Genomic DNA, 56,485 nt, shown 5'->3' on the forward strand with positions numbered 1-56,485 from the left:
GTGTCGTCGGAGGGGGCGTCGTCGGAGGGGGCGTCGTCGGAGGGGGCGTCGTCGGCGGCGGGGTGGTGGGTCCGCCGGTGCGCTCGCCGACAACGATCCCCCGACCGTTGGTGCCGAGGTAGACCCGGCCGTAGACGCGGGGATCACCGGTCAGCGCCTCGGTCGGGTTGCCGTACTGGTGGCGGTCGTCGTTGACGCGTACCCAGGTCGTGCCGCCGTCGTCGGAGCGGTGCACTCCAGGCTGACCCTCCACAGTGCCGTACAGGAAGACGGCCGGGTTGGTCCGCCCCGGTGCCGCCTTGCCGAAGCCGACGTTGCCGGAGGCGCTGACGCCGCCCAGCTTGGCGAAGCTGGCGCCCGCGTCGGTGGACCGCCACAGCCCGCCGGGTCCGGCCAGCCACAGCTCGCCCGACCGGCCGGGCAGGGCCTTGAACCGCACGTCGGAGGTGGGCAGCCCGGTCGCCGCCGTGGCGGTGAAACTCGCACCGCCGTCGGTGCTGAGGTAGACCCGGCCGCCGCTGAAGCCGTAGAACCGGTTGGGGTCGACCCGGTCGGACTCGATTGTCGCGTTGGCCGGGATGCCCGTGGACGGTGTCCAGGTGTTGCCGAAGCCGACCGAGTAGACAACCCGCTGACCAGCGTCGCCGGGCGCCCAGACGAACCGGCTGCCGTCGGCGGCGGCCGCGACCGTACCGCCGGTGTTGACCCCGGACGGCTCGGTGCCCTGGAACCAGGTGGCGCCGCCGTCGGTGGAGAAGGCGACGTGGCTGTCGCCGGGCCGGTCGGCGTCGGTGAAGTTGCCGGAGCGGACGAGCACGGCCGGCTTGCTCTCGGCGTAGTCCAGGCTTGTGGTGCTCGTGAAGACCGGTTGGGTGAACAGCATTGCCGGGATGGCGTCCAGGTCGGTGTGCCGGAAGCCGCCGACGTCGCCGAGCGCGCTGATCAGCGGCGCGCCGCTGGGCGGGCTGATCAGGTCGAGGACAGCGGTCTCCTCCAGGCCGCGCACCATCGGCTTGATGGTGAACTGGCCGCCGGTGTCCCACTTGGTCAGGTCGGTGGTGCCGTAGATGGTGGCGCCGGTGCCGTACATCATCCGGTTGGAGTCGTGCGGGTCGATCTCCACCGACTCGTTCATCCAGCCGAGCTTGGGCGAGGACTCCGGTGGTGCCGGGTTGACGCCGAACGTCAGCCAGGGCACGGAGCTGACGTCCATCGTGTAGCGGCGGGACTGCTCGGGATAGCTTGTGAACTCCCAGATGCGGGTCCAGCTCGCCCCGCCGTCGGTGCTGCGGAAGAAGATCGCGTCCGGCCACCAGGAGACCTGGGTGGCAACCAGCAGCGTGTTCGGGTGCTGCCGGTCGATGGTCAGGCCGCTGTAGCCGAAGTACGCGTCCGCGCTGGTGGACGGCACCGGGCTGATCCGCGTCCACGCTCCGGTGGACCTGGTGAACTTCCAGACGTCACCCTTGCCACCGTCGTACGGGCCGCCGGTGTCGCTTGTGGCGATGTAGAGGTGACCGCCGACCGGATCGACGACGCCCTTGTGTGCCAGGTAGCCGGTGGGCTGGCCGGGGATGCGCGCCCAACTGACGCCCCCGTCGGTGCTGCGGTAGACCGGATTCTCCTTGTCCGCCACGCCGACGTAGATGGTCTGCGTGGTGGAGCCGGCCGAACCGGTGCTCTTGTCGAAGCTCACCCAGGTCAGGCCCTGGTTCTGCCCGCTGTAGCCGTTGGGGTCGCTCGGGTCGGCCCGGTAGTTGCCGACGTTGGGGAAGGCGGTGACCTTCGCCCACGTGGCCCCGTGGTCGGTGCTGCGCCACAGCCCGTTGCCGCCCTCGGCGCCGTAGTAGACGATGCTGTTCCGGTTGGGGTCGACGGCGAGCCGCTCACCCATCCCCCGGCCCGGCATGTTGCCGCCGTTCTTGAACGGCAACTCGGTGATCTGCCAGGTGGCGCCCTTGTCGGCCGAGCGGAGGATCGCGCCGTTGTTCGGGTCCCATCCGTTCGTGTACATGCCTACCGCCGCGTACACCCGGTTGGTCTGCACCGGGTCGGTGGCGATGCTTACCACCCCGTTGTAGCCCCACCGGTCGGCGCCGACCCAGTCGAGCAGGGGCGTCCACGACTGGCTGGACTGCTCCCAGCGGTACGCGCCGCCGATGTCGGTCCGGGCGTAGATCAGGTTCTTCTCGGTGGGGTTGAAGACGATGCCGGGCACGAAGCCACCGCCACCGACCTGGACGTTGCGCCAGCTGTACGCCTCGGCGGCGGCCGAAGCCGACGACGAGTCAGCCGCTGGCGCCGAGGCGGCGGCGAAGGGGGCCACCACGACGCCCGCGGCGACGGCCAGCGCGGACACCACCGCACCAGCGAGACTTCTGGACACGCTTGTTCCTCTCGGCAGGGACGCCCGGGGGACGGGATCGACGAGTGGTCACGCCGTGGCCCGGGGGACGGGCACGACGCTGGGACGGGCCGGAGCTGCCCTGGCTCCAACCACCCGACGCGACGGCTCTGCGCGATCGAGGAACGCGCTTACCTTAACCGATTCCGCGCCGCCATGGAAGCGCTCCCACCATCGATGTTCGTAGCTTGTGAAAGAGGCGGTCACCTGAATCGGATGAGGACGGCTCACCCGTGCCGCCGGCAGGATCGGACCCCGGCGGACCTGCGGCTCCGGCCGCGACCCCGGTCCGCCAGTCAACCCAGCGGAGGAGGGCCGATGGCCGTCGCGACGATCAGCCGCACCGACCAGGACATCCAGTCCGCCGTACTCGACGAATTGACCTGGGAACCCCGGGTGCAGCCGCACGAGATCGGCGTGACAGTCGACGAGGGCGTCGTCACGCTGACCGGGCGGGTGGACAGCTACGCCAAGAAGTGGGCCGCCGAGCGGGCCGCGCACCGCGTGGTCCAGGTCCGGGCCGTCGCCAACGACCTGGCCGTGCGGCTTCCCGGCAGCGCCGAGCGCGCCGACCCCGACCTGGCGGCCGCCGCCGGCAACGCGCTGGAGTGGGACGCGTTCGTGCCCATCGAGAAGCTCCAGGTCACCGTGTCGGCCGGCTGGGTGACGCTGCACGGCGAGGTCGAGTGGGAGTACCAGCGCCGGGCCGCCGAACGGGCCGTCTGCCGGCTGACAGGCGTACGCGGGGTCAGCAACGGCATCAGCGTCCGACCGGTCGCCCCGCTGGACAGCGCGAACCTGGCCGAACGGATCGTCGACGCGCTCGCCCGCGCCGAGGCCACCGCGGCCGAACGGATAAGCGTCCGGGTACACGGCGACACAGTCGTACTCACCGGGCTTGTGCACTCCATGCCCGAACGCGCCGAGGTGGAGCAGGTGGCCTGGTCCGCGCCGGGCATCCGGGAGGTCCAGAACCACATCGCTGTCGCCCCGGTCCTGCGCTGACGAACGCGGAACCACCCCGGGCGGGTGAGCCCACCTCACCCGCCCGGGAAGCAGGCTGGGGACATGAGTGATCCCAACGGGCTGATCCAGCCGGGACGCCCCGCGCCCGGTTTCACCCTGGCGAGCACTCCGGACGGGCACCAGATCGGGCCCGAGCAGTTCCGGGGTCGACCCGTCGTCCTCGCCTTCTATCCCGCCGACTGGAGCCCGGTCTGCGGCGACCAGATGTCGCTCTACCAGGCGGCGGGACCGATGTTCGACCAGTTTCAGGCTGTCGTGCTCGGCATCTCGGTGGACAGCATCTGGTCGCACCGGGCCTTCGCCGAGAGCCAGGGCATCACGTTTGCGCTGCTCGCCGACTTCGAACCGAAGGGCGAGGTGGCCCGCCGGTACGGCGCGTACACCTCGCGGGGCGTTGCGGCACGGGCGCTCGTGGTGCTGGACCCGACCGGCACCGTCGCCTGGAGCTACCTGTCCTCACCCGATGTCAACCCAGGCGCCGACGGGATCCTCGACGCCCTGGAGCGGATCGCCGTCGACCGGAAGGTGGTGGCCGGATGACCACGCCATTTCAGGTGACCGCCCGACTGCGGGAGCCGGTCACCGTCGAGGACCATGTCCGCGGGCCGTCGAACGCCGCGGTGACCATCATCGAGTACGGCGACTTCCAGTGCCCGTTCTGCGGTGCCGCGTACCCGAACCTGCACGAGTTGCTGCGCCAGCGCTCCGACACGGTACGGCTCATCTACCGCTACTTCCCGATCGCCAACGTGCACCCGTACGCCGAACGTGCCGCCGAGACGGCCGAGGCCGCCGCCAGCCGGGGCAAGTTCTGGGAGATGCACGACTGGCTGTACGAGCACCAGGACCAACTGGACCCGGTGCACCTGTCGCTCGGCGTTGAGCAGCTCGGGCTGCCGCCGGACGAGGTGAACGACGAGGTCGAGCGCGGGGTGTACGCCGACCGGGTGCGCCGGGACTTCGTGGGCGGAATCCGCAGCGGGGTGAACGGCACGCCCACCCTGTACATCAACGACGTCCGGCACGAGGGCGGGTTCGACCTGCCCGACCTGCTGGCCGCCGTGGACGCCGCCGCCAACGCCTGACCCGTCGCCTGATTCGAGGGGCTCACCGCCGCTCAGATCAGGCGCAGCTCGCGCGCCCGCCGGACCGCCTCACGCCGGCGGGTCGCGCCGAGCTTGCGGTAGATGTTGCGGACGTGGGTCTTCACAGTGTTTACCGATAGCGACAGCTCGGCGGCGATCTCCACATTGGACAGGATGCTCTGCAGGTAGCGCAGGATGGTCAGCTCCCGCTCGGTGAGCGGCTCGTCGAGCGATCGGGCCGGCTCTGCCGACGGCGGGGTCGCGCTCTGCTCGACCTGGCGCACCAGGTCGCTGACCAGCGGGAAATGCGCGGTGCCGGCGTCCAGGTGCGCGGCCAGCAGGTCCCGCACCGACGGGTCGGCGCGCGTGAAGACCCGACGGCAGCCCTGCGCACCGGCCAGGTCCAGCACCTGCTCCAGGGTGCGGCCGACCCGGCGTACGTCCCCGCTCCGGTCGGCCAGCACCGCGTCCAGTAGGCCGGCGTCCAGGCGTACCGGCAGGGGCCAGGCGTCGGCGGGCGGCGCCTGCCAGTCCGGCAGGGTCCGCCCGGCGGCGGCGGGGTCACCGGCGCGCAGCTGGACCCGGGCCAGGGCCACGGCGAGCGCCGGGGTGGCGGCGTCGGCGGTGGCGTCGGCCAGCAGGGTCCGGGCGCCGTCCAGGTCGCCCCGCCAGGCGCGGATCTCGGCCTCCGCGGCCCGCAGCAGACCCGACAGCTCGGCGGCGCTGGGCTCGTCGGGCAGCGACTCGCGGGCCCGGACGAGCATCCGCTGGCCGGTCGCCGGATCACCGGCGTCGCGGTGCAGGTGCGCCCCGCACCACGCGGCGAGGGCCGCCGCGACCGGTTCACCGGCCGTGCTGGACGACCCGGAGCCCGCCTCGACGGTGCCGACCGGTCCGGTGGCCTGGGCGGCGAGCGCGAGGTTCGCGCCGGCTTCCTCGGGCTGGTCACGGTGCAGCGCCACCACCGCCAACGCCAGGTACGCGTAGGAGCAGTCGAGCCGGCAGGACCAGCCCCGGCACGGCGGCATGCCGAGGGCGTCGCGGGCCGCCCGCTCCGCCGCGTGCAGATCGCCGCGCACCGCGAGCAGCAGCGCGGAGCGGCTGGCACCGACCAGTTCGGTGCGGGGTCGGCCCGCCTCCCGTGCCGCCTCCCGCGCCCGGACGAACCGCCCGGCGGGCAGCGCGCCGCAGGCCAGTTCGACGAGCCCCAACGCCGTACCGGTGAACGCCCGCAGGTCGGCGTCGTCGGTGCTGGGCGGGTGGGCCGCCGGCCGGCCCGAGGCGAGGCCGGTTGACCCCGACCCGGGTGACACGGGCCCGGCCGGCGCGGACGCGGCCGGCGCGATGCCGGGCGATGTGCTCGTGGCCGGCGCGGAAGTGGCCGGCTCCGACGTGGCTGGCGCGACACCGGTCGGCGTGCTTGCGGCCGGACGCGTGCGCAGCAGCCGGGCGGCGGAGGCGCGGACTTCGGCCCGGTCACCGGCGAGCCGGGCAACTGTCAACTCCAGGGCTGTCGCCATCCGCAGGAACCGGTCCCGGCGCGGCACCGGCAGGGCATCGGCGTACGCGGCGGCGTCGCGCAGGTGGCCGCTGGCTGCGGGCAGGTCGCCGACGTACGCCCGCTCGGCGGCGCAGGCCAGTGCCACCTCCGGATCGGCGCGCAGCACGTCCGGTGGCGGGGACGGGGGCGTCGGGCCGCTGACCGGTTCGTCGTCGTACCGGGTCAGCTCCGGCCAGTGCGCGACGAACAGGTCCCCGGCCAGGTCCCACCGGCCGGCAGCGAGGGCGTGCCGCAGGCCGTCGGCCGGGCGCCCGTCCCCGGCGTACCAGTCGGCCGCCCGCTCGTGCAGTTCCCGCAGCTCGTCGCCGGGCAGCCGGGCCAGCTCGGCGCGGAGCAGGTCGGCGAGCAGCGGATCGCAGCGGTACCACGGCGGGCGGCTGTCCTCCCGGCGCAGGAGACCACCGACCTCGGCCAGGTCGGCCAACGCCTGCCCGGCGTCGGCGCGACCGGTGAGCGCCTCGGCCAGGTCGGCGCAGACCGTCTCGGCGAGGGCGGTACGGCGCAGCAGGTCCCGATCGGCCGGGTCGACGGCGGCCAACACCTCCTCGCGCAGGTAACCGGCGATCTCCGGCTGGTCACCGCCGAACTGCCCCACCCAGCGCTCGGGGTCGGGCCTCCCCCGCAACGCCAGCGCGGCGATCCGCAGCGCCGCAGGCCAGCCGCCGGTACGGGTCCGCAGCCTGCGTACCGCAGTGGCGGGCAGCGGTGCGCCGTGGGCGGTGAGCAGGTCGGCCACCTCGTCGTCGGTGAAGGCCAACTCGTCCGGACCGATCTCGGTCAGCTCACCGGCGAGGCGCAACCGGTGCACGGCAAGCGGCAGCCCTGCCCTCGCACCGACCACCAGGTGCAGCCGCCCCTCGCAGTGGCGCAGCAGGAACTCCAGCCCGGTCAACGCCGCCGGATCGGCGACCCGGTGCAGGTCGTCCAGGACCAGCAGCACCGGGCGTTCCAGGGCGGCCAGCCCGGCGGCGAGCAGTTCCAGCTGGTCGGGGCGCGGTGGGCCGGCGGGCAGCGGCGCCACCGGGTTGTCGTCCGCCGCCCCGGTCGCGGTCCGCAGCGCCGCCGCCAGGTACGCCCACAGCCGGTCGCCGTCGTCACCCGCCTCCACCGAGACCCACGCCGGCGCCGGCCCGGGGGCCACCGCCTGCCCGACGCCGACGTCCGGCGCGGAGCCCGCCTCGGGCGTGGCGGCGGCGAGGCGTACCCAGGTTGCCAGCAGTGTGGTCTTGCCCCAGCCGGCGGGCGCGGTGACCAGGGTGACCGGTCCGGCGCTGCCCTCGTCGAGCCGGCGCAGCAGGCGGGGCCGGGCCACCACCGGCTCGGGCGGCACGGCAGGGGTCAGCCGGGACGCCAGCAGCGGCGGTTCTCCGGGCAACCCCGGTGCCGTGCCCACCCGCACGCGATCACGCTGTTCCGGCACCCGGCCCCACCCCCACCGACGCGTCCCACCCCTGGTCGGCTGCGGTTACCCGACCCGCGACGGTTCACCCCTTCCGGGCGAGCCCGCTTCACCCGGTGCCGACCGACGATCGGGGGACGTGGATCCGGCAGGACGGAAGGGACGGATGGGACGCCTGACACGCACGGGATCCGCCCTGACCCGCGCCGCGCTGGCCAGGGCGCGACGGCTGGTGCGCGTACCCCGGTGGCGTCGCCGACCCGGTGCGGACGGCGACCCCACAGCGGCCGCGCGGTGGGAGGTGGTGACGGTGGACCGCCCGCCGGAGCAGGTGCTTCCCGACGGCCGGTGGCCGGAGCCTCTGCGCCGCCTGGGCGGCGCTGTCGAGGTGCGGATGCGCCCGGCGCCCGGCGACCGCGGCACCGAGCTGGCCGCCCGCCCGCTGGCCGGCGCCGCCCCGACTGTCGGCCTCGCCGCCCACCTCGTCGGCGACGACCCGCGACTGCTTGTCCGCCGGACGTTGCGCCAGGTCAAACAGCGGGTCGAGGCCGGTGAGGTGCTGCGTGCGGACCGCTCCGCGCTGGACCGCCCCGAGGCCCCCGGGTGAGGGCGCTGTGCTGGGTGGCCGCCGACGAGCTGGCGGTACGCGAGGTGCCCGACCCGGAGCTGCGCAACGAGCGGGACGCCATCGTCCGCGTCCGGCGCAGCTCCACAAGTGGTGCCGACCTGCCGCTGCTGGCCGGTCGGGACCCGCTGCTGCGCGCCGGTGACGTGCTCGGCACCGAGTTCCTGGGTGAGGTCGTCGAGGCCGGTCCGGCCGTCCGGCGACACCGGGTCGGCGATCGTGTCGTGGTCGGCGCGAGCGTCGCCTGCGGCGGCTGCTGGTACTGCCGCCGGGGCCGGCATTCCTGCTGCGACAACGGCAGCACCGACCCGGTGACAGCCGACCCCGGCTGGGGACGCTCGGACGCTGGTTGCTTCGGCCGGCCCCCGGCGGCGGGTGGCTTCGCCGGCGGTCACGCCGAGTACGTCCGGGTGCCGTACGCCGACGTGGGCGCGTTCCGGGTGCCGGACGCGGTGGGCGACGACCGGGCGCTGTTCGCCGCCGACGCCGCGCCGACAGGCTGGCTGGCCGCCGAGTTGGGCGATGTGCGACCCGGCGACGTGGTGGCGGTCTGGGGCGCCGGTGCCGTCGGCCAGTTGACCGCCCGCGCCGCGTTGATGCGCGGCGCCGACCGGGTGGTCGTCGTCGACAGGCACGAGGAACGGCTCCGGATGGCCGAACGGCACTCCGGCGCGGAACCGCTCGACTACCGCCGTACCGACATCCCGTCGGAGTTGCGGGACCGCAGCGGTGGACGCGGCGCGGACGTGTGCGTGCTGGCTGTCGGCGCCCCGCCCGCGCGGTCCGTCACCGAGCGTCTCGCCGGGCGGGGCGCCGACCGCCCGGACGCGCTGCACGAGGCCGTGCACGCCTGCCGCAAGGACGGCGTGGTGGTGGTACTCGGCGGTGCGGAGGCGTTCGTCGACGCGTTCCCGCTGGGTGCGGTGACCGACAGGCGGCTCACGCTGCGCGGGGCAGGCCGGCCCGACCTGCGGGACGTGCCGATGCTGCTGCACCGGATGGCCCGCGACGAGCTGCGGACCGAGCACCTGGCCACCCACCAGCTGCCGCTGGAGGACGGCCCGAAGGGGTACGCCCTGTTCCGGGATCGCGCCGACGGCTGCGTCCGGGCCGTGTTCACGCCGTGAACCGCCCTCGTGATCGGCGGGTGGGGTCGACGGGTGGCAGACTCGCAGGATGGCTGGGGAGCGGACGTACGACGTGGTGTTGTTCGGCGCGACCGGCTTCACCGGCGGGCTGACCGCCGATTACCTCGCCCGGCACGCGCCGCCCGGGTTGCGCTGGGCGCTTGCCGGGCGCAACCGGGACCGCCTCGCCGCCGTGCGCGACCGGCTCGCCGCGATCGACCCCGCACTCGCCGACCTGGCGCTGCTCACCGCCGACGTGACCGACGCCGACTCGCTGCGGGCGGTCGCCCAGAGCGCCCGGGTGGTCGCCAGCACCGTCGGCCCGTACGTCCACCACGGGGAGCCGCTGGTCGCCGCCTGCGCCCGGGCCGGCACCGACTACCTGGACATCACCGGCGAGCCGGAGTTCGTCGACCTGATGTACGTCCGGCACCACGCCGAGGCGAACCGCACCGGCGCGCGACTGGTGCACGCCTGCGGGTTCGACTCCATCCCGCACGACCTGGGCGTCTGGTTCACCGTCAAGCAGTTGCCCGCCGACGTTCCGATCACTGTGGACGGCTACGTACGCGCCGGGGCGCGGTTCTCCGCAGGCACGTACCATTCCGCGCTCACCGCGTTCTCCCGTACCGGGGAGGCGAGCCGGGCGGCCCGCGCCCGCCGGGCCGTCGAACCACGCCCGGCCGGCCGCCGGGTCCGGGCGATACCCGGCCGGGTGGCCCGTTCGGCGGAGCTGGGCATCTGGGCCGTGCCGCTGCCCACCATCGACCCGCAGGTGGTCCGCCGCTCGGCGGCGGCTCGCCCCGAGTACGGCCCGGACTTCCGCTACCGGCACTTCGCCGCCGTGAAGCGGCTGCCGACCGTGCTGGTCGGCGCTGTGGGGCTCGGCGCGCTTGTCGGCCTGGTGAAGCTGCCACCCACCCGACGCTGGCTGCTCGGTCGGCTCGCCTCCGGGCAGGGGCCGACAGCGCAGCAGCGGGCGACGTCCTGGTTCCGGGTCCGGTTCGTGGGCGTCGGCGGCGGCCAGCGGGTGGTCACCGAGGTCGCGGGCGGCGACCCGGGCTACGACGAGACGGCGAAGATGCTCGCCGAGTCCGCGCTCTGCCTGGCCCTCGACGACCTGCCGCCGGCCGCCGGCCAGCTCACCCCGGTCAGCGCGATGGGCGACGCGCTGCTCGACCGCCTGATCCGGGCGGGGCTGACCTTCCGCGTGCTGACGGAGTAAGGAAGGGCACCTTACTAACGCCTTTTGCATAGGAAGGGGCCCTTCCTAACTCTCGGCGGCTTGACTCTCGACCAGGTTGAGGGGGCAGGATGCCGGCGTGGTGAGCGACCTGCACAGCATCGGCGAGCTGGCCCGGGCCAGTGGCCTGACGGTGAGCGCCCTGCGCTTCTACGACTCGGCTAACGTGCTGGAGCCGGCCCTTGTCGACCCGGTGACCGGCTACCGCTGGTACACCGACGAGCAGATCGCCCCGGCCCGGCTGGTGGCCGGGCTGCGCCGGGTCGGCATGCCGGTGCCGGAGATCGCCGCCGCGGTCCGCGCGGAGCCCGCCGAGGTGCACCGGCTGCTCGACGCGCATCTGCGCCGGCTGGCCGACGGGCTCGCCGACGCCCGCCGCGAGATCGACAGGCTCCGGGCCCTGGTCGACCCCGCGCCGGCTCAGGCCACGACGCTGCTGCTCTCCCCCACCGAGCTGGCCGCCGCGCTCGACGCGGTGCGTTTCGCCGTCGGCGCCGACCCGGAGCTGCCGGTGCTCTGCGGGGTGCTGCTGGACGTCGAGCCGGACGCCGTACGACTAGTCGCCACCGACCGGCACCGGATGGCGCTGGCCCGAGCCGGGGCGACCGTCGACGGTCCGCCGACGCGGGTGCTCCTGCCCGTGGACCTCGTCGACCGGCTGCGCCGGCTGCTCGACAGCGAAGATCCCGAGCCGGTACGGCTGACAGTGGCCGGAACCGACCTGCGCATCGCGGTGGCGGGCCGGACGCTGACCGGCACCGCCCTGCCGTACGACTTCCCGGACTACCGCCGGCTGCTGCGGGAGGCGGTCGGCGAGCACAGGGCCACGTACCGCGTCCCGGTGGACGTGGCGGCGCTGCGGGCCGCGCTGACGGCCCCGGCCGCCCCCACTGTGGCCCGCGAGTACGCCGGCCGGCCCCTGGCGGTGACAGTCCTCGGCCTCGACGACCGGGGCGGCCTACGGGTGCTGGACCCCACCGACGAGCCCGACCCGGCCGGTACGGACCAAGCCGGCGGATTGCGGATCGGTGTAAACGGTGACTACCTGCTCGACGCGCTGGCCGCCGCCGGGGGGCCGCAGCTGGTGCTGGAGCTGGACGGGCCGATCGCCCCGCTTGCCGTCCGTCGCCCGGGCGACGCCGACACCTTCTCCGTGCTGATGCCGATCCGGCTCTGACAGCTCCTGCGGTCGGGCTGACAGCTCCTGCCGGTCGGGCTGACAGCTCCTGCCGATCCGGCTCTGAAACGGGGTCGTCGCTCCCCGTCCCGGGTCGAAACGGGCGCGACGGTAGCATCTGGTGGTCCACCCGACCCCGGACGGAGGCGTACGGAGCAGCATGCTCGACATGGAGTTGATCCGGAAGGATCGCGAGGCGGTGGCGACCGCGCTGGCGAAGCGTCTGGATCCCGCCGAGGTCGATCAGGCCCTGGACGAGATCCAGCGGCTGGACCAGGAACGGCGCGCCCTCATCACGGAGATCGACGCCGAGCGGCAGCGCCGCAAGGCGGACGCTCGGGCGTACGCGGAGGCGAAGCGCGCCGGCCGAGAGCCGGAGGCCGTCGCCCCCGAGGCCGGTCGCCGGCAGCTCTCCGACCTGGAGTCCGAGCTGGACGAGGTGCAGGGGCGGCTGCGTACCGCGATGAGCGAGCTGCCCAACCTGCCCGCCGATGACATCCTCCCCGGCGGCAAGGAGGCCAACCGGGTCGTCAAGACCTTCGGCGAGCCGCCGGTGATCGAGAAGGTCCGCGACCACGTGGAGCTGTCCCGGGCACTGGGCCTTGTCGACTACGAGCGCGGGGTCAAGCTCGGCGGCTCCGGCTTCTGGATCTACACGGGGGTCGGCGCCCGGCTGGAGTGGGCGCTTCTCAACTACTTCATCGACCAGCACATCAGGGCCGGGTACGAGTTCCTGCTCCCGCCGCACCTGCTGCTGGACTCGGCCGGTTTCGCCGCCGGCCAGTTCCCGAAGTTCTACGACGACGTCTACCACCTGGACGCCGCGTCCGCCCCGCGCGGGCAGTTCCTGCTGCCCACCTCGGAGACGGCGATCCTCGGCGCGTACCAGGACGAGATCCTGGACACCACGAAGCTGCCGTTGAAGGCGTTCGCGTACACGCCGTGCTACCGCCGGGAGTCGGCCGGGTCGCACTCGGACGAGCGCGGCACCGTGCGCGGGCACCAGTTCAACAAGGTGGAGATCTTCCAGTTCACCCTTCCGGAGCAGGCGGACGCCGCGCTTGAGGAGATGCTCGCCCACGCCGAGAGCCTGGTCGAAGGGCTGGGCCTGCACTACCAGCGGACGCTGCTCTCGGCGGGTGACGCGAGCGCCTCGATGAAGAAGACCCTCGACATCGAGGTGTGGATGCCGAGCACCGGCAAGTACAAGGAGGTGTCGTCGGTTTCCTGGGCCGGCGACTACCAGGCCCGCCGGGCGGCCATCCGCTACCGCGAGCCGGGCGGCAAGCAGACCCGTTTCGTGCACACGCTCAACGGGTCGGCCCTGGCCACGAGCCGGCTCTTCCCGGCCATCCTGGAGCAGTACCAACAGGCCGACGGCTCGGTGCTGATCCCCGAGGTGCTGCGCGACCGGATGGGCACCGACCGCCTTACCCCGCGCTAAGCGGTTCGCTCGGCGGGGGCTGGGTCCATCCCGGCCCCCGTCGGCGTATCCGCCGGTGCCGTCGGGCGCTCAGCCACCATGTTAGGAAGGGACCCTTCCTCTACCGCAGGCGTTAGGAAGGGGCCCTTCCTAACAGCCAGGGCCAGCGCGGCGAGCAGGACGAGCACGGCGAGCACTACCACCGGGCCGAGCGCGTCGAGGCCGTCGGCGAGGGCGTGCTGCACCTGGGCCGCCGCCCGTACCACCGGGTCCGTCAGGGCTTCGCGGCGGCCGGCGGCGAGCCGCAGCTCGTACCAGCCGTACCAGGCGACGTAGCCGCCGGTGAGCAGCAGCACCAGGGCACTGAGCCGGGGCACCAGCGCGCCGGCGACCCGCAGCCGGGCCACCAGGCCGTCGCGCACCAGCGCCACGCCGAGCGCGGCGACAGCGACCACAAGCCCCATACCGAGGGCGTACGCGCCGAACAGCGCCAGCCCCTCGCCGGTCGAACCGGCCTGGAGGCTTGTCACCACGATGGCCAGGAACGGTGCGATGGCGCAGCCGAGCGAGGCCAGCGCGTACGCCGCGCCGAACAGCACCATCGACGGCCAGGAACGGGTCAGTCGGGGCGCTCGGGCCGACCAGCCGGGGGTGGGCAGCCGCCGGCCGGTGAGCAGCCAACAGCCGGCCACCACGAGCAGCAGCCCGAGCGTCACTGTCAGCCACGGCAGCCGAGGTCGCAGCCAGCCGGCGAGCGGCGCGAGCGCCAGGCCGAAGGCGCCGAAGACCACGACGTACCCCACTGTCAGCCCGACCGCCGCGGTGAGCGCGCGGCCGACCGCGCCGCGGGTGTCGGTGGTCCCGGCGACCAACAGCGAGAGGTACGCGGGCAGCAGCGCGAAGCCGCACGGGTTGACAGCGCCGAGCATGCCGGCGGTCAGCGCGAGCAGCAGCGGGGTGGTCACGCCCGGGCCAGCGCGGCGACGCGGGCGGTGAGCGCCTCACCGTCGAGGAAGCCCTGGTGGACGACAGTGCCGTTCCGGTCGATGATCACGAAGATGCTCTGTTCGGTCACCTTGAACCGACGCCAGAGCGCGCCGGCGCGGTCGTCGATCTGCGGCGTGCCGGCGAGGTCGAACTCGGTGACGAAGTCCTTCATGGCGTTGCGCTCGCCGAGGCCGGCGACGCCGACGATCGGCACGGTGTCCCGGTACTGCGGTGCGATCTCGGCAACGGTCCACGCCTGGCTGGCGCAGGTGGCGCACCACGGCGCCCAGAACCAGAGCACCACGGGCCGGCCGGCGAACGTCGTCGCGTCGAGCGGGCTGCCGTCGAGGGTGGTCCCGGTGAAGCGCAGGGTGTCCGGGATCGGGGCCGGCGCGGCCGTCGGTGAGCCGGCGGCGGGTACGGTCGGCGCGGCCGGGGAGCTGGCCGGGGCCGGCGTCGCCCCGGCGGCGGCAGCGTCGGGCGGCACCGTGCCGGTGCAGGAGGCCGTGGCGAGCAGAGCGACAACGAGTACGGCTGCGGTACCGCCACGGCGTAACCACCTCCGTCCGTGCCAGCTGCGCATCGGTGTCTCCCTCCACAGTTTGTTAGGAAGGGGCCCTTCCTATACACGAGGCGTTAAGAAGGTGCCCTTCCTTACTCGGCCTTGGCGAGGCGCAGCGCGAGCTCCGGGCAGACCTTCACCGCCTTCAACGCGCCCTCCCGCAGCCAGGTCGGCACCGGCGTGGCCGGAAACGCGGGGTAGCCGTTGCCGTCGAGGCGGATGAAGTCCGGCACCACGTGCGCGCAGAGCCCGTGGCCGTCGCAGCGCGACCAGTCCAGGGTCAGCTTCTGCGGGTTCGCGTCGGGCGCGCCCGGCAACCCCATGACGCCCTTGACCCGCCGGCCGCAGCCGTCGCCGGTGCTGTGCATCCTCAGGTCGTCGGCGAAGACCTCGATCGCGGAGAGGGCGAACCGTGCGGTGCCGTCGGGGTGGCTGCACGCGCCCCGGCCCTTCACCTCGCCGGCTGCGGCGCGTACCACGTCTGCCGGTTGGCTGCCGGCGACGGCCAGGTCGACGGCGCGGGCCAGGTCCGGCAGGCCCATCTTGCACGGTCCGCACTGGCCTGCGGACTCTCCGGCCAGGTAGCGCACCACCTGCGCGGCCTCACCGAGCGGGCAGGTGTCGACGCCGACCGGGACGATGATGCCCGCGCCGAGGGTGCCGCCGACCGCGGCGAGGCCCTTGCGGGAGACCTCTGCCTTCTCCGCCGCCTCCGGGGTGATCCACTTGCCGTGGTAGCCGCCCATCAGGATGCCCTGGACGTCCGGCACCTCGCACAGGTCGAGGATCTCGCGCAGCGGAGTGCCGGCGGCGATCTCCACGACCGCCGGTCGGGCCGCCGCGCCGGTCACTGTGAGCAGCAGGGTGCCCGGCTCGTCGTCGGTGCCGAGTGCCGCGTACTCGTACGGGCCGAGTCGGGCGGCGACGGCCAACTGGGCGTACGTCTCGGCGTTGGACAGCAGTGTGGGCAGTCCACCGACGCCGGAGTCGCTGGAGCGTTTCTTGGTGCCCGGAGGGATGTGCGGCAGCCCGTTGATCCCGTTGACGAGCGCGCCGCCCTCGCCGGAGATGAACCGGTGCGGGACCGTGACGATTGTGGCCGGCACCGGCATCCGCCGCTCCGCAAGCGCGTCCATCAGCGACTCCCGGCCCACCCCGTCGTCGGCGACACCGATGACGATCTCCTCGGCGTCGAGCGCGTACGCGGCCAGCGCGGCCCCGTCGAGAATCAGGTGCGGCGCGCGGGTGAGCAGCACCTTGTCCTTCCAGCTGGCCGGCTCGCCCTCGGTGGCGTTGACCACCACCACGGCGGCGAGGTCCTGCCGCTCGCAGGACTCCAGCACCGCGCGCAGCTTGCGGGCGAACGGGAAGCCGGCTCCACCCTTGCCCTTGAGCTGCATGCCTTCGGCGAGGCGGAGCAGTTGCGCCGGTTCCATCGGGCCGATCGGGCCGTGCACCTCCTCGTGCGCTGCCAGGTCGAGTCGGCCGAACTCGGCGAAGCCGGCGGTCAGTCGGGGTTCACCCACGCAGGCGACCGGGGGCACGGTCGTCCGCATCACTTGGCCTCACCCCGCAGCCCGGCCCAGTACGCCCCGTCCACGGCATCCGCGCTGGCCTTGCGGCGCTTGGCGGAGCGGCTCTCGCCGGCGGCACGGCGGGCTCGCCGGGACGCCAGGTCGACAAGGGTCGGGGTGTCGTCGACGGGCGGCGGTACGTCCTCGGGGACGTACCGGGCCGGCGGGCGCCAGTAGTCCGGCTCCTCCGGCAGGTCGTCCTCGACGCTGTGACGGCCGCTGCCGCTGCGCGGCGCCGCGGAGATCGGACCGGCGGAGATCGGGCTGCTGGAGATCGGCTCGGCGGAGACCGGGCCGGCTGAGATCGGCTCGGCGGCCTGCCAGCGGCGCGGGCTGTCCCACGGCTCCTCGGGCTCTTCGAGCGTCCGCCGTGGCGGTGCTGAGTAACGGGTGCCGTCGTCCTCGGTCCGGGAGCGTCGGCGGGACCGTTCGGCGGCCGGCTCCTCGACGGGCGTGGTGCCACGTCGCCGGCCGGTGGTGGTCGCATCGTCCCGGGTGCGCTCGCCTCGCCGGCGGGCCACGGGCTCCAGTTCCTCCTCGTCGCGCTGGCGGGTGGGCGGCTCCTGCGCGCTGCGGCGGGAGGACCGGCGGGTGGGCTCCGCCTCGTCGCGCCGTCCGCGCGTCGGCCGGTCCACGTCCTGCCGGGCGGCGGGCTCCACGTCCCGCCGACGCCGGGTGGGCCGGGTCGGCTCGGCGAGGGAGCCGGGTTCGGGCACCACCGGGACGGTGAACCGCTCGGGGTCGCGCCGCCGTGGGCCGGCCGGTGGCGCGGTCCAGGTGGCGGTGGTGGCCTCCGCCCAGGCGGGACGCTTGTCCTCGCTGGTGTCGCGGCGTCGGCTCAGCCCGGCCAGTAGGGCGCGGCCGCGGCTCTCCGCGTTGGCCCGGCCGGCCATCGCGGCGTTACGCAGGGCGGCCTGGTGCTGCTCGCGGCTGCGCCGGCCGATCGTCACCGAGAGCCGCACCAGCAGCGCCAGCACGACAAGCAGGATGCAGGCGAGGTAGCTGAGCACCACCCAGGAGCTCGCGGCCCGGCCGGCGTTGAGGCCGTGCAGGATGGCGAAGGGCCAGGAGAGGTACGCGGTGGAGTGCATGGCCCGCCACAGCCACTTGGGACCGACACCTGCGAAGCGGGCTCGGATGATGCCGGTCCAGATCACGCTGACCATCAGCAGGGCGGCCACCGTGCCGAGGCCGACGTAGAGCCCTCGGCCGCCAACGAACGGGATCAACGAGTCGGTCACCGCCGCCCGACCGGTGGCGATCTTCGTGAGCACGTGGAAGCCCAGCCCGGCCACGCCCAGGACGCCGGTGGCCCGGTGCGCCGACTGCATAAGCACCCGGTGCGGGATGCTCAGCACCAGCCGGTCGGTGGCGAGCAGGCCGAGCATCACTGTGAGGCTCAGTGACACCAGGGCGACCACCCCGGCGAAGAACTCGGTGAAGAAGAAGCCGTACGCGTATGCCGTCTGCCCCGCTCCGGTCAGCATCGTCGCCGCCCAGAGCGCCGCGACCACCGAGGCGATCAGCAGCATGGTCGCCGACCGCGAACGGGTTCGGACCCCCCGACTGCTGGCGCTGGTCCGGACCGTGGTGGCCTTCTCGTTCTGCTTTGCCCGGGCCATCTGCTCCTCGATCGTCTCGCGGCGGCGTACCACCGGCCGACCCCTGCTCCCCCATCCAGTACGGACGGACGGCGCGCGCGGATCACCCCGGGCGGAAATTTCTGGGGCGGGATCGAACCGGTCGGCGTCGTGGCGCGTGACAGTCAACCCCCGCAGAACGGGGAAGGCAGCGACAGATGTCCATGCGTTGACAGTCCTTGCAACGAGCTTGTAATCTTTCGGCAATTTTCAGCACGGGTTGCAAGATTCGAGCAACTGGTGCTGCTCCCCCGCACCACCACCTCACCCCCCCGCTCCCGTCAGGAGTCCCGATGCACCGACGTCGACGCGCCTCGGCGATCCTCGCCCTCGGCCTGATCGCCAGCCTGCTCGCCCCCCTCACCGTGACGGCACCCCCGGCCGCCGCGGCGCCCGCCGGCAACAAGAAGGTCATCGTCCAGCTCTTCGAGTGGAACTGGCCGTCGGTGGCCAGCGAGTGCCAGAGCACTCTCGGCCCCAAGGGCTACGGCTACGTCCAGGTCTCGCCCCCGCAGGAGCACGTCCGGGGCAACCAGTGGTGGCTGGCGTACCAGCCGGTCAGCTACCGCATCGAATCCCGCAAGGGCACCCGCGCCCAGTTCCAGTCGATGGTCAACACCTGCCATGCGGCAGGCGTCAAGGTGCTCGTCGACGCTGTCATCAACCACATGTCCGGCCAGGCGAACGGCGGCACGGGCTGGGCCGGCTCGTCCTACTCGCACTACGACTACCCGGGCATCTACCAGACGCAGGACTTCCACCACTGTGGGCGCAACGGCGGCGACGACATCGTCAACTACAACGACCGGTACGAGGTGCAGAACTGCGAGCTGGTCAACCTGTCGGACCTGAAGACCGAGTCGGACTACGTCCGTACGAAGATCGCGTCGTACCTCAACGACCTGCTCTCGCTCGGCGTGGACGGTTTCCGGCTGGACGCCAGCAAGCACATGCCGGCCGCCGACATCGCCGCGATCAAGGGCAAGCTCTCCCGCTCGGCGTACATCGTGCAGGAGGTCATCTACGGCGCCGGCGAGCCGGTGCAGCCGACCGAGTACACCGGCAACGGTGACGTGCACGAGTTCCGCTACGGCAAGGACCTGGCCCGGGTGTTCCGCTCGGAGCGACTGGCGTACCTGCGCAACTTCGGCGAGGGCTGGGGGCACCTGCCCAGCGGGCCGGCCTCGGTGTTCGTCGACAACCACGACACCCAGCGCGACGTGGGCGGCGTGCTCACCTACCGGGATCGCGGCATCTACGCGCTGGCGAACGCCTTCATGCTGGCCTGGCCGTACGGCTCGCCGACCGTCATGTCCAGCTACACCTTCAGCAACCGGGACGCCGGCCCGCCCTCGGACGGCGCGAACAAGACCCTGAACACCGCCTGCTACTCCGGTTGGGAGTGCGAGCACCGCTGGCCGGTGATCGCCAACATGGTCGGCTTCCGCAACGCCACCGAGGGCGCGGGCGTGGCCAACTGGTACGACAACGGCAACAACCACATCGCGTTCAGCCGCAGCGGCAAGGGCTACATCACCGTCAACGACGAGGATTCGGCGGTGAACGGCCGCTCGTACTACACAGGGCTGCCCGCCGGTCGCTACTGCGACGTCATCCACGGCACGTACTCCGGCGGCACGTGCAGCGGACCGGTGATCACCGTGGACGGTAGTGGCTGGTTCGCCGCGAACGTGCCAGCCCACGACGCGATAGCGATCCACATCGGCGCCCGCGTCTGACCCACTGCAAGGAAGGGCCCCTTCTTATCGCTTTTTGTATAAGAAGGGGCCCTTCCTAACGTCGGGCGGTCCGATACAGTCGTTTGGTGCAGTTTGACCGAATGTCTCCGTACCGTCGTCGGGGTGTATGGGTGGGCGCGGCCGTCGCTGTGGCCGCGCTGTTGATCGTCGCGTTGCTGGTCGGCCAGGCCCTCACTCCACGATCGACGAACCGCGACCGGCCGGTCGCTGTCGCGACCGCTCCGACGCCGCCGAGCATCGAGCAGAGCCCCGAGGAGTCGGTACCGGCCGCGGCTCCCGCCCCGGATGGGCTGCCAGTGGTCGACTACGACCCCGCGCCGAAGGGGTTCCCGGCCGACCCGGCCACCATGGACACCACGCCACTGACCGAGGGCGTGCATCCGATCCGGAGGATCGCCGCGTACGACGCGCCCGGCGGACGTCCACTCGCCTTCCTCGAACCGACACTCGCCGGCGTGGAGCTGACAGTGCCGATCGCCGAGCGGCGGGCGGGCTGGACGGCTGTCCTGCTGCCGTCGGCCAACAGGCGTCTCGCCTGGCTGCCGCCCGGCGGGTTCGACACGGTGCCGTTGCGCGACCAGATCGTTGTGGAACGCAAGGTGCACCGGCTCACCTGGTACCGGGCCGGCAAGGCGATGCGTTCCTGGAAGACGAGCCTCGGCCAGTCCGGCCAGGAAACCCCCCTCGGCCGGACGTTCATCCTGGGCCGCACACCGCCACCGGAGGCGGTCTACGGCGGGGTGGACATTTACGCCCTCGGCTCGGTGCCCGACGACCCCGAGGCGGTGCCCGCCAGCCTGCGCGGCGCCCACATCGGCGTGCACACCTGGCACAACGACGACGACCTGGGCAGGAACACCACGAACGGCTGCATCCGGGTCACCCGCAGCGGGCAACGCGAGCTGCTCGCCGAGGTCCGCCCCGGCAGCAGCCTGGTAGTGGTCGACCAACTGCCCACGCCACCGCCGACCGCCTGAGCGGCGCACCGACACCGCCAGGCAGCGGCTACACCCGCCTCACTCGCCCAGCAGCCAGCCGTTCTGCTCGGCGATGCGGACGGCGGCGGCCCGGTTGCGGGCGCCGGTCTTGCCGATCGCCGCCGAGAGGTGGTTGCGCACCGTCCCCTCGGACAGGTGCAGCGTGCGCGCCAGCTCGGCGACCGCCCCGCCCCCCCGGGCGGCGCGCAGCACCTCGGTTTCCCGCTCGGTCAGCGGGCTGGCCCCGGTGGCAAGGGTTTCGGCCGCCAGCGTCGGGTCGACCACCCGCAGACCGGCGTGCACCCGGCGGACCGCGTCGGCGAGCTGCCGCGCCGGAGTGTCCTTGACGACGAAGCCGTTCGCGCCTGCCTCCATGGCGCGACGTAGGTAACCCGGTCGGCCGAAGGTCGTCACCACGAGCACCCGGCAGGTCGGCAGCGCCGCCCGCAACGCGGCAGTGGCGGCGATCCCGTCCAGGCCGGGCATCTCCACGTCCAGCAGGGCCACGTCGGGCGCGCTGCGGCGGGCCTCGGCCACCACCTCGTCGCCCCGGCCGACCTCCGCCACCACTGTCAGGTCCGGCTCCAGCGACAGCAGCGCGGCCAGTGCGCCCCGTACCAACGCCTGGTCGTCGGCGAGCAGCAGCCGGATCGGAGTCACCTGGCCTCCCCGGGCACGTGTACGCGCAGCAGGAACCCCGTGCCGTCCCGTCGGCGGCCCACCGTGACCGCCGCTCCCAGCCGTCCGGCCCGCTCACGCAGGCCTACCAGCCCGTTTCCGTCCGCGTCGGCGTCCGGCGTCGACGGCCCTCGACCGTCGTCGCTCACCTCGGCCCGGTCCGCGTACACGCGGATCGTGCAGCACCGCGCCCCACTGTGCCGGACCACATTGGTCACCCCTTCGCGTACCGTCCAGCCGACCAACTGATCCCACTCCCCCGGCAGCTCGGGCACCTCGGTCGGCAGGTCGGCCGCGATGCCCGCCGCGGTCAGCGCGGACCGGGCGCCGGCCAGCTCCCCGGCGAGCGTGACCTCCCGGTACGCCCCGACTGTCTGCCGTACGTCGGCAAGCGCCGCGCGGGCCAACTCCTCCACCTCGGCGATCTCGGTCGCGGCCCGCTCGCGGTCCACCTCGATGAGTCGGCCCGCCAGCTCGGCTTTGATCGCCACGACTGTCAGCGAGTGCCCCAGGATGTCGTGCAGGTCGCGGGCAGCGCGTGCCCGCTCCTCGGCGACCGCGAGCCGGCGAATCTCCTGCTGGGCGGCCTGCAACTCGCTGTTGCGCTGAGCCAACTGGGAAACCCCGAACATGGCGAACGACGCGAGCAGCACCGCGAAGAAGATCGTGTCGACCGACTCCCAACCCGACACCAGCCGGGACGCCACCACCGGGGCCAGCGCGCAGAGCACAACGGTGGCCAGCGCCTCCCACCGAGGCAGCAGGAACACCGCCGTCGCCGCGACGTAGACCAGGGTGGCCAACCAGTTCCCACCGGTGCCCGGGATGCTTGCCACGCCCACAGCGAACAGGAGCACCAGGCCGGCCCGTGCCCGACCCACCGGGATCGGCAACAACGCCTGGCGCAGCCGGCGAGCCCACTGGAACAGCAGCACGTACCCGACGCCGAAGCCGAGCAGCGCCACCACGCCGACGACACGCCGCCAGGGCTCCGGCTGGTGCAGCGCGGTGGACAGCGGCACGTTGAGGAAGAACAGCCACACCGCGGCCAGCAGCCAGCCGGTGAACCGCCAGTGGCGGCTCGCCGGTCGGGGCTGCCCCGTCGAGAGGTCCATCGGTTTCACGCTAGCGGTCGCCGACCGTCAGACCCGCGCCGTGTCCCGGCGGAACAGCCGCGCCGCGCCGACGCCGAAGACGAGCGTCCAGAAAACCATGTTCGCCACCCCGGCCAGGCTCACAGCGGCGCCGGTCAGCGGTGCGCGGGACAGCTCTCCCATGCCGTACACCGGGGTGAATTTGGCGACCTGCCCCAGCACGTGCGGCAGCACCTCGACCGGGACGAACAGCCCGCCGAACATGGCCAGCAGCGCCAGGATCGGGCCGATGAACTGCATGACGTTCTCGGCCGGCACCAGGTAGCCGATGAACAGGCCGAACGCGGCGAACACCAGCGAACCGACCCAGGCGGCGAGGCCGGCCAGCAGCCAGACGTGCGCCGGGACGCGCACACCGGCTGCGGCGCCCACAAGGAACTCGACGACGACCGCGAGCAGGCCGAGGGTCATCGCGGTGATGAGCTTCATCGCCACGTACGCGGTGGGGCGCAGCGGAGTGAGCCGCAACTGTCGACTCCAGCCCAGTGCCCGCTCCGTGGCGACCGCGCCGCCCGCGCTTGTGGTCGCCACCATTGCCGCGTACACCGCCAGGCTGATCATGACGTACGCCATCACGGGACGGCCGTTGTCAAGCGTCTGCCCGCGCTGGGGCAGGCCGAAGATGAGGAAGAACACGCCCGGCATGATCAGCGTGAAGGCGAGGGTTCGGCGGTTGCGCAGCACCCTGCGCAACTCGATGCCGAGGACGCCCGGGGCGAAACCGCCCTGGGCCGGCAGTCGACGGTCGGGTTGCTTGGACCGGCCGGTGCGGTTGGTCCGTGTGGCGGCGGAGGTGGCCGGCTGGGTCGTCATCTCAGGCTCCGGTGCGCTCGGTGGTCAGGGCGAGGAACGCGTCCTCGAGATTGCGGGAGGTGATCTCCACATCCCGGGCGGCGGTCCGGGTGAGCAGGTGACGGGCTATCGAGTCCGAGTCACCCGTGCGTACCAGGACGCTGTCACCGCGTACCTCCACGGCGTCCACACCGGGCAGCGCCGCGAGCGCGGCCTGGTCCGCGTCGGGCAGGGTGGCGCGCACCGTACGGCCGGCGGCCAGGTTCTTGATCTCCGCGGTGGTGCCGTCGGCGACGGTGCGCCCTTGCCGGACCAGCACGATCCGATCGGCGTACGCGTCCGCCTCGTCCAGGTAGTGGGTGGCGAAGATGATCGTGCGACCATCGCGGGCGTCCCGGCGCAACGCCTGCCAGAAGGTCCGGCGGCCCTCGACGTCCATGCCGGTGGTCGGCTCGTCGAGCACCATCAGGTCCGGGTCGGGCAGTAGTGCCAGCGCGAAGCGCAGCCGCTGCTGCTGCCCGCCCGAGCACCGCCCGACCAGCCGGTCGGCGAGATCGGCGATGCCGGCCCGTTCCAGCACCTCCGCTGCCGGGCGGGTGTGCCGGTAGAAGTAGGAGGTCATCCGGACCGTCTCACCCACTGTGAGGTCCTTGAGCAGCCCGCCGGTCTGGAGCACGGCGGCGACCCGGCCCCGGGCCACCGCGTCGACCGGGGTGCCGCCGAAAACGCGGACCGTGCCCGCGTCCGGGCAGGCCAGGCCAAGCAGCATGTCGATGGCGGTGGTCTTGCCCGCGCCGTTGGGACCGAGGAACGCCACCACCTCGCCGGGTTGCACCCGCAGGCTCAACCCGTCGACTGCGGTGACCGCGCCGAAGGTCTTTGTGAGGCCGCTCAGCTCGACGGCCGGATGCGTACTGGTCATGCGGTTGATGCTCCGGCGGCGCGGACCCTGACGCCCGGAGCGGCCGTCACGTTCCCACCATGACATTTGTCAGGGGCCACACGATTCGGCGGGCTGAGGAATCCCGCGCCCGGCAGCGGGTAACCGCCGGGCCGGACACCGCTACACCGGGGGGACAGGATGGGCGCCACGCCGCAGGGCCGGGTCGACACGGTCGTACTCATCCACGGGCTGTGGATGACCCCGCGCAGCTGGGAGGGGTGGGCCAGGCGGTACACGGCACGCGGCATGAACGTCCTCGCACCGGCCTGGCCCGGCATGGACCGGGATGTCGAGCAGCTGCGCGACGACCCCAGCCCGATCGCCGAGCAGAGCATCGCCACGATCGTCGCGCACTACGACCGGATCATCCGGGCGCTGCCACGACCACCGATCATCATGGGCCACTCGTTCGGCGGGCTGTTCACCCAGATCCTCGTCGACAGGGGCCTCGGCGCGGCCGCTGTGGGCGTGCACTCGTCGGCGCCCAAGGGCGTGCTGAAGGTGCCACTGAGTCAGTTGCGCTCGGCGTTCTCGATCCTGCGCAACCCCGCGAACCGCAACCGGGCCGTCCCGTTCACCCCTGACGATTTCGCCTACGCCTTCGGCAACACGATGAGCCGCGCCGACTCCGACCGGGCCTGGCAGCGCTACGCCGTCCCGGGAGCCGGACGGGTGCTCTTCGAAAGCGCGTTCGCCAACCTCGACCCGACCTCGCCCGCGAAGGTCGACAACGGTCGCAACAACCGCCCGCCGCTGCTGCTGATGGCCGGCGGGCAGGACCACGTGGTGCCGGCGACAGTCGTGCAGTCCAACGCGGCGCTCTACCAGAAGTCCCGGGCGCTCACCGCGTACGAGGAGTTCCCCGACCGGTCCCACTTCACCGTCGGGCAGGACGGCTGGGAGCGGATCGCCGACTACGCGCTGGACTGGGCGTTGCGCGCGGCGGCCCTGCCTCGCGAGGCAACCATCGCCAGCGAGACACCGCGCCGTTGAGCCGCCAACGGCGGGCTGCGGGTATGACGGCGCGGCCTACGGGTATGAGCCGCAGATGAAGGCGAGTTTCCGACTCGGTCGGATCGCGGGGGTGCCGGTCGGCGTCAACTGGAGCGTTCTGGTCATCTTCGCGCTGATCGCCTGGGGGTTGGCCGCCAACCAGTTCCCCCGCTCGTACCCGGACCGCAGCACCTTGGCGTACGCCGTCGCAGGGCTGGCCGCGGCGGTGGTCTTCTTCGTCGGTCTGCTCGCCCACGAGGTGTCGCACGCCGTGGTGGCCAAGCGCAACGGGCTGGACGTCGACGGCATCACGCTGTGGCTGTTCGGCGGGGTCGCCGAGTTGCGGGGCGAGCCGCGCGACCCGGGCGCGGAGCTACGGATCGCAGGCGTCGGCCCGCTTGTCAGTCTGCTGCTCGGCGCGTTCTTCGGTGCCATCGCCGTGCTGCTCGCGCTGGCCGGGCAGGGTGGGCTGCTGCTCGGCGCGGTGGCGTGGCTGGCCGGCATCAACGTGTTGCTTGCGGTGTTCAACGTGCTGCCGGCCGCGCCGCTGGACGGCGGTCGGTTGCTGCGCGCCGCAGTGTGGAAGGCCACCGGTGACCGGACCCGGGCGTCGGTGGTCGCCGCCCGGGCGGGCTGGGTGCTCGGCGTGCTGCTGATCGGCGTCGGCCTGTGGCAGTTCCTGTCCGGCATCGGCTTCGGCGGGTTGTGGCTGGCGCTGATCGGCTGGTTCCTGGTCGGCGCCGCAGGCATGGAGGAGCGGCAGGCCCGCACCGGCAGCGCGTTGCGCGGGATCCGGGTGGCCGACGTGATGACCCCGCAGCCGCAGACCGCCTCGGCGGACCTGACGGTCGGCGAGTTCGTCGATCACTACCTGTTCGCGTACCGGCATTCGGCACTGCCGCTGACCGAGGATGGTCGCCCGAGCGGGCTTGTGACGCTGGACCGGGTGCGGGGCGTACCGGCGGACCGGCGGGCGTCGACGACGCTGGCCGAGGTGGCCTGCCGGGCCGACGAGCTGGTTCTCGCCAAGCCGGGTGAGCAGCTCAACGACCTGCTGCCCCGGCTCACCGAGTGCGCCGACGGCCGGGCCCTGGTGGTGGACGACGAGGGTCGCCTCACCGGCATCGTCTCCCCCAGCGACATCAGCCGAGCAGTCCAGCGAAGCACCCTCCGCGCCCCGACCTCATGATCACCGAGGCGAAGGAGTGGCGGGAAGGGCTCAGCGGGGGATGTAGTGATCCAGGAGGTCGGTGCGGAACTTGCCCTTCGGGTCCAGGTCGGCCAGTAGGGCCTCGAAGTCGGCGTACCTCGGGTAGCGGGCGGCCAGGGCCCTCGGATCGGTGACGAAGACCTTGCCCCAGTGCGGGCGGGGCGCGAACGGGGCCAGGCGTTCCTCGACCTCGGCCAGCACCGGCAGCACCGCGTCGGCGTCGTCCACCCAGGTGAAGTGCACAGCGAGGCTGTCGCGCCGGTAGTTCGGGCTGAGCCACAGCTCGTCCGCCGCCACCGTACGCAGCTCACACACCTGGAGCACCGGCGCGATCAGGTGCGCCACCTCGGCCAACGCGGCGAGCACCTCGGCCACCGACGTGCGGGGCACGTGGTATTCGGACTGGAGTTCGTCGCCGCTGCTCGGGGTGAAGCCGAGCTTGAAGTGCGGCAGCCGCTCGTGCCACGGCCCCGGCACGCCGAGCTGGGGGGTGCAGTTCTCCGCGGGCATCCCGAGCACCGGGTGCCGTGGCTCGTCGGCTGCGGTGGTGCCGAGCCAGTCCGCCTCGGGCGGCGACTGGTCCGTCGACTGTTTGCGCCACACCTCCCGCAGCCGTGGCGTACGCCAATCGGTGAAGACGCTCACGCTGTACGCCGAGCCGAGCGCCTCGTCCAGCGCCTCGGGTGCCAGGTCGAGGCGGACGTACTGGCGCAGGTCGAAGGTCGGCACCACGTCCAGGGTGAGCCGGGTGACAACACCGAGCGCGCCGAGCCCGACCACAATGCCGGCGAACGTGTCGTCGTCACGGTCGACGTGCAGCAGGTCGCCGTCGGCGGTGACGATCTCCAGGGCGGCGACGGCTGTGGCGAGGTTGCCGTGGGTCTGGCCGGAGCCGTGGGTGGCGGTGGCCACCGCGCCGGCCACCGAGATGTGCGGCAGTGAGGCGAGGTTCGCCAGCGCGTGCCCCTGGGTGTGCAGGTGTTGCCCGACGTCGCCGTAGCGCATCGCGCCGGCGACGGTGACCTGCCCGCGCTCCCGGTCGACCTCGATCGTCGGGGGCAGCCCGGCGAGGCTGACCAGGTCCCCGTCGGTGTCACCGAGGCGGTTGAAGGAGTGGCCGCTGCCGACCGCCCGGAGGCGGGTGCTGCCGGCGACGAGGCGGCGCAGGTCGTCGATGGTGTCGGGTCGGTGGAACTCCCGCGCGGCATAGCGCACGTTGCCGGCCCAGTTGCGGCGCGGCACGTCGGCGGCGGCCGGCGGGCCGCCCGGTTCGAGGGCGGTCACGGCGTGGTCCTCCGGTCGGTGGTCGGGTGGTCGGCCAGCGCGGCGGTGAGGGCGTCCAGCGCCGTTTCGGCCGCAAGTCCGCCGTACCCCCGCTGGGCGATCGGCAAGCCGGCGGCGCGGGCGTGTTCGATCTCGTTGCGGGCGGCCTGCCGGATCTGCGGGTCACCGGACACCAGCGCGTCCTGACCGAGCCGGATCAACTGGTCGACCCGGTTCATCTGGTAGCCGCGCAGGCTGGCGGGCAGGTCGGGGTCGGCGAAGGCGGCGCGACGCAGCGCGGGCAGGTCCACGAAACGGTCACCGGCGTAGCTGGTGAGCGCGGCCGCCACCTGCTCGGGTTGCTCCCGGACCTGGTCGAGGACGAGCAGCTCGATCGCGGGCCGCCCGTCGATCGGGTGGCGGGCGGTCACCGGCTCGACCGGCACACCAGGCGGAGGCACCAGCAGCAGGCGCGGCGGCTCGGGGCGCCCGTCGCGTCGGGGTGGCTCGTCGAGGACCAGCGCGTCGACCTCGGCCCAGGCGATCGAGCGGCGCAGGCCCGGACGCCTGATGGTCAGGCCGTCCGCGTCGATCCCGAACCGGAACGGCCGCAGGGCGCTGACCAGCGCCACGAGGCCGAGCGCGACAGCGCCGACCGCGATGACCATCCGTAGCGGGGCGCCGTCGCTGGGCAGGGCCAACAACACCACCCCACCGAGTACGCAGACAACGGCGAGTAGCCGGGACCCCCGACTCCGGCGCAGCTCCACGCTCGGACCCCCGTTCATGACCGTGGCGTAGCTTCCCGCATCCTCCGACAGATCGGACGCCACGGACACCGGACGATCGGGCACGGTTGTTCTCGCCATCGTCGGGGAACCCTACGCCCATGAGCAGCTATCGCGACCCTGCCCCGCGGGGCGACGTCTTCCCGTCCGAGGAGGAGCTGGACCCGACCGGCAGCGCGGTCGAGCCGGCCAGCGCCCCGCCGGGCGCCCGGTGGGCGAGCCACCCGTCACCCACGCCCGGTCCCCGTCCGACACCCGCTCCCGCGCCCGCCCCGACGCCCGTACCGTCGCCCGGCCCTCCGCCGCGCGAGCCCGGCACCAGGTCAGTGTCGATCGTGACCCGGCACGTGGACGGCTCGGTCGAGGTGGTCACCGATCTCGACGGTGACGGCATCGCCGACATCGTCGAGATCGACGTGGACGGTGACGGCGTACCGGACATCACCTATGTGGACAGCGACCGCGACGGTCAGCTGGACACCGTGCTGCGCGACCCGGCCAGGAACGCCTAGAGGTTCGCCATCACCTCGGTGGCGACCAGTTCCAGGTGGTCCAGGTCGGCCAGGTCCAGCACCTGGAGGTAGAGGCGCTGGCTGCCGATCTCGACGTACCGGCCGATGGTGTCCAGGACCTCGTCGGGCGTCCCTGCCAGGCCGTTGGCCCGCAGTTCGTCGGGTTCGCGGCCGATGGCGGCGGCCCGCCGTGCCACCTCGGCGTCGTTGCGCCCGCAGCAGAGCACCAGGGCGTTGGACCACACCATCCCGGCCGGGTCGCGGTCGATCTCGGCGCACGCCGCGCGCACCCGCTCGAACTGCGCCGCCGTGTCCTCCACGGAGGCGAACGGCAGGTTGAACTCGTCGGCGTAACGGGCTGCCAGCCGAGGTGTGCGCTTCGGGCCCATGCCGCCCAGCAGGATCGGCGGACGGGGCTGCTGCACCGGCTTGGGCAGGGCCGGCGAGTCACTGACCGGGTAGTACCGCCCGGCGTAATCGAACCTCTCCCCCGGCGGCGTGGACCAGAGGCCGGTGATGACCGCGAGCTGCTCCTCCAACCTGTCGAACCGCTCGCCAAGGGGCGGGAACGGGATGCCGTACGCGGTGTGCTCGTCGCCGTACCAGCCGGTGCCGATGCCCAACTCGACCCGGCCGCCGCTCATCTGGTCGACCTGCGCCACGGTGATCGCCAGCGGGCCGGGCAGTCGGAAGGTGGCGGCGGTCATCAGGGTGCCGAGCCGGATCCGGCTGGTGTCCCGGGCCAGGCCCGCGAGGGTGGTCCACGCATCGGTGGGGCCGGGGTCGCCGCTGACCGCGCCCATCTTGAGGTAGTGGTCGGACCGGAAGAACGCACCGTAGCCGGCGTCCTCGGCGCAGCGGGCCACCGCGAGCAACTCGTCGTAGCTGGCGCCCTGCTGGGGTTCGGTGAAGATCCGCAATTCCATGATCCGAGCATAGGTAGCCGTTCGGCGCGGCGCGCACGGATGCCGAGGCCGAACGGCTCGACAACGGCCGAGCCGGCGCCGAAGGGCAGGCTCGACTGTCGCTCAGACGTACGGCCGTTTGGCGTACGCCTCGCGCAACGCGGCCAACCCGGCGGCCTTCGGCGACAGGGTTCCCCACCCGGAGTTGAAGTAGTTGGTCCGGACGATCCGTGGCCCCCGTTCGGCGTTGAGCTGGGCGATGGCCGCCGGGACGGTGGCGATCCAGGCCGCCTGGTCGGGGATCTCCGCCACCCGCACCCCGTACTCCGCGATGATCACGGGCCGGGACAGCGCCACCGGCCCGAGGTCCGCCACCGCCCAGTCCCTGGTACGGCGGAACCGTGCCAGCGCGGTCTGCCCGGGGGCCGTGGCGTAGGCGTTCCACTGGAGGAAGTCCAGCCGGGCCATCAGCGACTCCGGGTGGGTGCGCTGGTAGCAGGCCCTGTCGAAGCCGCCCACCCCGATCGAGAACGTGGTGCCGGCGGGCAGCGCCCGTCCCTTGAACCAGCTGATGATGTAGTTCACCGCCTGCACGGCCCGCGCGTCCGACTCCGCCCAGGTGTACACCTTGCCGTTCTCGGTGGTGCCGAACTCGTGGTCGGTGTCCAGTTCGGAGGCGAGTTGGATGTTCACTCCGAAGCCGAGTGTCCGATACTGCGCCAGGGCGCGGTGCAGCAGTCCGTCGCACTGGCCGGTGATGACCTGCGTGTACCCGTACGCCCTCGGCCAGGTGGTGCCGGGGCGCTGCTGGATGGTCATCGACGGCGCCGGCACCGTGTAGGAGCTGCCGTCCACTGTGAAGGTCTGCGGTCCGGCGTTCGGTGCGCCGTAGTGCTTCAACTCCAGCACCATGTTCATCTGCACTCGGGCCTTGCCGAGGCTGGTCAGCCATGGCCGGTTGTAGCCGGGGAAGGTGTAGCCGTCGGCGAAGCTGCGGTACTGGGTCAGCGACCGGAAGTTGCCGCCGGCCATGTCGGCTGTCGGGTCCGCGCCGCCGGAAAGGTAGTAGCCGCCGAGCACCGGCTGGCTCAGCTCGTAGTCGGCGGTGGTCGTCGCGGCGTGGCCGGCGGCGTCGCGGACCTGGACGGTGACCCGGGGCATCACGCCACCGCCCGGTAGACGGCCACCGAGCCGTTGTCGGAGACCCGGTTCCAGGTACGCCCGGAGCTGTCGGAGACCGTCACGGTGAGCGGGTCGATGACCGCGCTGACCTTTACCGGTGCGCTGCTGTTGCCCTGCGCGTCGGTGACCACGATGGTGACGGTGAGCGGTTTGGTGTCGGCGTCGGAGTACGTGACGGTCAGCAGCATCTGGTCACCCGGCGCGAAGACGGATGCGTTCAGTGCTGCGGTCGCCGTGGGAGCGGCCATTGTGGGGTCCTTCCTGATGACGGTCGCCGGGACCGGGCGCGCGGGTGAGCGACGCCGGCTCCGGGCGGAGTCCACTGTGGCGGGTGCCAGTAGGCGCGGACGCGGTGGTGACCGCGAAGCGGCGAACTGCCGGCGGTGATGACGTCCTTGTCCCGGATGGGCGGCGAACACCGCTGCGGGCGCCCGCGGCGGTGGGAAGGAGATATGGCTCGACATCTGTCCGCCTGCTTCCCTGCCCCAACAGTGCCCCACCAGGGGCTTTACCGTCTTGTCCTGTATGCGACACGGGTACCGACTTATCCATGAAAGGGCTGATTGGTTGATCAGGTCCGGGCTCCGGCGGCGGCGCGAGCCCAGCTGCGCCAGGTCCGCCGTCGGCGGCAGCGGGTAGACGCGCGTGGATGCTCGACGTGGTGTGATTCGATGCGTTCATGCTCCGACACCGAGTGCTCGCCGTGCTTCTGCTGCTGATCGCGTTCGTGGCGCTGGTGCTCTCGCACACATTTCCGTTCCTGGACGACCTCTCCGAGCTGGAGGAGACGGCGATCGTCGTCGGAGGCGCGGCCTGCTGCCTGGCCGGTGTGTCACTGTGGCTGCGTAAAACGCCCCGGCGAGACGACTCTCCGCCGCCCGCGTGACGCCCGGACGGAGCTGACGCCGGTCCGTTCCCCGGCCGCCACCGAGTGCTGCGCTGACGATCGGCGAACCGGGGCCGCCCCGGCATAACGACTGAGGACATGCGCAGCAGCAGTGACGGCGATCACACCATCGCGGGACCCGATCATCCGGGAGCCGTCGTCTTACCCCATGTGAGACGAAGCCTGGATGCGGCCGACGAGCAGGAGCTCGTGCGCCGTGTGGCCCGCGGTGACCGGCGGGCCTTCGACGAGCTCTACAGGCGTACGGCGCCGTGGCTGGAGGTGCGGCTGCGTCGCCGGTGCGCCGACCCGGACGTGGTCGCCGACGTGCTCCAGGAGACCTACCTGGCTGTCTGGCGGGCTGCTGGCAGCTTCGCTGGCGACCACGTCAAGGGCAGCGCCGTCGGCTGGTTGTGGACCATCGCCGCGCACCGCCTGGTCGACGCATTCCGGCGCCGCGCCCGGCAGGCACAGATGCCGCAGGTGCACCCGGGCGTCACAGTGGCGCCCGCCGCGGAGGACGAGGTGCTGGCCGGCCGGGTCGGGCAGGAACTCGAACAGGCCCTGGCCGTCCTGCCGCCCGAGGTCCGCGCGGTGCTGCGGGCGACAGTCCTCGACGGCTTCTCCGTCCGCGAAACGTCGGTGCTGCTGGGCGTACCCGAGAACACCGTCAAGTCCCGGGTCCGCCGAGCCCGGATCGCCCTGCGGGAGGCCCTGTCATGACCACGCATCCCACCCTGAGCGAGATCGACAGCTACGCCGAGGGCAGCCCCGGGCTGGACGAGGCGACCGTCTGGTCGATCGAGGTGCACCTGGAGAGCTGCGGCGACTGCCGTGCCCGGCTCGCCGGCAGCACCACTGCCGCGTCGCGCGCGCTGATCGCCGAGGTCGCGGCGGCCGTCGACCGCGAGATCGCCGCCGGCCCCACCCCACGATCAAGAGCCTTCTTCCGTACGCCGGTCCGGCAGCGCTGGTTCGTGGCGGCGCTGCTGCCGTGGGTGGCCATGACCGCCGCCGTGCTCGGCACCGCCACCCTGCTCACCAGCATCCTGCCGCAGTTGCCGTCGATCGTGTTGCTGCTCGCGCCCCTGGCGCCGCTGCCCGGTGTCGCGGCCGCCTGGAGCAGACGCGCCGACCCGGCCTGGGAGTTGATCGCCGGTACCCCCTCGGCCGGGTTGACGATGCTGCTGCGGCGTACCGCAGTGGTGCTGGTCCTTGTCATCCCGGTGCTCGCCGCGGTCGCCTCGGTCGGTGCGAGCCGGCCGAACCCTGCGTTGCTGCTGTTGCCGTGCCTGGCCTTCACGGCTGCCACGCTGCTACTCGGCTCCCTCGTCGGCGTCCAGCGCGCGGCGATCGGCCTGATGGCGGCCTGGGCCGCCGCCGTGGTCGCACCCAGCCTGGCGAGCGCGGAGCTACCCGTACTCCTCGAACCCGCCGCCACCGGCGCGTGGGCCCTCCTCACGGTCGTCCTGGCCGCCCTGACCCTGCTACGCGCCGGCAGTTTCCGGCGCATCACCTCGTTCTGAGAGGAACCACAATGCGAGCGGTGAGTACTGCGGAAACGACGGCCACCACCCATCCCTGGGCCATTCAGGCCGAAGCGTTGAAGGTGCGCGCCGGGCGTCACCTGGCCGTCGACGGGCTCGACCTGAGCCTTGGCACCGGCGTCCACGGCCTGCTGGGGCCCAACGGCGCGGGCAAGACGACGCTGATGCGCGCCCTCGCGACGGTGCTCACGCCGTCCGGTGGACGGCTGACAGTGCTCGGCTGCCCGGTCGACGGCCGCGCCGACCTGCGCCCGGCCCGACGCGCGCTGGGCTACCTGCCGCAGCACTTCGGCTACTACCCACGGTTCACCGTGCGCGAGTTCGTGGCGTACATGGCCTGGTTGAAGGAGATGCCGAAGGCCGACATCCCGGCGGCCACGCAACGCGCTATCGACCGGGTGGGGCTCAGCGCCAAGGCCGACGCCCGGCTCAAGACACTCTCCGGCGGGATGCTGCGCCGGGCCGGCGTCGCCCAGGCAATCGTGAACGACCCGCAGGTGCTGCTGATGGACGAGCCGACAGTCGGCCTCGACCCGGAGCAGCGCCTCGACCTGCGCGAGCTGCTGCGTGACCTGGGCACGGACGCCTGCGTGCTGGTCTCCACCCACCTGGTCGAGGACGTGGTGGCCGCCTGCACCGAGGTGGTGCTCGTCAACGAGGGCCGGCTGGTGTGGCAGGGCACACCAGCCGGGCTGATCACGCAGGGCGACGACGGTCAGGCGGGCGACAGCCCTGCCGAACGCGGCTACTCGGCCCTGCTGCGCCGCCACCGGGCGGAGGCCGTCCGATGAGCATCCTCCGGATCGAGTTGCGCCGCTCCGCAGCTGTCGGCGCTGCCCTGCTCGCGTTGACGGTCGGTGTGGCCACTCTCTACCTCGCCCGAGGGCGCTGGTCGGACGGGTGGTTGTCCCTCGCACTGACCACGAAGGAATACATGATCCTGCTGTGGCCGATCGCCCTGGCCGCCGGCGCGTGGCAGGGCCGCCGCGAGCACCGCGCCAAGGTCGGTGAGCTGTTCGACACCACACCCCGCTCACCGTTGCGGCGGATGCTGCCGGTGCTCGTCGCGATGGGGGCCACGCTCGGGCTCGCCTACGTGCTCGTCGTCGTCGCGGGTGGCGTGCAGCTCGCCTCGACCGCCGGCTACTTTCCGCCGGACGTCGTCGCCATCGTGCTTGTCGGCGCGTTCTCTCTGGTCGCGGCGACCTGGCTCGGCCTGGGCATCGGGCGGCTGCTGCCCGCACTGGTGACCGCCCCCGTGCTCGCCGTGGCCGGTGTGCTGCTTGTCTTCTTCACAGCGATCATGCAGCCGGACTGGATGGCCGCGGTGCTGTCCCCCGCCTACGGCAGCGGCTCGTTCTATCCGTTCCAGACCATCGACGCGGGGGTCACCGCCGCGCTCGCCATCTGGATGGTCGGGCTCGCGCTGACGGGCGTACTGCTGCTGGTCGCCCGGAACCCACGGGTCTGGCTGGCCGCCGCGCTGCCGGTGCTGCTCGGCTTCGGCGCCGCAGCGGCGATCGTCCCCCGCGACGAGGCCACCCTCGTCGCGCCGGTCGATCCGGTCGCCCGCGAACTCGTCTGCACCGACGACGCGCCGAAAGTCTGCGTCACCCGGATCCACGCCAACGTGCTCGACACCCTGACCCCGCTCGCCCGCGAAGGGCTTGCAGTCCTCGCGAAGCTGCCGAACGCCCCCACCCAGGCGCACGAGGAGCGGCGGGCCTACCTCATCGAAGGTGCGCCGGCGCGTGACCTCGACGTCGTCACGGTTTTCGTCCGGATCGACGAACGCGGCGGCCTGGCCCATCCCGACGTCGTGGTGCCCGAGATGGTCTTCGGTCTGGGCATCGGGTACGCCGACACGCGCTGCGAGCGCAACGGCGCGGTCGAACGGGCAGCCGCCTACTACCTGCTCGGCAGGCAGCCGGTCTCCGCCGTCGAGGAGATCCCCGAGGTGTTCGAGGAGGATCCGGAGACCACTGCCGAGGCTGTCGCGCTGTGGCAGGGGCTGCGGAAGCTGCCGGAACCGGAGGCGCTCTCCCGCGTGACGGCGGTACGCGACGCGATTCTGGCCTGCCGCGACAGCACCGGGCTGCTGTCGCGGTGACCCTCCACCTGCGCGCGCGACGCGTACCCCTGGCAGTGGCCGCTTCCGTCGGTGGAGCCGCCCTGATCTGGGCGCTGTGGCTGACCCTCGCCAAGGAACGCGACGCCATCCTCCTGATCGTCGTGCTGACGATCGTGCTGATGGTGTCGGTCCTGTCGACAACGCTTGCCGCCCCGGACGAGGACCTGGAGCGCACCGCGTCGCTGCGCTGGCCCTGGCGGCGAGCCCTGCACCTGCTGGCCGCGCTGGCGCTCGTGCTCGTCGTACTCCTCGCCACAGTGCCCACCGACGCCCGTTTCGGCCCCGCCGCGCTGGTGCTCCGCGACACCGCTGGCCTGCTGGGCCTGACCGCCCTGTGCGCGAGCGTCGTCGGCGCGGCCCGCGCCTGGTTCCTCCCCCTGGGGTGGACAGTCGTCGCCGCCCTGTTCCCCCAGTCGAGCACCTGGGGCGCCCTCGCCACCTGGCAGGGCCAACCCCACACCAGCCGACCCGCTGCGGTGGTCGCCGCCGTCCTGGCGGTCGCGGGCTTGCTGACGTACGCGTTCCTCGGCTCCGCCCGACGCGACTGAAACGAGGCCAGCGCAACGGTGACAGCGGGGTATCCGCACGAGTCGGATACCCCGCTCTCACCGAAACCGGGTCGATAGTGGAGGGCGTCAGCTACCGGCGCCGCACAGCGCCGTCTCGACGGTCTTGTTCACCGCGACGAGCATCTGCTCGCTCGTCGGCAGGCCGGTCACGGCCACCACCGCGCTCCGGCCGTCCGGGGTGGCGAGGTTGCGGGTCTGGAAGCCCTGGATGTCGCCGCCGTGCCCCCAGGCGTAGCCGCCGCAGGGCAGCTCGTACCGGGCCACACCCAGCCCGTACGCGTACTGTCCGGTCGGCTCGAACCCGGGCGCGGGCACTGTCGTCATCAGTGCCGCCTGCTGGGCTGGCTTGAGCAATTTGCCGCCCACCAGCGCGTCGAAGAAGGTCCGCAGCTCGTCCGGCGTGGAGACCAGTTGACCTGCCGCCCAGCCCAGGGACGGGTCCATCTCGGTGACGTCCACCCACGGGGCGCCAGGGGCCACCGCGACGTAGCCGCGCGGGTGGGTGCCGCGAAGACGCTGCTCACCGACGCCCGGCCAGTAGGTGTCCCGCAGCTTCAGCGGCCGGATGATGCGGTTGGTGATCTCCTCGCCGATCGGACGTTCGGTGACCTGTTCGACGATGAGCCCGGCGAGGACGAAGTTGGTGTTGCTGTACTCCCACCTCTCCCCCGGCGGAAAGTGCGGCGTGTTCGTGAGCGCCGCGTCCACAAGCCGACGCGGCCCGTAGTACGAGCGACTCTTGTCGATCAGGTCCTGCGGCTTGGTGAACAGCACGTCGTCGTAGTCGGGCAGGCCGCTCGTCTGTTGCAGCAGCTGACGTACGGTGATCTTGCTGCCGTCGTGGCCGTTGCCGCGCACGACGCCCGGCAGGTGGTGCTCGACGGTGGCGTCCAGGTCGATGCGGCCCTCGCCCACCAACTGGAGAACGACCACAGCGGTGAACGTCTTGGTGTTGCTGCCGATGCGGACCTGGGCGTCGCGGGGCACCGGGCGACGCTTCTGGAGGTCGCTGACCCCTGCCGTGTAGTCGCGCTCGCGCCCGCCGGCCCCCCGCACGGAGGCGAGCGCACCGGGGAAGCCGCTCTCGCTGACCAGACCGTCCAGGTGCCGCTGAACGGCGTCCCTGGGGCCGCCGTGCCGGCCGGAGTCGGAGTCGGCGAAGGCGGACGGGCCGGTCAGGGCGGCGCCGACAACGGCGGCGGCCACCGCGACGGCGGCCATCCGCGTGATTCGACGGCGGCGGGCGGGATCGCCTTTTTTGGCGGGCATGATGGCTCCTCGGTGTCGGCAACACGTGACACCATCAACGGTGCAAGAAGCCCGAATCTGGGGCGATCCCCCCTGCTGCCCTCCTTTGGTACAGCCTGCACCACCCCGGCCGGTACCGGTTACCGACGACCGGTCATCGCTCCGTGCGGCCGGGCTCCCAGCCGAGGCGCGCGGACAGCCGCGCGGTCGACTCAAGCAACGCGTCGCGGCAGTCGTCGAACTCGGCCTCGAACCGCTCCTTGGGCCCACACACGCTGATGACGGCCGTAACCGCGCCCTTGTGGTCGAAGACCGGCGCGGCGACCGATGCGGCACCGCTGCGACGCTCCCCTGTCGACCGCGCCCAGCCCCGCTCCCGGACGACCCTGAGCTCCTTGAGCAGAGCCGCCGTGTCGGTGATCGTGCCGTCGGTGACCGGTTCCAGTGCGTTTTCGAGGTAACGGTCGATCCCGTCCTCAGTGAAGAAGGCGAGGAACGCCTTCGACGACGCGCCCGCGTGCAGCGGGTACGGCGTGCCGAGGCTCACCGACATGATGACCTCGCGCCGGGGCACGACCTCGTCGACGTAGATGCGCCTGCGCTGGTCCACGCGCACGGACAGGGTCGCCGTCTCGTTCGTCCGGTTCGACAGCCGGACGAGCTCCGGATGCGCCATCCGACGAATGTCGATGTGCTCCATGTAGGCGAGACCGAGTTGCATTATGCCGATGCCGAGGGAGTATCGGCGCGTCGTCTCGTCGAGCTCGATCAGACCGCGCACGCGTAGCGATGCGAGCATGCGGTGTGTGGCCGCCTTCGACATGCCGAGCCCGTCGGCGATCTCACTGACGCCCAGGTCACGGGTCGGTGCGTCCTTGAAATACATCAACAGATCCGCGGCCCGCACGACCGTCGCGATTGTGGCGCTCGAGACCTGAGCCCCCATCTGGAGCTCAGCGTCAGCCCGCTGCCTGCCCTGCGACAACTGTCTGTCCCTTCCCAAATCGTGCCCCTCGGCCGCCGTCAGTGGCATCGAGCACGGTGCCGGTAAGCCGGTCGTGGTGGGTCGCCATGTTACTCGCCGTACCCGACCCATCCTCCGGCCCGCGCCGAGGCGTACCAGAGATCCACGAGGCGTACGGCTTCCAGGCCGTCGTCCCCGCTCACGGGGAAGGGTCTCCCCAGTTCTACGGCACGATCGGCCGCCCGAAAATACTCCAGATGGCCCGCGCCGTACAGCAGGTCCGCGCCCTCGGTCTCCGGCTCCGGCGGGGTCATGCCCTCGGGGCTCGACACCACCCGGGAACCTTCGATGACAACGGTCCCCTCGCTGGCGGAGAGGGTGATCCGCACGCCTGCGCCACGGGCTGCGACGGCCACCATCGAGACGGCCGCCCGGACGTCGCCGGGCAGCGCGATGAGCGCCGTCGCGGCATCGTCGAACGATCCCCTGACGTCGGCCACGAGGCGCTCCGGAGCACCGAACCACCAGGCGAGCAGATCGAGGTAGTGGACCCCGACGGTGAGGAGGAGGCCGCGTCCCGCCCGGGCCTCGCTCGTCTGCCAACCGGGCACCTGCACGGCCGCCGGCAGGTTGACCTCGACGACGACGTTGTGCACCCGCAGCGTGCCATCGGCGACGATGTCCCGGATCCAACGCAGTTGGGCGTAGGACCGGTAGTTCATCAGGCAGCCGAGTTCGACACCGCCGGCCCTGGCGACGGCCACCATCCGGCCCGCCTCTTCGGCGTCGCGGGCGAGGGGCTTCTCCACGAGGACGGGAATCCCGTTGGCCGCCGCCACCTCGACGGTCCATTCGTGCAGATCGTGCGGCAGCGCCACCGAGATCGCGTCGGGACGCGCCTCCTTGATCGCCGCGTCGAGATCGCTGTGCACGGCATAGCCCGCAGCGGAGGCTCGTTCGCGGGCTACCGGCGAGGCCTCGACGACACCGGCGACGACTGCCGTCGAGACACGCGAGAGCGCGGCCGCGTGCACCTCGCCGGCCCGGCCATATCCCACGACGAGCCAACGGCTCATTTCGATCCTCCCGCCTGCGTCCGGAACCACTCCGCGACGAACGCCCAGTCCTTGTCGGCGGCCGTGCCGTCGACGCCCTCGCCGAGCGCCCCGGCGATGACGTCACCGAGGGGCAGCCGACCCGCGTGCTGCTGCGCCTGGGCGCGGGCCAGGTCGACGTCCTTCTTTCCCAGCCGCATCGTGAATGCGACCGGCTCGTAACGCTGTGCCACGACCATCTCGCCGTAGGCGCGGTGGATCAGCCCGGAGAACAACCGCTCGGTGAGTACGTCGAGCAGCTGTCCCGGGTCCACCCCGGCACTCTCGGCGACCCCGGCCACCTCGCCGAGCGAGCTGGCCGTGACGGCGATCAGGTAGTTGCCGAGGATCTTGACCAGGTTGGCCTGTGCCGCCTCCGGAAAGGCGTGGACACTGACCGCCAGGTCGGCGAGGACCGGACGGATCAGATCCACCGGCTCCGCGTCCCCACCCGCGACGACAGTGAGCTGACCATTGACCGCTGCCGCGGACCGACCGAAGACCGGCGCCGAGACGTAGTGCGCGCCCCGAGCCCGGTAGAGGCCGTCGAGGTCGCGCGACAGCCCCGGCGAGATGGTGGCGCAGTTGACGTGGACGCTGCCCGGCGACATGGCCGCGAGGACCGTGTCACCGGCGAGGACCTGGCGCACCACCTCGTCGTCGGGCAGCGTGCTGACGACGATGTCGCGCGCTGCCACCTCGGAGATGTCCGAGGTGACAGTGACCCCGTGGGCGGCGGCGTCGGCCGCGCGTGCCGCGCTCCGGTTCCATCCGAGGACGGGACGGCCACGATCGACGAGCCTCGTGGCCATCGCCATCCCCATGCCGCCCAGCCCGATCCACCCGATGGTGGGGTTCGCGGGGGCGTCCAGCGCCGCGTCGCTCGTCACGACCACTGCCAGGTCGAGCCGCGCCGAAGGAAGCTGTCGCAGCCGGTCTCCTCGAACAGCTCGCGCTGGACCTCGTTCGCGCGACGCACGGCCTCCTTGAGGTCGACCTGCACCGGCTCGCCTCGGCGCATCATCGTGCGACCGCGCACGACGACCCGGTCGATGGAGTCGGGGGCCGGGCCACCGGACCAGACGAGGTTGGCGAGCAGCGCCCCGTCGGGAGCCGCCGTCGTCTCGCGCGACATGTCGATGACGAGCAGGTCGGCTTCCTTGCCCACCTCGAGCGACCCGATCCGGTCACCGAGACCGAGCGCCCGGGCGCCGCCGATGGTGCCGAGTTCGAGCGCCTCCTCCGCGGTGCCGAACAGCAGCTCGTCGCCGAAGTTGCCCTTGTCGCCGCGGGTGAGCCGCCGCGCGCTGTCACCGATGCGCTGGGCCATGAGGTACGACCGCAGCCCGAGCCAGTAGTTGTGGCCGTACGAGACGACCGGGCCGTCGAGGCCGATACCGACGGTGACCCCGGCGTCGAGGTACTGACGCGAGTCGAAGGTAACCATGCCCAGGATGAGTTCCATGTCCGGAACCAGGGAGATGGTGGCGCCGGCGCGGGCGATCAGCTCGGCCTCACCCGGGCGGATGTGCTGGGCGTGGATGCCGATGACGTGCTTGTCGAGCATGCCCTCCGAGTGCAGCCACTCGAACGAGCCGCCCTCCCAGCCACGGACCTCCTTGAGGTACGCGCCGTCCATCATCGAGGGAGCGTGGATGTCGAACTGCTTGCCCTTGTCGAGCGTCCACTGGTAGAGCGCGCGCAGGTCGGACTCGCTGACGTAGGTGATGCCGATCGAGCTGGCCGTGACCGACATCGTCTCGGAGTCGAAGGCAGCCGCGAGCCGGTCGGTCTCGCTCAGGGCCGTGTCGATGTCCTCGCGCAGCTCCTCCGGCACCGCGAGCGGGTCGTTGATGAGCAGGCGCGCGGCACGGGCGCGGATGCCCGAGTCGGTAAGGGCGCGAAGCACGCCGTCCATCGAGCGCTTGTTGGCGTGGGTGAAGTGGTCGTCGGTCGTCGTGGTCACGCCCGAGCGCAGCAGGTCGAGCGTCGGCGTCATCGCCGACCAGTAGGACCGCTCCTCGTCGCAGGCGCCGGTCATCGGGTAGTAGAACCCGAACAGCCGCTCCTGGAACTTCGTGCCCTCGGCCATGCTGCGGATGCAGCCCTGGACGAGGTGCGTGTGGGTGTTGACGAGCCCCGGCATGACGAGGTAGTCGGCACCGCCCCAGGTCTCGCCCGGCTGGTAGGGGGCCGGCCCGGTGCCGACCTCGACGATGGCGCCGTCGGTGATGGCGACCCAGCCGTCGGAGAGCACGCGCCTGTTGGCGTCCATCGTGATGACCCGGCCCCGGACCAGAACATCACACTGTGACAGCTCGTTCATGTATCGGCCTTCCTCTACTTTGTGGCGGTGCTACTTCGGCTGCGCGGGGCACAGCGGCAGGTAACTCAGGCTTGGTCGAACTGCCCCGGGTAGTGGCATGCGACGAGCACGCCGTCGCGTCCGGGTTGCAGGCTCAGCTCGCGGGTCCGGCACTCGGGGCGCGCGATCGGGCAGCGCGGCGCGAAACCGCAGACCGACAACGGGTCGACGTCGCCGGCATCGCCGCGCAGCGGGATCTCGGTGCGGCGCTCCTCTGTCCCCAGGTGCGGGACGGCGCTGAGCAGTGCCGCCGTGTACGGGTGCAGCGGGCCGGTGAGCAGTGTGCTCGCCGGGCCGGTCTCGACGACGCGGCCGAGGTACATCACCGCGACCCGGTCGCAGAGGTGCCGGATGACGCCGATGTCGTGCGAGACGAGCACTGCGGTCAGCCCGAGGTCCTTCTTGAGGTCCTCCAGCAGGTTGATGATCTGCGCCTGCACCGACAGGTCGAGGCCGGACATCGGCTCGTCCATGACGACGACCTTGGGCTGGACGACGAGAGCACGGCAGATGCCGACGCGCTGGCGCTGGCCGCCGGACAGCTCGTGCGGGTAGCGGGACTCGATGCTCGGCATGAGCCCGCACTCGGCCATGTACTCGCGGATCCGCTTGGCGCGCTGGGCCTTCGAGAGATCGGTGAGCCGCCGGAGCGGCTCCTCGATGATCTGCCAGACGGTACGCCGGGGGTTGAGCGAGCCGAAGGTGTCCTGGAAGACGTACTGGACGAAGGTGTGGTCGACGCCGCGGCGGCTCTTCGAGAGTTCCTTGCCGTCGGCGTACCGGATGATGCCGTCGGTCGGCTGGTCGAGCCCGGCGAGGATCCGCGCCGTCGTCGACTTGCCGCAGCCCGATTCGCCGACGATGCCGAGGGTCTCGCCGAACGCGAGCTGGAGGTCGACCCCGTCGACAGCCTTTGTGATGTTCCCACCGCTGCCGAACACACGGCGCAGACCTTCGGCGTGGATGGCGGTGACGCCGGGTTCGGCGCGGACCGAGGGCGGGGCGATCGACACGCCTGGCGACCGGACCGGCTCACTGGGCGCCGGCGACCCGTAGGGATGGATGCAGCGGACGAGCCGCCCCTCGGAGGCGTCCGGCGCGGGCAGGAGCGGGGGGTTCGCCGTGCCGCAGTCGGCGGTCGCAGTCGCACAGCGCGGCTGGAACCGGCAGCCGACGGGGAACTTGAACAGCTCCGGCGGCCCGCCGGAGATCGCGTTGAGTTTCGTGCCGGGTCTGCCGTTCTCCGGCCGCGCGTCGAGCAGCGCCCGCGTATAGGGGTGGGCCGGCGCGGCCAGAACCTCCTCCGTGGGCCCGCTCTCGACGACGTTTCCGGCGTACATGACGACGACGCGGTCGCTGTAGCCGGCCACGACACCCAGGTCGTGGGTGATGAGCAGTACGCCCATTCCCCACGACACGGCGGCCTCGCGGACGAGGCGCAGGATCTGTGCCTGGACTGTCACGTCGAGGCCGGTCGTCGGCTCGTCCGCGATGAGCAGCTTGGGCTCGTTGGCCAGCGCCATCGCGATCATGACGCGCTGCTGGGTGCCGCCGGACAGCTCGTGGGGGTACTGGTCGATCCGCTGCTTGGGGTTGACGATGCCGACGTCGCCGAGCAGACGCAGGATCCTCTCGCGTACAGCGGCCTTCGGCAGTTTGCGGTGCAGCGTGATGGCCTCGCCGATCTGCTGCCCGACCGTGTGGAACGGGCTCAGCGCGGTCATCGGGTCCTGGAAGATCATCCCGATGTCGCCGCCACGCACCCGGCGCAGGTCGGCGGGTGCGAGCGTGGTGAGGTCCTTGCCCTCCAGCAGCACGCTGCCGCGGGTGAGCTGCACGGGGTGACGGATCAGCTGGAGCACGGAGAGGGCCGACAGGGACTTGCCCGACCCCGTCTCGCCGACGATGGCGACGATCTCCCCGGCGGCCAGGTCGAAGTCGATGCCCGTCACGGCCTCGGTCTCGCGCTTGCCCTTGGTGATGGACACGGTGACGTCGCGCACCGCGAGCAGGGGCGGGTTCGGAATGGTAGTCATCGGGTCCTCGGGTTCAGAGTCTTGCGGAGCGTCCGGCCCAGCACCGTCGCGCAGAGCACCGTGACGGTGATGGCGACGGCGGGCATGAACGCGTACCACGGGTTCTGGATGAGGAAGGCACGCCCGGAGGCGAACAGCTGGCCCCAGTCGGAGGCCGGGGGCTGCACGCCGAGGCCGAGGAAGCTGAGGCCACTGACGAGCAGGAGCACCGTCGCGACCGCGAACGTCCAGAGGACGAGCACTGACGACATCACGTTGGGCAGGATGTGCTGGAAGGTGATGCTGAGGGTCGACCCGCCACTGCCGCGCGCCGCGAGGACGAAATCGGCCTGCCGGAGGGTGAGCACCTCACTGCGCACGACACGGGCGAAGTGCACCCACCCGAAGATCGACAGTACGAACAGCAGCGAGCCGATGCTGTTGCCCTGCGACGTGATGACGACAAGGGCGAGGACGATGTTGGGGAAGGCGAGCTGCACGTCGCAGAGCCAGTCGACGACAGGCCCGATCCACCGACGGTTCATGCCGCCGACGAGGCCGAGCACGGTGCCGACGATGGCACTGATCGTGGCGGCGCCGAAGGCGAGGGCCAGGGCGGTCCGGGCGCCGAAGATGAGCCGGGAGAGCAGGTCGCGGCCGAGTTCGTCGGTGCCGAGCAGGTGGTCGCCGCTGCCGCCGGCCCACACGGGCTTGAGCAGCGCCTTGGCGGGGCTGGGCTCCTCCGGGTCGTAGGGCGCGACCTGGTCGGCCAGCAGCGTCACGACGATGATGGCCAGCAGCACGACGAGACTGATCACCCCGCCCTTGGACCGCAGGAACGAGCGCGCCAGGGTCCGCGACGGGTCGCGCTGGCCGGGTACGGGTGGACCGCCCGGCGTCGCCGCAGCCGCACGGACGTCGGCAGCCACCGTGTCGGCGTGGCCTGCCGGGCCCGGCGCGCTGGCCGGTGGCGATGTCTGAGCCATGGTCAGCGCCCCTTTCGAATCCGCGGGTCGAGCCTGCGGTAGGCGATGTCGATGATGAGGTTGACGAGCACCACGAGGACGGCCGCGACGAACGTCGCCGCCCCCACCAGGGGGTAGTCGCGGTTGGAGACGCCGGAGATGAGCACGTGGCCGAGGCCGGGCCAGACGAAGATGAACTCGACGACGACGCCACCGGAGAGCATTCCGGCGAAGTCGACGCCGATGACGGTGATGAGGCTGTTGAGCACCGGACGGATCGCGTGGCGCGTCACGAGCCGGGCGGGCGGCACGCCCTTCGACAGCGCGGTGCGGACGAAGTCCTCCTGCATGCTGTCGGCCAGGCCCGCCCGGGTCACTTCGAGGACGCGGGCGATGGGATGGATGGCGAGCACGAGGATCGGCAGGATGATCGCCCGGGGGTCCGAGGCGAAGCCCTCCGTCGCCATGGACGGCACCCAGCGCAGGTCGACGGCGAACAGGTAGACGAGCAGGACCGCGACGGCGAAGACCGGAATGGCCTGGCCGCCCACGACGATGACGTCCATCAGCTTGTTGTAGATCCGGCTGCGGGTGAGCGCGGCGATCATGCCCAGCGGTACGCCGATGAGCGGCGCGAGCAGGAGCGCGGCCAGGATGAGCCCGAGGGTGGCTGGCATGCGGTGCAGCACTTCGGCCATGGCGTCGGTCCCGAGCCGGTACGAGTCGCCGAAGTCGAACAGGAACGCCCGGGAGACGAACTCCAGGTACTGCGTCATGATCGGCCGGTTGAGCCCGAGATCCTCGCGGATGCGCTCCAGGTCGGCGGGCTCGGCGTCCTGCCCTGCGAGGGCCTCGGCCGGGTCACCGGCGACGCGGAGCAGGACGAACAGGAGCGTGAGTACGCCGATGATGACCAGGACGAGGCGCACGATGCTCCGCAACGCGAAGCTGACGACGCCGTGCGAGAGGAACCGGGACCAGATGGGGGCCCGGGGGCCTCCGTCACCGTCGCCGGTCGTCGCGGGGGCGGTGCCCGGGGGCGCGACGTTGAGAGTCATGCGTTCAGCCTTTCCGTCGCTACGGGCACGAGCGTCGGGAGTCGTCGTTGGGGTTGGCGCAGAGACCGACGAGCAACGTCGCGAGCCAGTCGGGTCGCGCGATCATCACGTCGTGCGGACTGTCGATCTGGTGGGTGGACCACCCGTCGCTGGCCCGGACCCGGGAGAGGTACGGCCGGTCCGGAAATGCCTCCGGCGGGCCGCACAGGACGTAGTCCTTGGGCAGGTCCCGTGGCCATCCGCCGGGCAGGCGGACCGGGTCGGTGACGCACCGCAGGGGTTGGGGGGTGACGCTGGCGGCGATCCAGGCGTTGTCCGCCGGGGAGAGCCGGTCGTCGGGCCGGCCGGAGATGGGAATGATGTCGGTGTCGGCGAGCCGCCGCGCTCGGGCTCGCATCGCGTCACCGGCCGGGTGGACGTCCGCTCCGCTCTCGCCGTCTTCGACGACGGGGCCGTCGATCAGGACGACCCGCGCGACGTTCTCGGGCCTGGTCCCGAGGACGCCGGCCACCACTACCGCGCCGTAGCTGTGGCCGACGAGGCACACACCGGCCGGAGCGTGCCGGGCGACGACGGCGTTCACGTCGTCGATGTGGGTCTGCATGCCGACCTCGGGGGTGAGCAGGTGCGCGCGCTCTCCGAGCCCGGTCAGCGTCGGCGCCTCCCACTGCACCCCGACCGCGTCGAGCAGTGGGGTGAGGCGCCGCCAACACCAGGCACCACGGCCGGCGCCGTGGACAAGCACAACTTTCAGAAAGCTCACGGCACCTCCCGATTTTGGAACGGCGTTCCGCACAACGTAATTGAGTACTACCGGGCGGTCAATGCTCTTCTCACGCGGTCTCGGCAGCCGCCACCAGCTGGGCGACCTCGGCCGGACGTTCCACGTGCGGCCAGTGCCCGCACCCCGGCAACTGGACGACCCGAACGCCCTCCGCTGCGGTCCCCTGCGTCCCGGCCGCCTGTACCCCAGCCCAGCCGGGGTCACCGAAGACGCCCAGTCGATGCAGGGGCGAGCCTCGGTCGGGGTCCCGGGACCACGCGAGCACCGAGGACAGCGACTCCGCCATAGCAGCGGGGTCGAGCTGGCCGGCAACTGTGGCGAGGCCAAGCGCTTCCCGCTTGTTGTTCACACTGGTGATCCGGCGTTCCACTTCTGCGGGGTCGACGAGCCCACCGGGTGCCGCCACCCAGGCCCACGACGTCTCCACCGTGACGACCCGGGTGACGAGCTCCGGTTCGAGCCGCGCCGCGGCGAGCGCGATGGCGCCACCGAGGCTGTGGCCGACGAGGAGAGCCGGCCCACGATCCACCGCCGCAACGAGGTCGAGAACGCACCGAGCCATCGCCTCGACCCCGTACGCCGGACCGAGCGCCGCCCCCGTGCGGGGGTGACCCGGCAGGCCGGGCACGAGCACGTCGTACCGGCCAGCGAGTTCAAGGGCCAGCGGACGCAGGTCCTCCCCGGCACAGGCCCACCCGTGCAACAGCACCGCGAGTGGCCCCGGACCGGGGTACCTGTCGTATTCGAGTACAGCAGCCATGGCGCCGATCAGTCCCCGGACGGTTGTGTCGGTGGCAGGTCGACGTAGACCTGCATCGAGGCGGTGACACGGCAGACCATGCAGTAGAACGACGTGACGATGATGAGCTCGGCGGTCTCCCTGACCCCGAAGCGCGACTGGCAGCGCCGCACGAGCGATTCCGGAGCCCCACCGCCGACGATCGCCGTGGCAAGCTCGCAGACCAGCCGCTCGTCGGCGTCGAGCCCGTCGGTCTCACCGGCGACAGCCGCGCGGAGCAGCCGTGTGTCCACCCCGGCTGCGGCCGCCAGCCGCTCGTGCGACGCGGCGATCCGTCCGTTGCCGTGCAACCGCGCCACCGTGATGATCGCCGGCTCCGTGAGCCGCGGTTCGACCGCCAGCTCACGGCGCAGGCGACGGAGCAGATCGACCCACCCCGACAGGGCCGTCGGCGCGTTCGCGAGGACGGAGAACAGCTCGGAGACGTGCCCGAACAACGCGTGGGCCTTCTCGTATGCCTCCATCGTCTCCGGATCCCGAGTGGACTCGGGAACCGGAGCGAACAACGCCGACGACCCGTCAGACGGAATCACCGTCATGCCGTCAGGTAGAGCCGGTCGTAGTACTGCTCGGTCTGGACGTCGCACTGGACCAGACCCTTGAGGTTCTTGGCCCCCGCGTCGATCCAGACGTCACCGCAGGCGAACAGGAAGCAGGACTCCTCGTGGAACAGCTCGGTCATCTTGGCGAGGATCGCCTGCCGCTTGGCCGGGTCCTGCTCACCGAGCTGCTGCTTGTACATCTCGTCGAACTCGGGGTTGGCCATGTGGTACGAGCCGCTCGTGGAGATGAACCGGCTGTAGGCCCGCGCGGCGTCCATGTACGGGCGCGTGAACAGACCGAAGTGGTAGATGTCGGGGCGCTGCTTGGTGTTGTAGAAGTACTCGAGCTGCAGCGCGGTGTCGGTGAGCGCCGTGAACTCGACCTTGATGCCGAGCTTGCTGATCGACGACTGCATCCACTCACCGATGAGACGGCGCACGGAGCCCGTACCCGCGAAGGCGGAGGCCATCGTGATGGTGAAGCGGGTGCCGTCGGCCTTGACGGGGTAGCCCGCCTCGTCGAGCAGGGACTTGGCCTTCTCGACGTCGTACGGGTAGTCCTTCACGGTGTCCGTGTAGCCCGGCAGGCCCTTGCCGATGAGCTGGCCGTCGTCGGCGACGGTGCGGCCCTGCAGGACGTCCTTGACGAGCTCCTGCTTGTTGAGCGCGTACTGGAGCGCCTGGCGGACCCGCTTGTCACCCATCGGCCCGGTCTTCGGCTTGCCCTTGTTGTCGACCGAGTCCATGAAGGCGCCGAGGTCGTTGCCCTTGGTCAGCTCGATGAGGGTCGCGCCGGCGTTCGTGAGGGTCGGCAGGTTGTTGAGCGGCTGGATGTTGATGTAGTGCACGTCCCCGGCGAGGAACGAGTTGAGCTGCGTGCCGGCGTCGGTGACGAGCAGGAAGGTGATCTCTTCCAGGGTGGGCTTACGCCACGTCGTGTCGCCGGCCTTCTTCACCACTGCCTTGTCCGAGGCGTACGACACGAACTTGTAGGGGCCGGTGCCGATCGGCGCCTTGGCGAAGGCGGCGTCGCGCGTCTTCTGGTCCGAGCCGAGGCCCTCGTAGTACTTCTTCGGCAGGATGGCGACCTGGGCCAGACGCTTGAGGATCAGCACGTCCGGGGTCTTGGTGACCAGCTCGATGGTCTTCTCGTCGACGATGCGCGAGCTCTCCATCGTCGAGAAGTGCGTCGCGATGCCGTAGCCCGGGGTCGACGCCCGCTGGAAGCTGAAGACGACGTCCTCGGCGGTCATCGGGGTGCCGTCGTGGAACTTGACGCCCTCGCGCAGCGTGAACTGCCAGGTGCGGTCGTCGACCTGCTTCCACTGCGTGGCGAGGAACGGCCGGGGCTCGCCGGTGCTCGGGTGGGTGTCGACGAGCGACTCGTACATGTCGAAGCGCCGAGCGCCGCCGCTGACGACGACCATCGGGTCGACCGACGAGGACAGGTTCGACACGGCGATGGTGGCCACCTGGGTGGCGGCCAGCTGCACGCCGGCGGGCGGCCCGTCGCCCGGCCCACCGTCACGGGACAGCGCGTCGATGTTGTCGCCGGTGCCGGTCGAGGTGTCGGCGCCGCGACACGAGGTCAAGGCGAGGGCCGCCGCGCTGGACAGCCCGAGGAACAGCGCACGCCTTCGGCTGAACGGGGTCGAGGAAATTTCTTTCACGATGTCCTCCGATGAGGAGAGGGCCCGGTCCAGCAAGCCGGGCAGGAGTGATCCAAGAGGGATTGCGAGAGCCGGCCGCACTGTGGTGCGGTCCCGAAGCCGTCGAAGGGATTAGCCGTTCGTGTTTCGTTCTGTGGAACGGGCTTTCTATATGCGAGGTTATGGAGCCGCCACAGTGATGTCAACGGCCAGATCGGCTGCGGTTTGGCAACATCGGCCGCACCTGCCGGGCGGTGGCGTCAACACCGCCCGGCGCGGCTCTCGCAGGCCCTAGCCGACCGGCTGCAAACCGTTCCGCAAACGAGCCCTGATCAGGTCAAAAGCGTATGTCGTTGGGTCAACTATCCAGCTGTCCGACCAGGAGGACGGGCCGGTCGCGACGGCGCTGCACCCGTTGAGAACGATGGCGACACCAGCCCTGGAACGCTCGCGCACGATCCGATCCAGAGCGCTCGTCCATTCCTCCTCGTGGACCACCTTTTCGATTCCAAGGTTGAGGATGTCGGTCCCCCGGAAACCGTCGGCAAGGCCGTAGCCGCGCAGTCGTGCCGCGAGTTCGTCAGCGATCGTCTCGTTTCGGGTGACAGCCGAGAATGGACCGCCGATCCCGTACAGGCCGCCGGCGATGAGGCGGAGCAGACCGAGGACCGGGATCTCCCCCTCACCGAGCGCCTCGACGCCGGGGTCGAGGACACAGTCCGGCATGACGACGTCGTAGCGCGCCGGATCCAGGCCCGCCGCCACGGCGGCGATGTGCGTCGCCGCCGCCTCGACGTCCTCCGGCCGGTCGAGGCCCGGCGGCGCCTCGGGCGGCAGGCGGACGAGGTCGACGTCGAGGTCCGATCCGCCGAGCGTGCGCAGACGCGCCGCCCGGGCAGCGGTGATCGACTCGGAGAGGTGGATCGGCGAAATCATGCAGATACGCAGTGGCTTCACGTCGACCCCTCCCATCACAGCTCCAACACCGACGGGACGCCGGCCACGACGAGGGCTGCGACCTCGGCGCGGTTGATCTTCGCGCTGGAGTTGCGGGGCATCTCGTCGACGAGCAACAGCCGCCTCAGGTCGGCCGGGAAATCGGCGACAGCCGCCCCGATCGCGGCCCGCTGCTCGGCCACGTCGCCCTCGAAGTGGACGACGACGGCCACGTAGTCCGCCGAGACCTCGCCGCCGACGGCCTGACCGTCGGCACGCAGGCCCAGCACCACGGAGTCCCGCACGCCGGGGATCTCACCGAGAATCCCCTCGATCTCGTACGGGTAGACGTACGTGCCGTTGAGGACGAAGGCGTCCTTCCACCGGCCGAGGATCTGCAGGTTGCCCCGCTCGTCCCAACGGCCGACGTCACCTGTGTAGAACCACTCGTCGGTCGACGTGCCCACGTTGGACGGGGTCGTCGAGTGCAGCTCGGACGCCAGGATGTAACCGGGCGAGATGCCCGGCCCGGTCGCCCGGACCTCGCCGGCACCGCGCGGGTCACCGTACGTGTCCTTGCGCGGGGCGATGTCGACGGTGCTCAGCGGCGCGGGCCGCCCGACCGAGGACGAGTCGCCGTACTCCGGCATCGACGACGTGAGGATCGTGAGGGTGCTCGTCTCGGTGAGGCCGTAGCTGTTGACGACCTCCCCCCGGTCGGTCATGAGCTCGCCGAGGCGGCGCAGCGTCGCCCGCGGCGTCCGCTGACCCGTCGCGACGCAGACCCGCAGGCCCCTGTCGAGCAGACGCTGGGCCGCGCCCGAGTCGAGAAGCTCACGCCAGGCGGGCGCCTGAAGCGGCAGGACTGTGACGCCGTCCTCGCTGTTGCGCTCGATCGAGGCGACGGAGACGTCGTCCAGGGCGATGGTCGTGCCGCCCAGGAGAGTCATGCACCGCAGGGCGCCGACGGAGACGTTGATGTTCGTCGGGCTCGCGGCGAGCCAACGCTCCGAGTGGCGCAACCGCATGCACAGCGAACGGTTCACCGCGTCCCAGAAGTCCGCCCCGACGGAGCGGACCATCCCCTTGGGTACGCCGGTCGTACCTGTCGAGTACTGGATCCCGGACACGGTGTCGGCGGCCCGGAGGCCGACCCACTCGATGTCGCCGTCGGGCCGGGCGACCTCGTCGTAGCTGTCGGCGCCGGGCTCGGTGAACCAGACGGGTGCCGACCCCATGGCGCGCCGCGCCTCCGTGAGCAACTCCGGTCCGGTGAACAGCTCCGCGAGGTCGAGAGCCCGTGCGGCGGCGTCGAGGTGCTTGTTGAGGGTGATGCCGAGCAGCACCGGTTGCAGACCCGCCGCCTGCGCGGCGAGATAGAGCTCGAGACCGAAGGTGCCCTGGTAGTGGGCGATGCCGATGCGGTCGCCGGGCTTGCGGCCCCGCTCCCGGAACCCTCCGACCAGACCGTCGATGCGGGTGCCGAGTTCGCCCCACGTCAGAGTACGGCGCGACACGGTCGTCACGTCGCCGACGATGGCGGGGCGGTCCGCCAGTAGCGTGGTGTTCTGCCTAGCCTTGAGGAGCAGATCGGTCATGACCGCCTCCTAGATGCCCTGGGTGTGATCGGTTGGGGTTCCGGGCGCGGGGCCCGGGCCGGCGGAGCTAGGCGAGCGCCTGCGACCGGTTGATGCTCGGGAGGACCTCGTTGACGACCCCCGCGTCGATGGCCGACTCCCAGATCGAGGTGAGGGCCGCCTCCGCGCGGGCGCGAACGCCGTTGATGTCGACGCCGACGAAGGTGCCGTCCTCCATGACGACAGCGCCGTCGACCATCTCGAACTGCACGTCGCGGCCGTTGCCGTAGTAGACGAGCGACTGGACGACGTCCAGGGCCGGTGCGATCGACGGGTCGGTGATGGCGACGCCGATGAGATCGGCCCGCGCGCCCTCCTTGATGACGCCGAGGTCCGGGCGGCGCAGGACCGAGGCGGCGTGGCTCGTCGCGAGGTCGACGACCTGGGCGGCGGTCGGCCGGTGCGACTGGGCGACGCCGATCTTGCCGAGCATCGCCGTGAACTTCAGTTCCTCGACCATGTCGCAGTTGAAGCCGTCGGTGCCGAGCGCGACGGAGATGCCCGAGTCCATGAAGGAGACCGACGGCGAGATGACAGCTTCCTTCGCCTTGCGCGAGGCGCAGTGGACGATGGTGATGCCGGTGTCGGCGGCGAGCTGGCGGTCCTCGTCCGGCAGGTAGGTGCCGTGCGCGGCGATCAGCCGCTCGTTGGCCAGCTCGGCGCGCTGAAGGACCCGCAGCGGGGTCGTGCCGAACCGCTCCTGGGTGGTGGCGAGTTCGCTCGGCGCCTGACAAAGGTGCGTCGTGACGAGGCAGTCGAGTCGCTGCGCCGCCGCGCCCACCCCGGCGAGCACGCTGAACTCGTCGGTGTGCACAGCGGCCGGTCCGAGGATCATCGTGATCCGCCCGTCCGCGGCACCGTCCCACTCCCCGAAGAGCCGCTCCAGCTCTTCGAGCTCGGCCAACTGGGCCTGCTCCGAGGTGGTCTGCTTGCGGTCCTCCAGGCCACCGGAGAGCTGTCCGAGACGGTGGGTGACGTCGAGCGGGATCGTCGGGCCGGCGAAGGTGCGTACCCCGACGCGCTCGGCGATGTGCAGGTAGCCCTCGATGTCTGTCGACGCGTGGTTGAGGATCGTCGTCGTTCCGGTCCGCATCATGCCGAGGACGTCCCACTCGATGACAGCGCGGAACTGCTCCCGCAGCTCCTCGCGGTACGCGTGCCGCCACAGCCGCGACAGCGGCACGTAGAACGGCATGCCCGTCGGCAGCTCGTAGTCCTCGGAGATGGCCCTGCCGACCGGGCCGGCCCCCGCGTGCGTGTGCATGTTGATCAGCCCCGGCAGCAGGACCTTGTCGGCCAGCTCGATGCGCCGGCCGTCGATTCCCTCGGCCTGCTCGGCCGGCAGGATCTGAACGATCCGATCACCCTCGACGACCACCGCCGCGCCCGTGCGTACCTCACCGGCGCCGAGGTACACCCAGCGAGGAAGAATCACCGTGCGTTCCACCATCGTCAACCACCTTCCAGCCCCGTCGTGTGATGTCGTCCCCGCTGATGCCCGCGCCCGCCGGAGAACCGGCGGGCGCGGGACCTTAAACGCCGCTCAGCCCTTTTCCTGCCGTACGACGAACACGTTGCCGTCGGGGTCCTTGAACGACGCCCACCAGCCGAAGTTGGCCAGGACCGGCTCGGAGACGAACTCGACGCCCTTGGCGGTCAGCTCCTCGTAGGTCGCGTGGATGTCATCGCAGGTGAAGGTGATGCCCGAGTAGAACTCCACCTCGTCGAAGACCGGCCAGTGCAGGACCATCAGCGCGTTGCGCGACGAGGCGGCGGTCTCGAGCCAGCGACGCGGAGCGAAGTCGGGCATGACGACGTCGCTGACGACCTCCAGGCCGACCTGCTCGGTCCAGAAGCTCGCCGACCTGTCCTGGTCACGGACCTTGATGTTCACACCGCGGATTCCGGTGATCATGGCTGTTCCTTTCTGTCGGTGATCGACGTGGATTCCCGTCGCCCGCTGGGCGCCGGTTCGTTTGGGCGTGGCTGCCGTCGGAGGACCTCGAACACGACGGCGGTGTCACTGGCCACGAGGCCGTCGGACAGACCGTCGCGGTAGACGGCCCGGGCGGCGTCGAACAGTGGTGTCGCGGTGCCCGCCTCGGCCGCGGCCGTGCCGATGATCTCGAGATCCTTGGCGAAGACGTCCATCCGGATGCTCGCCGGCTCGTAGCGCCCCTGCACCATGTCGGGACCACGAACGCCGAACATCCGGGAGGCTCCCGCCCCGTCCCCGACTGCGGCCAGCACCTGCCGCAGGTCGAGGCCGAGGTCCTGGGCGAACCCGAGCGCCTCGGCCGCGGCGACGTTGTGCACCGCGACAAGGTGGTTCGCCACGAGCTTCATGAGAGTGCCCTTGCCGACATCGCCGAGCTCGAAGTGGGCGCGGGTGAACGCCTCGACGAGGCTCCTGGCCCGCTCGATCGCCTCCGGCGCTCCGCTGACGTAGGCGATGAGGTCGCCGGTCCGGGCCTGCGCGCCGGTGCCGCTCACCGGAGCGTCGAGCATCTCGATGCCCGCCCCTGCGAGGCGGGCCGCCCCGTCGAGCTTGGTACGCAGGTCCAGGGTGCTCGTCTCGACGACGACGGTCCCGGGGCGTGCGTGCGCGGCGAGTCCGTCGAGGACGGCGGCGAAGGCCGCAGCGCTCGGCAGCGAGGTGAGCACGATGTCGCTGGCGGCGGCGAGCGCGGCGAGGTCGTCGTACGCCACTGCGCCGGCCTCGGCGAACGCCCGGCGCCGGTCCGCGTCGATGTCGAAGCCGCCGACCTCGAAGGCGCCGGTGGCCAGGACGTTGCCCGCCATCGCCGAGCCCATCACACCGAGCCCCACGAAGCCGACGCGCGGTCGAGCCGTCGCGGTCATGACCTGCTCCCTTCGACGTGGCCGACGCGCGCCCAGTCCCCGACGAGCCGCGCGAAGGGCTCGGCGAACTCCAGGGCACTGGCGTGCCGCGCCCCGGCGACGACCGCGCGGCGGGAGCCGGTGATCGCCTCGGCGAGGCGGGCTGCGCCGTCGTGGAACAGCGGCGCGTCGAGCTGGCCGTCGATGAGCAGGGTCGGCGCCGTTATCTCGCCGAGTCGCGGCGTGACGTCGGCTGTCGCGAGCGCCAGGCACGCGAGGGCGTAGCCGCGCGGGTCGGTGCCGGCCAGAGCGCGGCGTACGTAGCTGACCTCGGGCCCGTCGGCGGCGAGCGCCTCGGGGGTGAGCCACAGCTGCAGTGTGGGCTCGACGAACGGGGCCATGCCCGAACCGACGACCTCGGCGGCGCGAGCGCGCCACTTCTCGCGCCAGTCCTGCGGGTACGTCGGGACGGCTGCCGCCACCACGAGGCTGGCGACGAGTCCGGGATCGTGCACGGCGAGCTCAAGGGCGATCAGGCCACCGAGGGACAGCCCCACCACGTGGACGTTCTCGTGACCGAGACCGCGCAGGTGCGTCGCGAGCGCGGTCGCCACGTCCGCAGTGTCGTAGGGGTCCTCGGGGACCGGGCAGCCACCGTGCCCCGGGAGGTCGACGGCGTACACGCCGAAGCCGTCGAGTTCGGCGGCGGCCGCGGTCCAGAAGTCGGCGCCCGCGCCGAGCGGGTGCAGCAGCACGACTGTCGGGCCGGAACCCTCCCGCAGGGTGCGCCCGCTGACCACCACGGCGCTCATGACGTACTCATCTCGACGGGCGGGTCGAGTGCGTCGGCGTCGGTCCCCGTCGTGTTCATGACCATGGCGAGGGTCGTGTAGTAGCCCGCGCACACGACGAGGTCGATGAGACCCTCCTCGCCGAGCAGGTCGATCGCCCTGTCGTAGAGCTCGTCGGGGATCGCGTCGTCGGCGAGCACGTGGGCGACGATCGCGTAGCCCGTGGCCAGCGGCTCCTGCATCGAACGCGGTTCCCGGCCGGCCGCGACGTCCGCCACGACGTCCCGGGGCACGCCCGCGTCGAGGGCGAGCGGGCAGTGGTAGCCCCACTCGAACGCCTGGTTCCGGGCGCGGGCCACCTGGAGGATGGCCAGTTCGAGAACCGCCTTGGGCAGGCCGGACCCGAACCGGAGGTACGCGCCGACCTCCTGGAGCCGGACCATCGCACCGGGGCTGCGCAGCAGGGGGACGAAGGGCCCGAAGAGAGCACCCCGTGGCCCGGCGCTGATCGCCGCGACCGCCTCCTGCTGCTCCGGCGTCAGGACCGCCGTCGGCAACTGGGGCATCCTGTCACGCACCGCTGCCGTGCCTCTCGACGAGCGGCATGACCTCGGTCGCCATGAGTTCCATCGACCGGCGCGCGAGCTTCTCGTCGACCCAGTCGAGGCCGGCGT

Annotated in this window: 54 protein-coding genes (1 of these 54 cut by a window edge); 19 read left to right on the forward strand and 35 right to left on the reverse strand. The window is 71.8% G+C overall.

The window, feature by feature from the left end; all coding sequences use genetic code 11:
* Positions 1-2,386 (reverse strand): xyloglucanase (locus ADK66_RS07980; RefSeq protein WP_082377323.1); only part of this gene is annotated, 2,386 nt, incomplete at its 3' end.
* A 336-nt stretch (positions 2,387-2,722) separates the two neighbouring features.
* Here ADK66_RS07980 and ADK66_RS07985 point away from each other — a divergent pair.
* From ADK66_RS07985 to ADK66_RS07995, 3 genes are all read left to right on the forward strand, one after another.
* Entirely contained in the window at positions 2,723-3,409 is a 687-nt protein-coding gene (locus tag ADK66_RS07985; protein WP_053653271.1) for a BON domain-containing protein, read from the forward strand.
* 63 nt (positions 3,410-3,472) lie between these two features.
* Entirely contained in the window at positions 3,473-3,970 is a 498-nt protein-coding gene (locus tag ADK66_RS07990; protein WP_053653272.1) for a redoxin domain-containing protein, read from the forward strand.
* Entirely contained in the window at positions 3,967-4,515 is a 549-nt protein-coding gene (locus ADK66_RS07995) for a thioredoxin domain-containing protein (RefSeq protein WP_053653273.1), read from the forward strand. Before ADK66_RS07990 ends, ADK66_RS07995 begins: the two co-directional genes overlap by 4 nt.
* Before the next feature lie 32 nt (positions 4,516-4,547).
* Here the strand turns inward: ADK66_RS07995 and ADK66_RS08000 are convergent, their stop codons facing one another.
* Positions 4,548-7,475: a LuxR C-terminal-related transcriptional regulator gene (locus ADK66_RS08000; RefSeq protein ID WP_231639964.1), complete on the reverse strand. Its 2,928-nt coding sequence runs from the start codon at positions 7,473-7,475 to the stop codon at positions 4,548-4,550.
* Positions 7,476-7,641: 166 nt separating this feature from the next.
* On the opposite strand from ADK66_RS08000, the gene ADK66_RS08005 reads away from it, so the two are divergent.
* From ADK66_RS08005 to serS, 5 genes are all read left to right on the forward strand, one after another.
* The gene (locus ADK66_RS08005) at positions 7,642-8,082 is read left to right on the forward strand and encodes a hypothetical protein (RefSeq protein ID WP_053653275.1); all 441 of its coding nucleotides are present in this window, start codon (positions 7,642-7,644) and stop codon (positions 8,080-8,082) included.
* Complete coding sequence (locus tag ADK66_RS08010; RefSeq protein WP_053653276.1) at positions 8,079-9,227, forward strand: alcohol dehydrogenase catalytic domain-containing protein; 1,149 nt, start codon at positions 8,079-8,081, stop codon at positions 9,225-9,227. The genes ADK66_RS08005 and ADK66_RS08010 overlap by 4 nt, the downstream gene beginning before the upstream one ends.
* Positions 9,228-9,276: 49 nt before the next feature.
* Positions 9,277-10,452 carry a trans-acting enoyl reductase family protein gene (locus tag ADK66_RS08015; protein WP_053653277.1) on the forward strand — a complete coding sequence of 392 codons (1,176 nt, stop codon included), beginning with the start codon at positions 9,277-9,279 and terminating at the stop codon, positions 10,450-10,452.
* A 109-nt stretch (positions 10,453-10,561) separates the two neighbouring features.
* The gene (locus tag ADK66_RS08020) at positions 10,562-11,647 is read left to right on the forward strand and encodes a MerR family transcriptional regulator (protein WP_053653365.1); all 1,086 of its coding nucleotides are present in this window, start codon (positions 10,562-10,564) and stop codon (positions 11,645-11,647) included.
* A 160-nt stretch (positions 11,648-11,807) separates the two neighbouring features.
* Positions 11,808-13,091 carry a serine--tRNA ligase gene (serS, locus tag ADK66_RS08025; protein ID WP_053653366.1) on the forward strand — a complete coding sequence of 428 codons (1,284 nt, stop codon included), beginning with the start codon at positions 11,808-11,810 and terminating at the stop codon, positions 13,089-13,091.
* Here the strand turns inward: serS and ADK66_RS08030 are convergent.
* The 4 genes from ADK66_RS08030 to ADK66_RS08045 form a co-directional block, all read right to left on the reverse strand.
* On the reverse strand, positions 13,088-14,035 hold the full coding sequence (locus tag ADK66_RS08030) for a cytochrome c biogenesis CcdA family protein (protein ID WP_082377313.1): 948 nt from the start codon (positions 14,033-14,035) through the stop codon (positions 13,088-13,090). The genes serS and ADK66_RS08030 overlap by 4 nt on opposite strands.
* A complete protein-coding gene (locus ADK66_RS08035) occupies positions 14,032-14,640 on the reverse strand; it encodes a redoxin family protein (RefSeq protein ID WP_053653278.1) in 609 nt (202 codons plus the stop codon). Before ADK66_RS08035 ends, ADK66_RS08030 begins: the two co-directional genes overlap by 4 nt.
* Before the next feature lie 71 nt (positions 14,641-14,711).
* Positions 14,712-16,178 (reverse strand): NADH-quinone oxidoreductase subunit NuoF family protein, encoded by a 1,467-nt coding sequence (locus ADK66_RS08040; protein ID WP_053653279.1) that lies wholly within the window; start codon positions 16,176-16,178, stop codon positions 14,712-14,714.
* Entirely contained in the window at positions 16,175-17,815 is a 1,641-nt protein-coding gene (locus tag ADK66_RS08045) for a hypothetical protein (RefSeq protein ID WP_053653367.1), read from the reverse strand. The genes ADK66_RS08040 and ADK66_RS08045 overlap by 4 nt, the downstream gene beginning before the upstream one ends.
* Before the next feature lie 311 nt (positions 17,816-18,126).
* On the opposite strand from ADK66_RS08045, the gene ADK66_RS08050 reads away from it, so the two are divergent.
* A complete protein-coding gene (locus tag ADK66_RS08050; protein ID WP_053653280.1) occupies positions 18,127-19,572 on the forward strand; it encodes an alpha-amylase family protein in 1,446 nt (481 codons plus the stop codon).
* An 86-nt stretch (positions 19,573-19,658) separates the two neighbouring features.
* Positions 19,659-20,570 (forward strand): L,D-transpeptidase, encoded by a 912-nt coding sequence (locus ADK66_RS08055; protein WP_053653368.1) that lies wholly within the window; start codon positions 19,659-19,661, stop codon positions 20,568-20,570.
* Positions 20,571-20,609: 39 nt separating this feature from the next.
* On the opposite strand, the gene ADK66_RS08060 is transcribed toward ADK66_RS08055, so the two are convergent.
* The 4 genes from ADK66_RS08060 to ADK66_RS08075 are packed head-to-tail and all read right to left on the reverse strand — an operon-like array spanning position 20,610 to position 24,116.
* On the reverse strand, positions 20,610-21,230 hold the full coding sequence (locus tag ADK66_RS08060; RefSeq protein WP_053653281.1) for a response regulator transcription factor: 621 nt from the start codon (positions 21,228-21,230) through the stop codon (positions 20,610-20,612).
* Positions 21,227-22,363 (reverse strand): sensor histidine kinase, encoded by a 1,137-nt coding sequence (locus ADK66_RS08065; RefSeq protein ID WP_053653282.1) that lies wholly within the window; start codon positions 22,361-22,363, stop codon positions 21,227-21,229. The genes ADK66_RS08060 and ADK66_RS08065 overlap by 4 nt, the downstream gene beginning before the upstream one ends.
* Before the next feature lie 27 nt (positions 22,364-22,390).
* Positions 22,391-23,215 carry an ABC transporter permease gene (locus ADK66_RS08070; RefSeq protein ID WP_053653283.1) on the reverse strand — a complete coding sequence of 275 codons (825 nt, stop codon included), beginning with the start codon at positions 23,213-23,215 and terminating at the stop codon, positions 22,391-22,393.
* A 1-nt stretch (position 23,216) separates the two neighbouring features.
* A complete protein-coding gene (locus tag ADK66_RS08075) occupies positions 23,217-24,116 on the reverse strand; it encodes an ABC transporter ATP-binding protein (RefSeq protein ID WP_053653284.1) in 900 nt (299 codons plus the stop codon).
* Positions 24,117-24,275: 159 nt separating this feature from the next.
* Here ADK66_RS08075 and ADK66_RS08080 point away from each other — a divergent pair, with 159 nt between their 5' ends.
* Together ADK66_RS08080 and ADK66_RS08085 are read left to right on the forward strand one after the other, a co-directional pair.
* Positions 24,276-25,130, forward strand: a complete 855-nt coding sequence (locus ADK66_RS08080; RefSeq protein ID WP_053653285.1) for an alpha/beta hydrolase — start codon at positions 24,276-24,278, stop codon at positions 25,128-25,130.
* A gap of 55 nt (positions 25,131-25,185) precedes the next feature.
* The gene (locus tag ADK66_RS08085; protein ID WP_053653286.1) at positions 25,186-26,319 is read left to right on the forward strand and encodes a site-2 protease family protein; all 1,134 of its coding nucleotides are present in this window, start codon (positions 25,186-25,188) and stop codon (positions 26,317-26,319) included.
* A gap of 30 nt (positions 26,320-26,349) precedes the next feature.
* Here the strand turns inward: ADK66_RS08085 and ADK66_RS08090 are convergent, their stop codons facing one another.
* Together ADK66_RS08090 and ADK66_RS08095 are read right to left on the reverse strand one after the other, a co-directional pair.
* Positions 26,350-27,624, reverse strand: a complete 1,275-nt coding sequence (locus ADK66_RS08090) for a D-arabinono-1,4-lactone oxidase (RefSeq protein WP_082377315.1) — start codon at positions 27,622-27,624, stop codon at positions 26,350-26,352.
* The gene (locus tag ADK66_RS08095) at positions 27,621-28,391 is read right to left on the reverse strand and encodes a hypothetical protein (RefSeq protein WP_157552327.1); all 771 of its coding nucleotides are present in this window, start codon (positions 28,389-28,391) and stop codon (positions 27,621-27,623) included. The genes ADK66_RS08090 and ADK66_RS08095 overlap by 4 nt, the downstream gene beginning before the upstream one ends.
* 101 nt (positions 28,392-28,492) lie before the next feature.
* Between ADK66_RS08095 and ADK66_RS08100 the strand changes: the two genes are divergently transcribed.
* Positions 28,493-28,903 (forward strand): hypothetical protein, encoded by a 411-nt coding sequence (locus ADK66_RS08100; RefSeq protein ID WP_053653288.1) that lies wholly within the window; start codon positions 28,493-28,495, stop codon positions 28,901-28,903.
* Here ADK66_RS08100 and ADK66_RS08105 read toward each other — a convergent pair.
* The 3 genes from ADK66_RS08105 to ADK66_RS08115 form a co-directional block, all read right to left on the reverse strand.
* Positions 28,900-29,829 (reverse strand): LLM class F420-dependent oxidoreductase, encoded by a 930-nt coding sequence (locus tag ADK66_RS08105; RefSeq protein ID WP_053653289.1) that lies wholly within the window; start codon positions 29,827-29,829, stop codon positions 28,900-28,902. The two genes, ADK66_RS08100 and ADK66_RS08105, sit on opposite strands and share 4 nt — an antisense overlap.
* A 102-nt stretch (positions 29,830-29,931) precedes the next feature.
* Positions 29,932-30,969: a hypothetical protein gene (locus ADK66_RS08110; RefSeq protein ID WP_053653370.1), complete on the reverse strand. Its 1,038-nt coding sequence runs from the start codon at positions 30,967-30,969 to the stop codon at positions 29,932-29,934.
* The gene (locus ADK66_RS08115) at positions 30,969-31,238 is read right to left on the reverse strand and encodes a hypothetical protein (RefSeq protein ID WP_053653290.1); all 270 of its coding nucleotides are present in this window, start codon (positions 31,236-31,238) and stop codon (positions 30,969-30,971) included. Before ADK66_RS08115 ends, ADK66_RS08110 begins: the two co-directional genes overlap by 1 nt.
* Before the next feature lie 431 nt (positions 31,239-31,669).
* Between ADK66_RS08115 and ADK66_RS08120 the strand changes: the two genes are divergently transcribed.
* The 6 genes from ADK66_RS08120 (at position 31,670) to ADK66_RS08145 (ending at position 36,102) form a co-directional block, all read left to right on the forward strand.
* Entirely contained in the window at positions 31,670-31,876 is a 207-nt protein-coding gene (locus ADK66_RS08120) for a hypothetical protein (protein ID WP_053653291.1), read from the forward strand.
* A 171-nt stretch (positions 31,877-32,047) separates the two neighbouring features.
* The gene (locus ADK66_RS08125) at positions 32,048-32,599 is read left to right on the forward strand and encodes an RNA polymerase sigma factor (RefSeq protein WP_053653292.1); all 552 of its coding nucleotides are present in this window, start codon (positions 32,048-32,050) and stop codon (positions 32,597-32,599) included.
* Positions 32,596-33,402, forward strand: a complete 807-nt coding sequence (locus ADK66_RS08130) for an anti-sigma factor (RefSeq protein ID WP_053653293.1) — start codon at positions 32,596-32,598, stop codon at positions 33,400-33,402. Before ADK66_RS08125 ends, ADK66_RS08130 begins: the two co-directional genes overlap by 4 nt.
* An 11-nt stretch (positions 33,403-33,413) precedes the next feature.
* Positions 33,414-34,214, forward strand: a complete 801-nt coding sequence (locus ADK66_RS08135) for an ATP-binding cassette domain-containing protein (RefSeq protein WP_053653294.1) — start codon at positions 33,414-33,416, stop codon at positions 34,212-34,214.
* Positions 34,211-35,533, forward strand: coding sequence for an ABC transporter permease (locus ADK66_RS08140; protein WP_053653295.1), 1,323 nt, complete (start codon positions 34,211-34,213; stop codon positions 35,531-35,533). The genes ADK66_RS08135 and ADK66_RS08140 overlap by 4 nt, the downstream gene beginning before the upstream one ends.
* Positions 35,530-36,102: a hypothetical protein gene (locus ADK66_RS08145; protein ID WP_053653296.1), complete on the forward strand. Its 573-nt coding sequence runs from the start codon at positions 35,530-35,532 to the stop codon at positions 36,100-36,102. Before ADK66_RS08140 ends, ADK66_RS08145 begins: the two co-directional genes overlap by 4 nt.
* A gap of 87 nt (positions 36,103-36,189) precedes the next feature.
* On the opposite strand, the gene ADK66_RS08150 is transcribed toward ADK66_RS08145, so the two are convergent.
* From ADK66_RS08150 to ADK66_RS08245, 20 genes are all read right to left on the reverse strand, one after another.
* A complete protein-coding gene (locus tag ADK66_RS08150) occupies positions 36,190-37,392 on the reverse strand; it encodes a serine hydrolase (protein WP_053653297.1) in 1,203 nt (400 codons plus the stop codon).
* A gap of 133 nt (positions 37,393-37,525) precedes the next feature.
* A complete protein-coding gene (locus tag ADK66_RS08155) occupies positions 37,526-38,317 on the reverse strand; it encodes an IclR family transcriptional regulator (protein WP_053653298.1) in 792 nt (263 codons plus the stop codon).
* Positions 38,318-38,445: 128 nt separating this feature from the next.
* The gene (locus tag ADK66_RS08160) at positions 38,446-39,411 is read right to left on the reverse strand and encodes a Gfo/Idh/MocA family protein (RefSeq protein WP_053653299.1); all 966 of its coding nucleotides are present in this window, start codon (positions 39,409-39,411) and stop codon (positions 38,446-38,448) included.
* Entirely contained in the window at positions 39,408-40,319 is a 912-nt protein-coding gene (locus ADK66_RS08165) for an NAD(P)-dependent oxidoreductase (protein WP_157552329.1), read from the reverse strand. The genes ADK66_RS08160 and ADK66_RS08165 overlap by 4 nt, the downstream gene beginning before the upstream one ends.
* Positions 40,316-41,755 carry an amidohydrolase family protein gene (locus ADK66_RS08170; protein WP_053653301.1) on the reverse strand — a complete coding sequence of 480 codons (1,440 nt, stop codon included), beginning with the start codon at positions 41,753-41,755 and terminating at the stop codon, positions 40,316-40,318. The genes ADK66_RS08165 and ADK66_RS08170 overlap by 4 nt, the downstream gene beginning before the upstream one ends.
* 65 nt (positions 41,756-41,820) lie before the next feature.
* Positions 41,821-43,830 carry an ABC transporter ATP-binding protein gene (locus tag ADK66_RS08175; RefSeq protein ID WP_053653302.1) on the reverse strand — a complete coding sequence of 670 codons (2,010 nt, stop codon included), beginning with the start codon at positions 43,828-43,830 and terminating at the stop codon, positions 41,821-41,823.
* Entirely contained in the window at positions 43,827-44,795 is a 969-nt protein-coding gene (locus ADK66_RS08180; protein ID WP_053653303.1) for an ABC transporter permease, read from the reverse strand. Before ADK66_RS08180 ends, ADK66_RS08175 begins: the two co-directional genes overlap by 4 nt.
* A 2-nt stretch (positions 44,796-44,797) precedes the next feature.
* Positions 44,798-45,832: an ABC transporter permease gene (locus ADK66_RS08185; protein ID WP_053653304.1), complete on the reverse strand. Its 1,035-nt coding sequence runs from the start codon at positions 45,830-45,832 to the stop codon at positions 44,798-44,800.
* Between the two features lie 19 nt (positions 45,833-45,851).
* On the reverse strand, positions 45,852-46,595 hold the full coding sequence (locus ADK66_RS08190; protein WP_197281459.1) for an alpha/beta fold hydrolase: 744 nt from the start codon (positions 46,593-46,595) through the stop codon (positions 45,852-45,854).
* 70 nt (positions 46,596-46,665) lie between these two features.
* Entirely contained in the window at positions 46,666-47,376 is a 711-nt protein-coding gene (locus ADK66_RS08195; RefSeq protein ID WP_053653306.1) for an alpha/beta fold hydrolase, read from the reverse strand.
* An 8-nt stretch (positions 47,377-47,384) separates the two neighbouring features.
* Complete coding sequence (locus ADK66_RS08200; RefSeq protein WP_157552331.1) at positions 47,385-47,879, reverse strand: carboxymuconolactone decarboxylase family protein; 495 nt, start codon at positions 47,877-47,879, stop codon at positions 47,385-47,387.
* A gap of 71 nt (positions 47,880-47,950) precedes the next feature.
* Positions 47,951-49,627: an ABC transporter substrate-binding protein gene (locus ADK66_RS08205; RefSeq protein WP_157552333.1), complete on the reverse strand. Its 1,677-nt coding sequence runs from the start codon at positions 49,625-49,627 to the stop codon at positions 47,951-47,953.
* Positions 49,628-49,897: 270 nt separating this feature from the next.
* Positions 49,898-50,578, reverse strand: a complete 681-nt coding sequence (locus ADK66_RS08210; RefSeq protein WP_157552335.1) for an aspartate/glutamate racemase family protein — start codon at positions 50,576-50,578, stop codon at positions 49,898-49,900.
* Complete coding sequence (locus ADK66_RS08215) at positions 50,578-52,140, reverse strand: class I adenylate-forming enzyme family protein (protein ID WP_053653310.1); 1,563 nt, start codon at positions 52,138-52,140, stop codon at positions 50,578-50,580. The genes ADK66_RS08210 and ADK66_RS08215 overlap by 1 nt, the downstream gene beginning before the upstream one ends.
* 67 nt (positions 52,141-52,207) lie before the next feature.
* Entirely contained in the window at positions 52,208-53,629 is a 1,422-nt protein-coding gene (locus tag ADK66_RS08220) for an amidohydrolase family protein (protein ID WP_053653311.1), read from the reverse strand.
* Between the two features lie 93 nt (positions 53,630-53,722).
* Positions 53,723-54,094: a VOC family protein gene (locus ADK66_RS08225; protein ID WP_053653312.1), complete on the reverse strand. Its 372-nt coding sequence runs from the start codon at positions 54,092-54,094 to the stop codon at positions 53,723-53,725.
* Positions 54,091-55,077 (reverse strand): NAD(P)-dependent oxidoreductase, encoded by a 987-nt coding sequence (locus ADK66_RS08230; RefSeq protein ID WP_369814768.1) that lies wholly within the window; start codon positions 55,075-55,077, stop codon positions 54,091-54,093. Before ADK66_RS08230 ends, ADK66_RS08225 begins: the two co-directional genes overlap by 4 nt.
* Positions 55,038-55,832 carry an alpha/beta fold hydrolase gene (locus tag ADK66_RS08235; RefSeq protein WP_053653314.1) on the reverse strand — a complete coding sequence of 265 codons (795 nt, stop codon included), beginning with the start codon at positions 55,830-55,832 and terminating at the stop codon, positions 55,038-55,040. The genes ADK66_RS08230 and ADK66_RS08235 overlap by 40 nt, the downstream gene beginning before the upstream one ends.
* Positions 55,829-56,368 carry a carboxymuconolactone decarboxylase family protein gene (locus ADK66_RS08240; protein ID WP_167943090.1) on the reverse strand — a complete coding sequence of 180 codons (540 nt, stop codon included), beginning with the start codon at positions 56,366-56,368 and terminating at the stop codon, positions 55,829-55,831. The genes ADK66_RS08235 and ADK66_RS08240 overlap by 4 nt, the downstream gene beginning before the upstream one ends.
* Before the next feature lie 13 nt (positions 56,369-56,381).
* Positions 56,382-56,485, reverse strand: the end of a protein-coding gene (locus tag ADK66_RS08245; protein WP_053653316.1) for an LLM class flavin-dependent oxidoreductase. It continues 997 nt past the right edge of the window; 104 of the gene's 1,101 nt are visible here — the last part of the coding sequence; the start codon falls outside the window, past its right edge; the stop codon is at positions 56,382-56,384.

This window comes from Micromonospora sp. NRRL B-16802, from assembly GCF_001279555.1.
Taxonomy (GTDB): domain Bacteria; phylum Actinomycetota; class Actinomycetes; order Mycobacteriales; family Micromonosporaceae; genus Micromonospora; species Micromonospora profundi.

What these genes read in the sequence shown, in the direction of transcription:
- ADK66_RS07985 (WP_053653271.1), top strand. Translation starts at nt 2,723, where the DNA reads ATGGCCGTCGCGACGATCAGCCGCACCGACCAGGACATCCAGTCCGCC.
- ADK66_RS07990 (WP_053653272.1), top strand. Translation starts at nt 3,473, where the DNA reads ATGAGTGATCCCAACGGGCTGATCCAGCCGGGACGCCCCGCGCCCGGT.
- ADK66_RS07995 (WP_053653273.1), top strand. Translation starts at nt 3,967, where the DNA reads ATGACCACGCCATTTCAGGTGACCGCCCGACTGCGGGAGCCGGTCACC.
- ADK66_RS08005 (WP_053653275.1), top strand. Translation starts at nt 7,642, where the DNA reads ATGGGACGCCTGACACGCACGGGATCCGCCCTGACCCGCGCCGCGCTG.
- ADK66_RS08015 (WP_053653277.1), top strand. Translation starts at nt 9,277, where the DNA reads ATGGCTGGGGAGCGGACGTACGACGTGGTGTTGTTCGGCGCGACCGGC.
- serS (WP_053653366.1), top strand. Translation starts at nt 11,808, where the DNA reads ATGCTCGACATGGAGTTGATCCGGAAGGATCGCGAGGCGGTGGCGACC.
- ADK66_RS08035 (WP_053653278.1), bottom strand. Translation starts at nt 14,640, where the DNA reads ATGCGCAGCTGGCACGGACGGAGGTGGTTACGCCGTGGCGGTACCGCA.
- ADK66_RS08045 (WP_053653367.1), bottom strand. Translation starts at nt 17,815, where the DNA reads ATGGCCCGGGCAAAGCAGAACGAGAAGGCCACCACGGTCCGGACCAGC.
- ADK66_RS08050 (WP_053653280.1), top strand. Translation starts at nt 18,127, where the DNA reads ATGCACCGACGTCGACGCGCCTCGGCGATCCTCGCCCTCGGCCTGATC.
- ADK66_RS08065 (WP_053653282.1), bottom strand. Translation starts at nt 22,363, where the DNA reads ATGGACCTCTCGACGGGGCAGCCCCGACCGGCGAGCCGCCACTGGCGG.
- ADK66_RS08070 (WP_053653283.1), bottom strand. Translation starts at nt 23,215, where the DNA reads ATGACGACCCAGCCGGCCACCTCCGCCGCCACACGGACCAACCGCACC.
- ADK66_RS08075 (WP_053653284.1), bottom strand. Translation starts at nt 24,116, where the DNA reads ATGACCAGTACGCATCCGGCCGTCGAGCTGAGCGGCCTCACAAAGACC.
- ADK66_RS08080 (WP_053653285.1), top strand. Translation starts at nt 24,276, where the DNA reads ATGGGCGCCACGCCGCAGGGCCGGGTCGACACGGTCGTACTCATCCAC.
- ADK66_RS08085 (WP_053653286.1), top strand. Translation starts at nt 25,186, where the DNA reads ATGAAGGCGAGTTTCCGACTCGGTCGGATCGCGGGGGTGCCGGTCGGC.
- ADK66_RS08095 (WP_157552327.1), bottom strand. Translation starts at nt 28,391, where the DNA reads ATGAACGGGGGTCCGAGCGTGGAGCTGCGCCGGAGTCGGGGGTCCCGG.
- ADK66_RS08100 (WP_053653288.1), top strand. Translation starts at nt 28,493, where the DNA reads ATGAGCAGCTATCGCGACCCTGCCCCGCGGGGCGACGTCTTCCCGTCC.
- ADK66_RS08105 (WP_053653289.1), bottom strand. Translation starts at nt 29,829, where the DNA reads ATGGAATTGCGGATCTTCACCGAACCCCAGCAGGGCGCCAGCTACGAC.
- ADK66_RS08110 (WP_053653370.1), bottom strand. Translation starts at nt 30,969, where the DNA reads ATGCCCCGGGTCACCGTCCAGGTCCGCGACGCCGCCGGCCACGCCGCG.
- ADK66_RS08115 (WP_053653290.1), bottom strand. Translation starts at nt 31,238, where the DNA reads ATGGCCGCTCCCACGGCGACCGCAGCACTGAACGCATCCGTCTTCGCG.
- ADK66_RS08120 (WP_053653291.1), top strand. Translation starts at nt 31,670, where the DNA reads ATGCTCCGACACCGAGTGCTCGCCGTGCTTCTGCTGCTGATCGCGTTC.
- ADK66_RS08130 (WP_053653293.1), top strand. Translation starts at nt 32,596, where the DNA reads ATGACCACGCATCCCACCCTGAGCGAGATCGACAGCTACGCCGAGGGC.
- ADK66_RS08135 (WP_053653294.1), top strand. Translation starts at nt 33,414, where the DNA reads ATGCGAGCGGTGAGTACTGCGGAAACGACGGCCACCACCCATCCCTGG.
- ADK66_RS08140 (WP_053653295.1), top strand. Translation starts at nt 34,211, where the DNA reads ATGAGCATCCTCCGGATCGAGTTGCGCCGCTCCGCAGCTGTCGGCGCT.
- ADK66_RS08150 (WP_053653297.1), bottom strand. Translation starts at nt 37,392, where the DNA reads ATGCCCGCCAAAAAAGGCGATCCCGCCCGCCGCCGTCGAATCACGCGG.
- ADK66_RS08155 (WP_053653298.1), bottom strand. Translation starts at nt 38,317, where the DNA reads ATGGGGGCTCAGGTCTCGAGCGCCACAATCGCGACGGTCGTGCGGGCC.
- ADK66_RS08160 (WP_053653299.1), bottom strand. Translation starts at nt 39,411, where the DNA reads ATGAGCCGTTGGCTCGTCGTGGGATATGGCCGGGCCGGCGAGGTGCAC.
- ADK66_RS08170 (WP_053653301.1), bottom strand. Translation starts at nt 41,755, where the DNA reads ATGAACGAGCTGTCACAGTGTGATGTTCTGGTCCGGGGCCGGGTCATC.
- ADK66_RS08175 (WP_053653302.1), bottom strand. Translation starts at nt 43,830, where the DNA reads ATGACTACCATTCCGAACCCGCCCCTGCTCGCGGTGCGCGACGTCACC.
- ADK66_RS08180 (WP_053653303.1), bottom strand. Translation starts at nt 44,795, where the DNA reads ATGGCTCAGACATCGCCACCGGCCAGCGCGCCGGGCCCGGCAGGCCAC.
- ADK66_RS08185 (WP_053653304.1), bottom strand. Translation starts at nt 45,832, where the DNA reads ATGACTCTCAACGTCGCGCCCCCGGGCACCGCCCCCGCGACGACCGGC.
- ADK66_RS08195 (WP_053653306.1), bottom strand. Translation starts at nt 47,376, where the DNA reads ATGGCTGCTGTACTCGAATACGACAGGTACCCCGGTCCGGGGCCACTC.
- ADK66_RS08200 (WP_157552331.1), bottom strand. Translation starts at nt 47,879, where the DNA reads ATGGAGGCATACGAGAAGGCCCACGCGTTGTTCGGGCACGTCTCCGAG.
- ADK66_RS08210 (WP_157552335.1), bottom strand. Translation starts at nt 50,578, where the DNA reads ATGGGAGGGGTCGACGTGAAGCCACTGCGTATCTGCATGATTTCGCCG.
- ADK66_RS08215 (WP_053653310.1), bottom strand. Translation starts at nt 52,140, where the DNA reads ATGACCGATCTGCTCCTCAAGGCTAGGCAGAACACCACGCTACTGGCG.
- ADK66_RS08220 (WP_053653311.1), bottom strand. Translation starts at nt 53,629, where the DNA reads ATGGTGGAACGCACGGTGATTCTTCCTCGCTGGGTGTACCTCGGCGCC.
- ADK66_RS08225 (WP_053653312.1), bottom strand. Translation starts at nt 54,094, where the DNA reads ATGATCACCGGAATCCGCGGTGTGAACATCAAGGTCCGTGACCAGGAC.
- ADK66_RS08235 (WP_053653314.1), bottom strand. Translation starts at nt 55,832, where the DNA reads ATGAGCGCCGTGGTGGTCAGCGGGCGCACCCTGCGGGAGGGTTCCGGC.